At 64.8% G+C, this 55761-nt stretch carries 53 protein-coding genes (2 of these 53 only partly in view); 29 read left to right on the forward strand and 24 right to left on the reverse strand.

Translation table 11 applies throughout. From position 1 onward, the window contains the following. Both IVB40_RS02385 and IVB40_RS02390 read right to left on the reverse strand, forming a co-directional pair. On the reverse strand, positions 1-3212 hold the 5' portion of the coding sequence (locus tag IVB40_RS02385; RefSeq protein WP_247818000.1) for a tetratricopeptide repeat protein. It extends 253 nt beyond the left edge of the window; the window shows 3212 of its 3465 coding nt (coding positions 1-3212); its start codon is at positions 3210-3212; its stop codon lies beyond the left edge, outside the window. A 227-nt stretch (positions 3213-3439) separates the two neighbouring features. Continuing rightward, a complete protein-coding gene (locus IVB40_RS02390; protein ID WP_027570021.1) occupies positions 3440-4030 on the reverse strand; it encodes a PadR family transcriptional regulator in 591 nt (196 codons plus the stop codon). 213 nt (positions 4031-4243) lie between these two features. Between IVB40_RS02390 and IVB40_RS02395 the strand changes: the two genes are divergently transcribed. Genes IVB40_RS02395 through IVB40_RS02410 form a run of 4 tightly spaced genes read left to right on the forward strand, consistent with a single transcriptional unit; the run spans position 4244 to position 9958 of the window. After that, positions 4244-4630, forward strand: a complete 387-nt coding sequence (locus IVB40_RS02395) for a nuclear transport factor 2 family protein (protein ID WP_247818001.1) — start codon at positions 4244-4246, stop codon at positions 4628-4630. 39 nt (positions 4631-4669) lie between these two features. Continuing rightward, positions 4670-6460: an acyl-CoA dehydrogenase C-terminal domain-containing protein gene (locus IVB40_RS02400; protein WP_247818002.1), complete on the forward strand. Its 1791-nt coding sequence runs from the start codon at positions 4670-4672 to the stop codon at positions 6458-6460. Between the two features lie 57 nt (positions 6461-6517). Further along, a complete protein-coding gene (locus IVB40_RS02405; protein WP_027570024.1) occupies positions 6518-7726 on the forward strand; it encodes an acetyl-CoA C-acetyltransferase in 1209 nt (402 codons plus the stop codon). An 18-nt stretch (positions 7727-7744) separates the two neighbouring features. Continuing rightward, positions 7745-9958, forward strand: coding sequence for an FAD-dependent oxidoreductase (locus tag IVB40_RS02410; RefSeq protein WP_247818003.1), 2214 nt, complete (start codon positions 7745-7747; stop codon positions 9956-9958). 70 nt (positions 9959-10028) lie between these two features. Here IVB40_RS02410 and gstA read toward each other — a convergent pair whose 3' ends face one another. Then, positions 10029-10643, reverse strand: a complete 615-nt coding sequence (gstA, locus tag IVB40_RS02415; protein ID WP_247818004.1) for a glutathione transferase GstA — start codon at positions 10641-10643, stop codon at positions 10029-10031. 126 nt (positions 10644-10769) lie between these two features. On the opposite strand from gstA, the gene IVB40_RS02420 reads away from it, so the two are divergent. The 3 genes from IVB40_RS02420 (at position 10770) to IVB40_RS02430 (ending at position 13431) form a co-directional block, all read left to right on the forward strand. Beyond that, positions 10770-11264, forward strand: a complete 495-nt coding sequence (locus tag IVB40_RS02420; RefSeq protein ID WP_027570026.1) for a MarR family winged helix-turn-helix transcriptional regulator — start codon at positions 10770-10772, stop codon at positions 11262-11264. Positions 11265-11363: 99 nt separating this feature from the next. Then, a complete protein-coding gene (locus IVB40_RS02425; protein WP_247818005.1) occupies positions 11364-12734 on the forward strand; it encodes a glutamate--cysteine ligase in 1371 nt (456 codons plus the stop codon). Between the two features lie 112 nt (positions 12735-12846). Further along, positions 12847-13431 (forward strand): PAN domain-containing protein, encoded by a 585-nt coding sequence (locus IVB40_RS02430; protein WP_247818006.1) that lies wholly within the window; start codon positions 12847-12849, stop codon positions 13429-13431. A 123-nt stretch (positions 13432-13554) separates the two neighbouring features. On the opposite strand, the gene IVB40_RS02435 is transcribed toward IVB40_RS02430, so the two are convergent. From IVB40_RS02435 to IVB40_RS02450, 4 genes are all read right to left on the reverse strand, one after another. Further along, positions 13555-14121, reverse strand: a complete 567-nt coding sequence (locus IVB40_RS02435; RefSeq protein ID WP_247818007.1) for a nucleotidyltransferase family protein — start codon at positions 14119-14121, stop codon at positions 13555-13557. Positions 14122-14175: 54 nt separating this feature from the next. Further along, complete coding sequence (gene lepB / locus IVB40_RS02440) at positions 14176-14952, reverse strand: signal peptidase I (RefSeq protein ID WP_027515268.1); 777 nt, start codon at positions 14950-14952, stop codon at positions 14176-14178. Then, complete coding sequence (tldD, locus tag IVB40_RS02445) at positions 14949-16376, reverse strand: metalloprotease TldD (RefSeq protein WP_247818008.1); 1428 nt, start codon at positions 16374-16376, stop codon at positions 14949-14951. Before tldD ends, lepB begins: the two co-directional genes overlap by 4 nt. 118 nt (positions 16377-16494) lie before the next feature. Next, the gene (locus IVB40_RS02450; RefSeq protein ID WP_027570032.1) at positions 16495-17040 is read right to left on the reverse strand and encodes an invasion associated locus B family protein; all 546 of its coding nucleotides are present in this window, start codon (positions 17038-17040) and stop codon (positions 16495-16497) included. A 448-nt stretch (positions 17041-17488) separates the two neighbouring features. Between IVB40_RS02450 and coxB the strand changes: the two genes are divergently transcribed. From coxB to IVB40_RS02495, 9 genes are all read left to right on the forward strand, one after another. Continuing rightward, a complete protein-coding gene (gene coxB / locus IVB40_RS02455) occupies positions 17489-18328 on the forward strand; it encodes a cytochrome c oxidase subunit II (RefSeq protein WP_247362964.1) in 840 nt (279 codons plus the stop codon). A gap of 87 nt (positions 18329-18415) precedes the next feature. Next, entirely contained in the window at positions 18416-20041 is a 1626-nt protein-coding gene (gene ctaD, locus IVB40_RS02460; RefSeq protein ID WP_007605061.1) for a cytochrome c oxidase subunit I, read from the forward strand. A gap of 60 nt (positions 20042-20101) precedes the next feature. Further along, on the forward strand, positions 20102-21046 hold the full coding sequence (locus IVB40_RS02465) for a heme o synthase (protein ID WP_027570034.1): 945 nt from the start codon (positions 20102-20104) through the stop codon (positions 21044-21046). Beyond that, positions 21043-21219 (forward strand): hypothetical protein, encoded by a 177-nt coding sequence (locus IVB40_RS02470; RefSeq protein WP_007599435.1) that lies wholly within the window; start codon positions 21043-21045, stop codon positions 21217-21219. The genes IVB40_RS02465 and IVB40_RS02470 overlap by 4 nt, the downstream gene beginning before the upstream one ends. A 5-nt stretch (positions 21220-21224) precedes the next feature. Then, entirely contained in the window at positions 21225-21875 is a 651-nt protein-coding gene (locus tag IVB40_RS02475; RefSeq protein ID WP_247432314.1) for a cytochrome c oxidase assembly protein, read from the forward strand. A 77-nt stretch (positions 21876-21952) separates the two neighbouring features. Continuing rightward, a complete protein-coding gene (locus IVB40_RS02480) occupies positions 21953-22849 on the forward strand; it encodes a cytochrome c oxidase subunit 3 (RefSeq protein ID WP_007599437.1) in 897 nt (298 codons plus the stop codon). A gap of 100 nt (positions 22850-22949) precedes the next feature. Continuing rightward, a complete protein-coding gene (locus IVB40_RS02485; RefSeq protein ID WP_027570036.1) occupies positions 22950-23351 on the forward strand; it encodes a DUF983 domain-containing protein in 402 nt (133 codons plus the stop codon). Then, positions 23348-24100, forward strand: a complete 753-nt coding sequence (locus IVB40_RS02490) for an SURF1 family protein (RefSeq protein WP_247405974.1) — start codon at positions 23348-23350, stop codon at positions 24098-24100. Before IVB40_RS02485 ends, IVB40_RS02490 begins: the two co-directional genes overlap by 4 nt. A gap of 114 nt (positions 24101-24214) precedes the next feature. After that, positions 24215-24580, forward strand: a complete 366-nt coding sequence (locus IVB40_RS02495) for a nuclear transport factor 2 family protein (protein WP_247818009.1) — start codon at positions 24215-24217, stop codon at positions 24578-24580. A gap of 64 nt (positions 24581-24644) precedes the next feature. On the opposite strand, the gene IVB40_RS02500 is transcribed toward IVB40_RS02495, so the two are convergent. After that, positions 24645-25985 carry a histidine kinase gene (locus tag IVB40_RS02500; RefSeq protein WP_247818010.1) on the reverse strand — a complete coding sequence of 447 codons (1341 nt, stop codon included), beginning with the start codon at positions 25983-25985 and terminating at the stop codon, positions 24645-24647. Between the two features lie 85 nt (positions 25986-26070). Here IVB40_RS02500 and IVB40_RS02505 point away from each other — a divergent pair, with 85 nt between their 5' ends. Then, positions 26071-26715: a response regulator transcription factor gene (locus IVB40_RS02505; RefSeq protein WP_008541266.1), complete on the forward strand. Its 645-nt coding sequence runs from the start codon at positions 26071-26073 to the stop codon at positions 26713-26715. Between the two features lie 66 nt (positions 26716-26781). Here IVB40_RS02505 and IVB40_RS02510 read toward each other — a convergent pair whose 3' ends face one another. Then, on the reverse strand, positions 26782-26961 hold the full coding sequence (locus IVB40_RS02510) for a hypothetical protein (RefSeq protein ID WP_247818011.1): 180 nt from the start codon (positions 26959-26961) through the stop codon (positions 26782-26784). Between the two features lie 310 nt (positions 26962-27271). Here IVB40_RS02510 and thrC point away from each other — a divergent pair, with 310 nt between their 5' ends. From thrC to IVB40_RS02530, 4 genes are all read left to right on the forward strand, one after another. Next, positions 27272-28690, forward strand: coding sequence for a threonine synthase (gene thrC / locus IVB40_RS02515; protein ID WP_247818012.1), 1419 nt, complete (start codon positions 27272-27274; stop codon positions 28688-28690). Further along, complete coding sequence (locus IVB40_RS02520; protein WP_247283171.1) at positions 28687-29976, forward strand: pitrilysin family protein; 1290 nt, start codon at positions 28687-28689, stop codon at positions 29974-29976. Before thrC ends, IVB40_RS02520 begins: the two co-directional genes overlap by 4 nt. A 40-nt stretch (positions 29977-30016) precedes the next feature. After that, complete coding sequence (locus IVB40_RS02525) at positions 30017-30604, forward strand: GNAT family protein (RefSeq protein ID WP_247818013.1); 588 nt, start codon at positions 30017-30019, stop codon at positions 30602-30604. Positions 30605-30726: 122 nt separating this feature from the next. Next, positions 30727-31383: a hypothetical protein gene (locus IVB40_RS02530; protein WP_027570042.1), complete on the forward strand. Its 657-nt coding sequence runs from the start codon at positions 30727-30729 to the stop codon at positions 31381-31383. Positions 31384-31511: 128 nt separating this feature from the next. Here the strand turns inward: IVB40_RS02530 and IVB40_RS02535 are convergent, their stop codons facing one another. The 5 genes from IVB40_RS02535 to IVB40_RS02555 form a co-directional block, all read right to left on the reverse strand. Then, positions 31512-31997, reverse strand: a complete 486-nt coding sequence (locus IVB40_RS02535) for an ATP F0F1 synthase subunit B (RefSeq protein WP_247405985.1) — start codon at positions 31995-31997, stop codon at positions 31512-31514. Between the two features lie 5 nt (positions 31998-32002). Beyond that, complete coding sequence (locus IVB40_RS02540) at positions 32003-32566, reverse strand: ATP synthase subunit B (protein WP_027570044.1); 564 nt, start codon at positions 32564-32566, stop codon at positions 32003-32005. A 59-nt stretch (positions 32567-32625) separates the two neighbouring features. Continuing rightward, positions 32626-32856, reverse strand: a complete 231-nt coding sequence (locus IVB40_RS02545; RefSeq protein ID WP_007599451.1) for a F0F1 ATP synthase subunit C — start codon at positions 32854-32856, stop codon at positions 32626-32628. Between the two features lie 53 nt (positions 32857-32909). Continuing rightward, the gene (locus IVB40_RS02550) at positions 32910-33659 is read right to left on the reverse strand and encodes a F0F1 ATP synthase subunit A (protein WP_018459993.1); all 750 of its coding nucleotides are present in this window, start codon (positions 33657-33659) and stop codon (positions 32910-32912) included. A gap of 114 nt (positions 33660-33773) precedes the next feature. Then, positions 33774-34148, reverse strand: a complete 375-nt coding sequence (locus IVB40_RS02555) for an AtpZ/AtpI family protein (protein WP_007599457.1) — start codon at positions 34146-34148, stop codon at positions 33774-33776. Between the two features lie 406 nt (positions 34149-34554). Between IVB40_RS02555 and IVB40_RS02560 the strand changes: the two genes are divergently transcribed. Together IVB40_RS02560 and IVB40_RS02565 are read left to right on the forward strand one after the other, a co-directional pair. Continuing rightward, the gene (locus tag IVB40_RS02560; RefSeq protein ID WP_247405987.1) at positions 34555-35091 is read left to right on the forward strand and encodes a hypothetical protein; all 537 of its coding nucleotides are present in this window, start codon (positions 34555-34557) and stop codon (positions 35089-35091) included. 122 nt (positions 35092-35213) lie between these two features. Beyond that, positions 35214-35684: a secondary thiamine-phosphate synthase enzyme YjbQ gene (locus IVB40_RS02565; RefSeq protein WP_247405990.1), complete on the forward strand. Its 471-nt coding sequence runs from the start codon at positions 35214-35216 to the stop codon at positions 35682-35684. Positions 35685-35812: 128 nt separating this feature from the next. On the opposite strand, the gene IVB40_RS02570 is transcribed toward IVB40_RS02565, so the two are convergent. Continuing rightward, positions 35813-37438: an MFS transporter gene (locus IVB40_RS02570; protein WP_197031213.1), complete on the reverse strand. Its 1626-nt coding sequence runs from the start codon at positions 37436-37438 to the stop codon at positions 35813-35815. 343 nt (positions 37439-37781) lie between these two features. On the opposite strand from IVB40_RS02570, the gene IVB40_RS02575 reads away from it, so the two are divergent. Then, positions 37782-38453 (forward strand): response regulator transcription factor, encoded by a 672-nt coding sequence (locus IVB40_RS02575; protein WP_247283180.1) that lies wholly within the window; start codon positions 37782-37784, stop codon positions 38451-38453. Between the two features lie 400 nt (positions 38454-38853). On the opposite strand, the gene IVB40_RS02580 is transcribed toward IVB40_RS02575, so the two are convergent. Beyond that, positions 38854-41694 (reverse strand): winged helix-turn-helix domain-containing protein, encoded by a 2841-nt coding sequence (locus tag IVB40_RS02580; protein ID WP_247818014.1) that lies wholly within the window; start codon positions 41692-41694, stop codon positions 38854-38856. A gap of 200 nt (positions 41695-41894) precedes the next feature. Here IVB40_RS02580 and IVB40_RS02585 point away from each other — a divergent pair, with 200 nt between their 5' ends. The 3 genes from IVB40_RS02585 to IVB40_RS02595 all read left to right on the forward strand — a co-directional run bounded on the left by IVB40_RS02585 (position 41895) and on the right by IVB40_RS02595 (position 44008). Continuing rightward, on the forward strand, positions 41895-42314 hold the full coding sequence (locus tag IVB40_RS02585) for an organic hydroperoxide resistance protein (RefSeq protein ID WP_247818015.1): 420 nt from the start codon (positions 41895-41897) through the stop codon (positions 42312-42314). 37 nt (positions 42315-42351) lie between these two features. Then, the gene (locus IVB40_RS02590; protein ID WP_247818016.1) at positions 42352-43383 is read left to right on the forward strand and encodes an alpha/beta hydrolase; all 1032 of its coding nucleotides are present in this window, start codon (positions 42352-42354) and stop codon (positions 43381-43383) included. A 73-nt stretch (positions 43384-43456) separates the two neighbouring features. After that, the gene (locus IVB40_RS02595) at positions 43457-44008 is read left to right on the forward strand and encodes a cytochrome P460 family protein (protein ID WP_247818017.1); all 552 of its coding nucleotides are present in this window, start codon (positions 43457-43459) and stop codon (positions 44006-44008) included. Positions 44009-44018: 10 nt separating this feature from the next. Here the strand turns inward: IVB40_RS02595 and IVB40_RS02600 are convergent, their stop codons facing one another. The 7 genes from IVB40_RS02600 to IVB40_RS02630 all read right to left on the reverse strand — a co-directional run bounded on the left by IVB40_RS02600 (position 44019) and on the right by IVB40_RS02630 (position 54338). Beyond that, the gene (locus IVB40_RS02600; RefSeq protein WP_027570053.1) at positions 44019-47528 is read right to left on the reverse strand and encodes a PAS domain-containing hybrid sensor histidine kinase/response regulator; all 3510 of its coding nucleotides are present in this window, start codon (positions 47526-47528) and stop codon (positions 44019-44021) included. A 143-nt stretch (positions 47529-47671) separates the two neighbouring features. Next, on the reverse strand, positions 47672-48901 hold the full coding sequence (gene hemA, locus IVB40_RS02605) for a 5-aminolevulinate synthase (protein WP_247818018.1): 1230 nt from the start codon (positions 48899-48901) through the stop codon (positions 47672-47674). A gap of 201 nt (positions 48902-49102) precedes the next feature. Further along, positions 49103-50167 (reverse strand): MBL fold metallo-hydrolase, encoded by a 1065-nt coding sequence (locus tag IVB40_RS02610; protein ID WP_247818019.1) that lies wholly within the window; start codon positions 50165-50167, stop codon positions 49103-49105. Between the two features lie 94 nt (positions 50168-50261). Then, a complete protein-coding gene (locus tag IVB40_RS02615) occupies positions 50262-52415 on the reverse strand; it encodes a methyl-accepting chemotaxis protein (protein ID WP_247818020.1) in 2154 nt (717 codons plus the stop codon). Positions 52416-52579: 164 nt separating this feature from the next. Next, on the reverse strand, positions 52580-53305 hold the full coding sequence (locus tag IVB40_RS02620; protein ID WP_027570056.1) for an outer membrane beta-barrel protein: 726 nt from the start codon (positions 53303-53305) through the stop codon (positions 52580-52582). A gap of 223 nt (positions 53306-53528) precedes the next feature. Next, a complete protein-coding gene (locus IVB40_RS02625; protein WP_247283193.1) occupies positions 53529-53849 on the reverse strand; it encodes a hypothetical protein in 321 nt (106 codons plus the stop codon). Between the two features lie 84 nt (positions 53850-53933). After that, on the reverse strand, positions 53934-54338 hold the full coding sequence (locus IVB40_RS02630; protein ID WP_247283195.1) for a Rid family hydrolase: 405 nt from the start codon (positions 54336-54338) through the stop codon (positions 53934-53936). A gap of 115 nt (positions 54339-54453) precedes the next feature. Between IVB40_RS02630 and IVB40_RS02635 the strand changes: the two genes are divergently transcribed. Beyond that, a complete protein-coding gene (locus tag IVB40_RS02635) occupies positions 54454-55221 on the forward strand; it encodes a helix-turn-helix transcriptional regulator (protein WP_247283197.1) in 768 nt (255 codons plus the stop codon). Between the two features lie 42 nt (positions 55222-55263). Next, positions 55264-55554, forward strand: coding sequence for a hypothetical protein (locus IVB40_RS02640; RefSeq protein WP_247283199.1), 291 nt, complete (start codon positions 55264-55266; stop codon positions 55552-55554). A gap of 133 nt (positions 55555-55687) precedes the next feature. Here the strand turns inward: IVB40_RS02640 and IVB40_RS02645 are convergent, their stop codons facing one another. Further along, positions 55688-55761, reverse strand: partial view of a hypothetical protein gene (locus tag IVB40_RS02645; protein WP_027570060.1) — the 3' end only. 136 nt of this gene lie beyond the right edge of the window; the window shows 74 of its 210 coding nt (coding positions 137-210); its start codon lies off the right edge, out of view — the gene reads right to left on this strand; it ends in the stop codon at positions 55688-55690.

Here is a 55761-nt window from a genome sequence, read left to right on the forward strand (position 1 = left end):
TTGTAGGACTCGGCGAGGTTCTGCTCCACCCCGATGCCGCGGGCATAGAGGATGCCGAGGTTGAACTGGCTGTCGGCGACGCCGCGGTCGGCGGCCTTGCGGAACCACAGTGCCGCGCTCTTGTAGTTGGCGCCGCGTCCGCCGCCATCGGCGTCGAGCACCGCGAGATTGTGCATCGCCTTGGCGTTGCCGCGCTCGGCCGCCTGCGTGTAGTAGCGGCGGGCGATGTCGGCGTCCTTCTTCACGCCGAGACCCTTTTCGTAGAGTGTCCCGAGGCGGAAGGTCGCGGGTACGACGCCGGCCTGCGCCGCGCGGTCGTACCATTTGGCGGCTTCTTCATAGTTTGCAGCCACGCCCTTGCCCTCGGCAAAGCGCACGCCGATCTCGTAGGCCGCGGTCGCATCGCCCTTCATCGCGGCGGTACGCAAGCCGGGGCCACCGATGCCGTCAGGCAGCTTTTCGGTCGGCGGCACCTGGATCATCGCGAGTTTCGCGCGGCTCGTGCCCGACAGCGCGCCGGTGACGTCGCTGGAGGCCGGCTGCGGCGCTGCGGCAGGCACCGGCGGAATTTCGACCGAGGCCGAGTTGCCAGAATTGGCGGCAGCAGGCGCGGCATTGTTCTGGGATTGCCGGCCGATCGGGGTCGGCGAGGTCATTGACGGCGTGACCTGCTCGGGCGTGGCGGGCTTGTTCTCGACCGGCGGCGGTGCCTGCGGCGCGGGTGCGGGCGACGAATTCTCCATCGCCTGCGGCGACGGTGACGAGCTGCTGCCATCGAGCAGGTTCATCGCCATCTTGAAGGTGCCGAGCACGATCACGACCACGCTCGCGCCGACCAGCAGCGAGCGGATCTTCGAGGTGATGGTCGAACCGCCATCCTTATCGCTGGCCTTACCCTTGTCCTTTGCGCCGCCGGCAGATGCCTTGGCGGCCCGGCCTGTTTTCTCGGGTGGCTGCGCGGCGGCGGCTTGCGCTGCGCGGCGCGCGGCCGCGATGAAGCTCGACGACGACACCGGCTCCTTGGGCGCGGCCGGGATTTCGCTGATCGCGCTTTCGGACGCAGCAATGCGCTCCGACGGCGTGGCGATGCGTGCACCCGGCCTTGTGCCCGGCTCGAGCGGATGATCCGGCGGCAGTTCGGGCGCAAGCGCGGCGCGCGTGGGCGCCGTATGCGGCTCCAGGATTTCGCTGATCGCGCGTGGTGGAAGCGGCGACGCCATCGGCATCGGCGGCGGCGCTGCCGGCGCGGCGGCATGGAATTCGCGCGGCGCGGCGGCGAAGGCGGCGTGCGCCGCCTGCGCGGCGGCCGGATTGGGCAACTCGGGCTTCGGATCGTATTTCGGGTGCTGCTGTGGCTGCGGCCGTGGCTCGCGCGCCATCGGCGCAGGCTCCATGGGAGCGGCCATCGGCATCGGCATCGGCTGCGGCGCAGGGGCGGGCGGCGCGGTGTGCACATTGCGAAGATCGCCCTCGATCATCGAGAGACGATCGACGACGTGGCCAAGGGCGTTGTGGACGGCCTCCAGCGAATCCTGGGTGGTCCGGTTGGTCTCGGCCTGGCTGAAGCGGATGTCGGAGAGCTCGCGCTTGACGAGATCGACCATGCCGGAATCGGCGGTCGGCGTGGAGTTGCGGCTCTCGGCGAGCGCTGAATAGGTCGCCTGCTGCCGCTCCAGGTGGCGCAGGATGTCGTGCAGCCCGTCCTCGACGCGGCTGAAATTGCCGTTGCGCGGATCGGCGGCGGCCTCGAGCCGCTCCAGCAGATACGAGACCCGCTGTTCAAGATGAGCAAAGGTCGAAGCCGAGTCGTTGCCGACCTGCATGCGGTCGAAACGGTCGGACAGGGCGCGGATCGCGCTTTCGAGCTGCTCGCTGCTCTCGGATGGCTGAGGGCGCTCGCGCGTTTCCAGAGCGGCGGTGAGCGCCGCGATGCGCTGCTCCAGCACCGCAAAACTGTCGCCCTGGCCGGACGCACGGGTGACCTGGTCGACCTTGGACGACAGCAGCTGCACGTCGTCCGAGAGCCGTGCCAGCGCTTCGTTGGAGGCGACGTTGGAGACGATGCCGCGCAGCGCCGAGATCGCGCCTTCGAGCTGGCGGACCGTCGAGGGATCGTCATTGGCGCGCAGGATCAGATCGAGCTTGGCGCCGAGATTGCGGATCGCCTCGTCATAGCCGGTGAGCTGCTCGGCCGGGGTCAGCGTGCGGAGCACCTGCTTGATCTCGGACAGCGCGTGCTCGATGCCAGACAGGACCTGACCGTCGGTGCCGTTGGAGCGGGTCTCGTCGATGCGCCGATGCAGCGAGCGGATCTCGTTCTCGATCGATTCGATCGCGCGGCGCGGCATTGCCTCGGTGATGGCGTTGCGGATCTCCGCAAGCTCGCTGCGGAAGGTGTTGATCGCCTGTTCGGTATTGTCAGGGCGCTGCAGCGACTCGATCTGGCTCGTGATCTTGAGCAGATGGCGCTCGAGCGCAGAGAAATCCGGCCCCGGCTGCGGTGGCGGCGGAGCGTAGGCAGGCGGCGCGGGCGGTGCGTAAGGAGCTGCCGCAGGCGCGATCGAGGGTGCTGCGCGCGGCGGCATCTGCCTGGGCGTAAAGCCGTCGAGCTCGCTCTGTCGCGCCGTGATCTCGGCGACCGCGACGTCGAACGAAGCGGGGCTCAGGGGCGGTGAGCTGCGATAGACCTGCGCTGCCGCGCGCTCGACCGCATCGGCCTGGCGCTGGCGCGTTTCAACGGGGGCCTGTCGAGGTGCCGGAGCCTGCTGCGGCTTCGAAATTTGCGAAAGCCTTGCATCGAGTCGAGAGATCGCGTCGTTGAGCTGGCGCGCAACGCCCTGCTCGCGCGAAACGTCTGGTCGCGGAGTGTCTTGCCGCGAAGGATCTTGGCGCGAAGGATCTTGCCGCGGCGCCGGCTTCGAAATCCGTTCGATCTGCTGGGTGATGGCGTCGAGCCGCTGGTGGATGTCGGCGACTTCGCGGCTTTCCTGGCTCGGGACGTGACTCGGGACTTGGCTCGGCAGTTGACTCGGAACGTGCTGGGCTTGTGGACGCTGGTCGTAAAGTCCGCGGAAGTTCGGCGGGGCGGTCTCGCCGAGCGTGGAGTTCAGCCAATCGTTGAGTGACATACCGGCGCGACGCGCAGCAGCTTCGGCCCGCTCCCGGACGGATGGATCGATGCCGTCAACACTCCACGATACGCGCGAATTCATGACTCTGTCCGGTTCCGACTCCGGCGCCCCACCCGGCGCCTCCAGTCTTCCCTCGCGTGCCGGTTGCAAAGACAATCGGATTTGGCGCGGGTCGTCTGCCTCGAAAACCGACTTTTGTCTGTTACGGTAAATAACGGGTTAAGGAACCCGTTGACGCTGTCTTAAAGTTGGGCGGCGGAGTGCGGGTGGCTTGCACACAAGCCCGGCCATGACGAAGCAGAGACACCTCAGCCCTTGCCCTCGCGCTTGCCGTCCTCCAGCGCCACCACGGTGCCGCTTGCGCTCATCGCCGACAGGGCCTCGAGCGCCTCTTCGCAGAAATCGGCGACCATCTGCTCGTGCCGGGCGCCGAGCTGAAGCAGCAGCAGGTTACCGAGGTCGAGCACGCCGGAGGCCGCCCCTTCCGGAAAGCGCTTCTTCAGGATGCGCTCGTAGTTCTCGTGGCGATCGCGGTGGTGCTCGAGCCGGGCCATCAGGTCGGTGCGCATGGGCTCGAGGCCGATACTGTCCAGCGCATGCAGCCGCACCAGGAGGTCGTCCTTGATGGAGGGGGGCGTGCTTGGCCGCGCGGCCCAGTGCCGCAGCGCTGTTCGGCCCTCCGGAGTCAGCGTATAGATCAGCTTGTTGGGCTTGCCGGTCTGCACGACCTCGCGGCCCTGGATGTAGCCGCGGTCGCGCAGCTTGGAGAGCTCGCGGTAGATTTGCTGGTGGTCGGCCTTCCAGAAGAAGCCGATCGAGGAATCGAATGTCTTGGCGAGCTCGTAGCCCGTCATCGGACGTTCCGTCAGGCATGCGAGGATTGCGTCGCCTAAAGCCATGACCCGGTCCTCCTGTTCTCGACCTTAACCAATTGGCTTGACTTTATGCGCATCGGCGCATATGCGTCAATGTGCATATGAGGCAACCCAAGAACGAGGGCAAACACCGCCCCGAAAACCTCAATGGAATCAACCTTCGCGCTACTGTGCATGGGGTTGTTTTCGCGTTTTTTGCCGAAGCCTTAGTTGCTTTGCCTTTAGGGAGGCACCTGAATGACCGGCCTCGAGTCCTGGTACGGCTACATGAAGTCGCATGACCGGGCAGCGCTCTGGGATCTGCTCCATCCCGACGCCGTCTTCGAAAGCCCCGTCGTGCACGCGCCGCAGCGCGGCCGCGACATCACCTTCAAATATCTGGCCAGCGCCGAGAACGTGCTTGGCGGTCCCGGCTTCACTTATGTCGGCGAATGGAAGAGTGAGAGCGGCGCCGTGCTCGAATTCAAGACCATGATCGACGGCATCGAGATCAATGGCGTCGACATCATCCGTTTCGACGGCGAGGGCCGCATCACGCATTTCAAGGTGATGGTGCGGCCGCTCAAGGCGATCAACATGCTGCATCGCCTGATGGCGGAGCAGTTGGCCGCCGCTCAATCATAAGCCAACACCGATCACTTCAAGGCCTGCCGGGAGACCACCATGCCGATCTACAAAGCCCCCGTCGAAGACGTGAACTTCCTGCTCAACGACGTCTTCCAGATCGACCGCTACGACAATCTGGCCGGCTTCTCCGATGCGTCGAGCGACGTGCGCGAAGCCATTCTCGGCGAAGCTGCCAAGCTCGCCGAAGAGGTGCTGCAGCCGCTCAACCGCGTGGGCGATCTCGAGGGCTGCAAGCGCGCCGATGACGGCAGCGTCACCACGCCCAAGGGATTCAAGGAGGCGTTCAAGCAGGTCGCCGAGGGCGGCTGGCTCAGCCTGTCGGCACCGACCGAGTTCGGCGGCCAAGGCCTGCCGGTGACGCTCTCCCAGGCCGTCAACGAATTCCAGATATCCGCCAACATGGCGTTCTCGATGTATGGCGGCCTCACCATGGGCGCGACCGCAGCGCTGATCGTCCACGGTACGCCGGAGCAGAAGCAGACCTACGTGCCGAAGATGGTGGCGGGCGAGTGGACCGGCACCATGAACCTGACCGAGCCGCATTGCGGCACCGACCTCGGCATGCTCCGCACCAAGGCCGTGCGGCAGGCCGACGGCAGCTTCAAGATCACGGGCACCAAGATCTTCATTTCGGCCGGCGAACATGACCTCGCCCCCAATATCATCCACCTCGTGCTCGCCCGCGTCGAGGGCGCGCCCGCTGGCATCAAGGGCGTGTCGCTGTTCGTGGTGCCGAAATTCCTCGTCAATGCCGATCGGTCGGTCGGCGCACGCAATGGCGTGGTCTGCGGCTCGATCGAGCACAAGATGGGCATCCACGGCAATTCCACCTGCGTGATGAACTACGACAACGCCGTGGGCTGGCTGATCGGTGAAGAGAACAAGGGCATGCAAGGCATGTTCGTGATGATGAACGAGGCCCGCCTCGGCGTCGCCGTGCAGGGTCTCGCGCAGTCGGAAGTGGCCTATCAGAACGCGGTTGCCTATGCCCGGGATCGCATCCAGGGCCGTTCGCTCACGGGTGCCAAGGCGCCGGACAAGCCGGCCGATCCGATCATCGTCCATCCCGACGTGCGTCGCACGCTGCTGTCGATCCGCTCCTTCAACGAGGCCGCGCGCGCCTTCGTGATGTGGACCGCGCTGAAGAGCGACGTCGCCCATCGCTCCGAGGATCCCAAGGACCGCCAGGCCGCCGACGATCACATGGGCCTGATGACGCCCGTACTGAAAGGCTTTCTCACCGACTACGGCTTCGCCAACGCGGTGCAGGCGCAGCAGATCTATGGCGGCCACGGCTACATCGCCGAGCAGGGCATGGAACAGTTCGTGCGCGATGCCCGCATCGCCATGATCTACGAAGGCGCCAACGGCATCCAGGCGCTCGACCTCGTCGGCCGCAAGCTGCCGCGCGACGGCGGCCGCGCCATCATGGCGTTCTTCGGCGAGGTCATGGCCTTCGCCAAGGAGAACGGCGGCGACGAGGCGATGAAGCCCTACGTTACCCCGCTCTCGGCTTCGCTCGGCCATCTCCAGCAGGCCACGACGTGGCTGATGCAGAACGCGATGGCCAAGCCCGACAATGCCGGTGCCGCCGCGACCGATTACCTGAATCTCTTCGGCTTCGTCGCGCTCGGCTACATGTGGGCGAAGATGGCGAAGGTGACGCAAGCCAAGATTGCCGAGAGCGGGGCGACTCCCTATCTCTCGACCAAGCTCGTCACCGGCCGCTTCTTCATGGAGCGGATGCTGCCGGAGACCGCCGCCAATCTCGCGCGCATCCAGGCCGGCTGCGCGACCATCATGGAACTGCCGGCGGAAGCGTTCTGAAGCCGCTTTCGCTGCGACCCGATCAAGACCAGAAGATCATCACATCAGGAGGGCGTCATGCCTGAGGCATTCATTTACGACCACGTCCGCACCCCGCGCGGCCGCGGCAAGGCGGACGGTGCGCTGCACGAAGTCACCGCGCTCGCGCTCGCGACCGTGCCGCTCAAGGCGCTCAAGGACCGCAACAACCTGCCGGAAGATTCCGTCGATGACGTCATTCTCGGCGTGGTCGATCCGGTCGGCGAAGCCGGCTCCGACATTGCGCGCTTCGCCGCGCTGAAGGCGGGCCTCGGCGAAGCGGTACCGGGCGTGCAGATCAGCCGCTTCTGCGCCTCCGGCCTCGACGCCGTGAATTTTGCCGCAGCCCAGGTGATGAGCGGCCAGCACGAGCTCGTGATCGGCGGCGGCGCCGAATCGATGAGCCGCGTCGGCATCGGTGCTTCCGGCGGCGCCTGGCCGATGGACCCGTCGATGGCAGTGCCGGCCTATTTCATGCCGCAGGGTGTCTCGGCCGATCTGATCGCGACCAAATACGGCTTCTCGCGTGACGACGTCGACGCCTATGCGGTGCAGAGCCAGCAGCGTGCGGCGAAGTCCTGGGATGAAGGCCGCTTCGACAAGTCGGTCGTCCCGGTGAAGGACATCAACGGCCTCACCATCCTCGCCAAGGACGAGCATATGCGTCCTTCGACGACGATGCAGTCGCTGGCGCAGCTGCAGCCGGCGTTCACGATGATGGCACAGATGGGCGGCTTCGACGGCGTCGCGGTGCAGTCGCATCCGGAAATCGAGCGCGTCAATTACGTGCACCACGCCGGCAATTCGTCGGGCATCGTCGATGGTGCCGGCGCGGTTCTGCTCGGCAGCAAGGAAGCCGGCGGCAAGTACGGCCTGAAGCCGCGTGCGAGAATCCGCGCGTTCGCCAATATCGGGTCCGAGCCGGCGATGATGCTGACCGGTCCGGTCGACGTCACCGAAAAGCTGTTCGCGCGCTCCGGCATGAAGAAGTCGGACATCGACCTGTTCGAGCTCAACGAGGCCTTCGCCTCCGTCGTGCTGCGCTACATCCAGGCCTTCGACATCGACAACGCCAAGATCAACGTCAATGGCGGCGCGATCGCGCTCGGCCATCCGCTCGGCGCGACCGGTGCCATGATCCTCGGGACCGTGCTCGACGAGCTCGAGCGCACCAACAAGGCGACCGCACTGGTGACGCTGTGCATCGGCGGCGGCATGGGCACCGCGACCATCATCGAACGCGTCTAAGGGTAGGGAGCAACCAGCATGGCTTACAAGAATTTCAAGGTTGAGACCGATTCCGACGGCATCGCACTGGTCACCTGGGATATCCCGGGCCGTTCGATGAACGTGCTCGACGAGACCTCGACCAACGAGCTCGACGCGATCGTCAAGGCGACCACGGCCGACGCCGCGGTGAAGGGTGTCGTCATCACCTCCGCCAAGGAAGCGTTCTGCGCGGGTGCCGATCTTTCGATGCTCGAGGGCATGAACCAGGCCTACGCAAAGGTCTTGAAGGAGCAGGGCGAGACGGCGGCAAACCAGATGCTGTTCGAGCAGAGCCGGCGCTTCTCGCAGGTGTTGCGCTCGATCGAGACCTCCGGCAAGCCGTGGGCAGCGGCGATCAACGGCCTCGCGCTCGGCGGCGGTTTCGAGATCACGCTGTGCTGCCACTATCGCGTGGCGGCGGAGAATCCCAAGACCCGCCTCGGCCTGCCCGAGGTCAAGGTCGGACTGTTCCCGGGCGCCGGCGGCACGCAGCGCGTGCCGCGCCTGGTGCCGCCGCAGGACGCGATGACGATTCTGCTCAAGGGCGATCCGGTCACGATCGAGAAAGCCAAGGCACTGAATCTGATCCACGCCATCGTTCCCGCCGCCGATCTCATCAAGGCGGCAAAGGACTGGATCAAGGGCGGCGGCAAGGCCGTTGCGCCCTGGGACGAGAAGGGCTTCAAGCTGCCGGCCGGCCCGGTGTTCTCCAAGGCAGGCATGATGATGTTCCCCGCCGGCAACGCGATCTATCGCCGCGAGACCTACGACAATTATCCGGCCGCACGCGCGATCATGAGCTGCGTCTATGAGGGCCTGCAGCTGCCGATCGACGCCGCATTGCGCGTGGAATCGCGCTACTTCACCTCGGTGCTGCGCTCGAAGGAAGCGGCGGCGATGATCCGCAGCCTGTTCCTGTCGATGCAGGAATTGAACAAGGGCGCGCGCCGTCCGAAGGATGTGCCGCCGACCAAGGTGAAGAAGATCGCCGTGATCGGCGCCGGCTTCATGGGTGCGAGCGTCGGCTATGTCTCGGCCCGTGCCGGCCTCGACGTCGTCCTGATCGATCGCGACCAGGAGAGCGCCGACAAGGGCAAGGCGCATGCGCAAAAGGTGATCGAGGAGCAGATCAAGAAGGGCCGCGCCAAGCCCGGTGACGCAGAAGCGCTGCTCGCCCGCATCACGCCGACCGCGGACTATTCCGCGCTGAAGGACGTCGATCTCGTCATCGAGGCCGTGTTCGAGGACCGCAAGGTCAAGGCTGATACCTTTGCCAAGGCGCAGGAGCATATGAAGCCGGACGTGATCTTCGCGTCCAACACCTCGACGCTTCCGATCACCTCGCTGGCGGAATCCTTCAAGGACCAGGGCAGGTTTGTCGGCATCCACTTCTTCTCGCCCGTCGAGAAGATGATGTTGGTCGAGATCATCCAGGGCAAGAACACCGGCGATCTCGCGATCGCGACCGCGCTGGACTACGTCCGGCAGATCGGCAAGACGCCGATCGTCGTCAACGACAGCCGCGGCTTCTTCGCCAATCGCTGCGTCGGCCGCTACGTCGCCGAAGGCAACGAGATGTTCCTCGAAGGCGTGCCGCCGGCGATGATCGAGAACTGCGCCAAGATGGCCGGCATGCCGGTCGGCCCGCTCTCGCTGTCGGACGAGGTCGCGCTCGACCTCGGGCTCAAGATCATGAAGGCGACGGAAGCCGACCTCGGCCCCAACGCCATCAATCCCGATCAGAAGAAGCTGATGGTCGAGCTGGTCGAGAAGCAGGGCCGTCTGGGCCGCAAGAACAGCAAGGGGTTTTACGACTACCCCGAGAAGGGCAAGGGTCAGAAGAGCCTGTGGCCCGGCTTGTCCGCGCTGCAGCCCAAGCAGCTCGACCCAGATACCCTCGACGTCGAGGAGCTGAAGCAGCGCTTCCTGGTGGTGCAGGCGGTGGAAGCCGCGCGCACGGTGGAGGACCACGTCATCACCGATCCGCGCGAGGCGGATGTCGGCTCGATCCTCGGCTTCGGCTTCGCGCCGTTCACCGGTGGCACGCTGTCCTACATCGACTTCATGGGTCCCAAGAAGTTCGTCGAGCTTTGCCACAAGCTGGAAGCGAAATACGGCTCGCGCTTCACCCCGCCGAAGCTCCTCGAGGAGATGGCTGCGAAGGGAGAAACCTTCTACGGCCGCTTCGCGCCGAAGAAGGCGGCCGCGTGATTCTCTGAACCCCTAGCCGGGATGAAAAATACGAAAGGCCGGATCTCCATCCGGCCTTTCGCATGTGCGCTCAGGCAGCCTGAATCAGCCCTTCCTTCTTCATCGCTTCCTGCACCTGCGGCCGCGCCGCGACGCGGGTCTTGTACGCGGCAAGGTTCGGCATCGCCGAGAGGTCGAACTTCATCCGGTCGCCCCAGGTCAGCATCGTGAAGAGATAGCCGTCGGCCACCGTGAACTGCTTGCCCATGAGGTAGTCGAGGCCGGCGAGCTGGCTATCGATGTATTTCAGCTTGCCCATGACGCGGTCCTTGAAGAAGGCCTTGGCCTCGTCGTTCAGCGCCGGCGCGAACATCGGGCCGAAGCTCTTGTGGACCTCCGAGGTGAGGAAGTTCAGCCATTCGAGCAGCTTGTAGCGCTCGGCGCTGCCGTGGGCCGGCGCCAGCGCCTTGGCAGAGGCCTGATCGGCGATCATCTGGACAATCACCGGGCCTTCGGTCACGATCTCTCCGCTATCGAGGCCCAGCGCAGGGACCTGGCCCTTGGGGTTCAGCTTCAGATAATCCTCACCGTTTTCGAGCTTCTTGGCCCGGATATCGACCTTGACCAGTTCATAGGGCAGGCCGGCCTCCAGGAGCGCGATATGGGGAGACAGCGAGCAGGCACCGGGCGAATAGTACAATTTCATGGAATTTCCTCCTCTTGTTGCTTGGTTCAGGCGAAAGAACGACTACATGCATCTGCTTGAAATAGTCAAGATTGATGCAGGTGCATCGAATAGGGTAAGAGACGGGCGACTAGCTTGAGCGGGACCATGAAACGCAAACCATCGACCGAGGCGACTTCCGCCTGGATCCGCTTGATGCGGGTGCAGAGCCGCGTGCTCAATTGCGTCGAGCAGGACCTGAAGAAGGCCGGCTTCCCGCCGTTGGCATGGTATGACGCGCTGCTCGAACTGTCACGGGCGCCCTCGGGCGAGCTCCGGCCGGTCGAACTCGAACGGCAGATGCTGATCCCGCAATATTCGACATCGCGGCTGATCGACCGTCTGGTCGACGAAGGCCTCGCCTCGCGGCGTGAATGCAAGATCGACAAGCGCGGCCAATTCGTGGAGATCACGGAAGCCGGCCGCGAATTGCAGAAGCGGATGTGGGGCGCCTATTCGGCCGCGATCGAGAAATATGTCGGTTCGAAACTGTCCGATGCGGATGCCGTGAAGCTCAGCGGTCTGCTCGACCGTCTCGGCTGCTCGTGCGGCGAGATGAAACTGCCGCCTGCCCACGTCAACGAAACCACGCCGTCGCGATGAGCGCGCGGCACACCAGCTCGTCCGTGCAGCCGGTGGCTGCGCGGACCATCCCTGTCACCCACGCGCGTTCGATCGAAGCGCTTTTGATTAGAGTCTGATATGGCGCGAGACCAGATCGATATGACGCCGTTGCAATCGCGTGACGAGCTCGTCAAGTGGTTCGAGGAAGGCTGCAAGGACCCGTCAGAATTCCGCATGGGCACCGAGCATGAGAAGACGCCGTTCACGCTCGAAGGCCACCGCCCGGTGCCCTACGAAGGCCCGCGCGGTATCGGCGCGCTGCTCGAAGGCATGAAGCTCCTGCTCGGCTGGGAGCCGATCATGGAGAAGGGTAACATCATCGGCCTCTACGACGTCACCGGCGGCGGCGCGATTTCGCTGGAGCCCGGCGGGCAGTTCGAGCTTTCGGGCGCCCCGGTCGAGAACGTGCACCAGACCCAGAGTGAGCTGATGGCGCATCTGGCGCAGGTGCGCGAGATCGCGACGCCGCTCGGCATCGGCTTTCTCGGGCTCGGCATGACGCCGTCCTGGTCGCGCGCCGACATCCCGGTGATGCCCAAGGGCCGCTACAAGATCATGACCAATTACATGCCGAAGGTCGGCCAGTACGGCCTCGACATGATGTACCGGACCTGCACGGTCCAGACCAATCTCGACTTCTCCTCCGAAGCCGACATGGTCAAGAAGCTGCGTGTTTCGCTCGCGCTCCAGCCGGCCGCAACCGCCTTGTTCGCCAACTCGCCGTTTACCGAGGGCAAGCCGAATGGCTTCCTCTCCTTCCGGTCCGAGATCTGGCGCGACACCGACAACGCGCGTGCCGGCATGATGCCTTGGGCATTCGAGGATGGCATGGGCTTCGAGCGCTATGTCGACTACGCGCTCGACGTGCCCATGTATTTCGTCAAACGCGACGAGGACTACATCGACGTCTCGGGCTCCTCGTTCCGCGCCTTCTTCGATGGCCGCAACAACAATTTGCCCGGGGAACGTCCGACGTTGTCGGACTGGGCCAACCATCTTTCGACAATTTTCCCGGAGGTGCGGCTCAAGCGCTATCTCGAGATGCGCGGCTCCGATGGTGGCCCGTGGGGCCGACTGCCGGCGCTATCGGCGTTCTGGGCCGGGCTGCTCTACGACGATGTGTCGCTGGATGCCGCCTGGGACCTTGTGAAGCACTGGAACGCGCATGAGCGTCAGGCCCTGCGCGACGACGTGCCGCGCTTCGGCTTCAAGGCGCGGATCAAGGACCGCTATCTGTTCGAGATCGCCAAGGAGTGCCTCGCTTTGGCACATGCCGGCTTGCGCCGGCGCGGCCGGATCGACCAGCTCGGCCGCGACGAGACCAGGCATCTGGAGCCGCTTGACCGCATCATCGATTCCGGCCGCACGCCAGCTGAGGAGATGCTCGACAAGTTCAAGGGCCCATGGAACGGCTCGGTGGAACCGGCGTACGCGGAATACGCGTTCTAGACCAAGGTCCCAACGGTCGGGACTCGAGCCGTTCATCGCCCGTACAGGTTTGCGGCGATCAAATGGCCGGCTGAAAAACCCGAGCGTCGTCAATAACTCGAAAGCTGTTCCGATGGGGAAGGGCCGCCTGGCCGTCATGGCAAGGGTCCTGGCAAGGGTCCTGGCAAGCGTCCTGGCCTGCGCCGCGCTGCTTTCGCTCGCGTTTGCGAGCTGGCCTGCGCGCGCCCAGACGGCGTTCGATCGGCCAGGCGGAGACTATTTCAGCACCCCCGTCACGTCGGGCGATCCCGAGGATTGCGCACTGCTGTGCGAGCGCGACCGCCGTTGCCGCTCGTGGAGCTTCAGCTATCCTGACGTCGAAGGCGGCTCGGCGGTGTGCTGGCTGAAGAACACGGTGCCTGCGCGCGTGCCGGGAAGCTGCTGCATCTCCGGTGTGCGCGGTGCCGGCGTGATCGAGCCGCGTGTCGAAGGCGTGGAGACCTCGATCGACCGCCCCGGCGGCGATTTGCGCAATTTCGAGATGAAGGACGGCGAAGGCGAAGAAGCCTGCAAGGCCGCCTGCACCGCCGACAACAAATGCCGCGCCTTCACCTATGCCCGCCCCGGCTACACCGGACGCGAAGCGCGCTGCTTCCTGAAAAAGGAAATCAAGCCGCCGCGGCGGAAGGCAGGGTTCACGTCGGGCGTGGTGCGGTAGCATGCAGCTCTCACCGCCGTCATTGCGAGCGTAGCGAAGCAATCCAAAATTGCTTCCGCGGCGGCAGTCTGGGTTGCTTCGTCGCTTCGCTCCTCGCAATGACGAGGAGGGTAAAGCGACACCTCACTCGGCCGCGATCACCGTGATCTCGGGCCACAGCGTCTTCCAGCGTGCCGCCTTCGCCGCGTAATTGGCGGCGGAAAAATTCGGCGCCCGATTGGGTCGCACGATCAGCTTCGCGACGTCGTCGAACCCGTGCGGCGCGTAGACGTCGAAATCCCCGCCGGCAGGGCGGATGCCCACCTGCGTATTCTCCGTGAGGAAGCGGTCGATACCGTCGGTCGCGCGCATCAAGCGCGGATAGGGCAGACCGTGCTTGCCGGGATACCAAACGTGCACGCGCGCCTGGTTGCGGATTTCGACCTTGGCGCCGAGATGCGCGAGCGGCGCGTGCAGCTTGCGGATCACCGCGTCTTCCGCCTCCCATGCGGTGTCGGAATCGAAATAGAACACGTCATAATCGACGATGCCGTGATCGATCGGGCGGCCCGTGAGCACGTTCCACACCGTCTGCACCAGGCAGCCCGCGACGAGCCACGCATCCGGCACTGCGAGACGATGGATTTCATTGAGGATCGCTGCGTTGAACGGATTTCGCAGGGCGAGAGCCAGAAATTCGTCGCGGATCATTACTGTTGCGCTCCCTCTCCCGCGTGCGGGAGAGGAGTGAAGACATTCCGGCCTTCAATGCACGGCGGTGAAAAACCGTGCCATGCGAAATCCGGACAGCCAGGTCCACACCGGCTGGCCCCGGATGCCGAGATCCCAGGATCCGAGCACGGCATCCGCGCGGCCGACCAGATTGTCGATCGGCAGCATGCCGACGCCGCCGGAGCGCAAGGGCACGCGGCTGTCGGCGGAGTTGTCGCGGTTGTCGCCGAGCACGAAGAGATGGCCAGCCGGCACCGTCACTTCCTGCGTATTGTCGAGCGGACCGTTGTCGCGCATCTTGAAGATCAAATGCGAGACGCCGTTCGGCAGTGTCTCGACATAGCGATAGGCGGGTTCGCTGCCGCCATTGTCATCCTCGGCGGCGCCAACGCCGTCCGGCTTCAGCTCGGCGGGGCGGTCGTTGACGAAGAGCTGGCCCTGGCGCAGCTGGATGCGGTCGCCGGGCAGACCCACGACGCGCTTGACCCAGGCCTGCGAGCGGTCGCCGGGCCAGCGGAAGACCACGACGTCGCCCTGCTTCGGTGTCTCCGCGAACACGCGGCCGCTCTCGGGCAGGTTGATCTGGATCGGCAGCGACGAGGTGCCGTAGCCGTAGGGGAATTTCGAGGCGATCAAGGCGTCGCCGATCAACAGCGTCGGCTCCATCGAGCCCGACGGCACGTAGAACGGCTCGGCCAGCGCGCCCTTGGCGATGAACACCGCGGCGACGATGCCGGCGAGCTGCACGAGCTGGCCTGCCCAGCCGCTGCTCTTCCGCTTGGTGGTGACAGTTATCTTCTCGACACTCATCCGCCTGTTCCACCCACCGTAATGCGTTCCATCAACAGCGACGGCTGGCCGACGCCGACCGGCACGCCCTGACCGTTCTTGCCGCAGGTGCCGATGCCGGTATCGAGCGCGAGGTCGTTGCCGATCATGCGAATGCGATGCAGGTCGGTCGGCCCGTTGCCGATCAGCATGGCGCCCTTCAAGGGCGCACCGATCTTGCCGTTCTCGATCTTGTAGGCCTCGGTGCACTGAAACACGTATTTGCCCGAGGTGATGTCGACCTGGCCGCCGCCGAAATTCGCGGCGAAGACGCCGTTCTTCACCGAAGCGAGGATCTCGGCCGGATCGCGGTCGCCCGCGAGCATGTAGGTGTTGGTCATGCGCGGCATCGGCACATGGGCATAGCCCTGGCGGCGGCCGTTGCCGGTCGGCTTCATGTTCATCAGCCGCGCGTTCTGGCGGTCCTGCATGTAGCCGACCAGGACGCCGTCCTCGATCAGCACGGTGCGGTTGGTCGGCGTGCCCTCGTCGTCGATCGACAGCGAGCCGCGGCGCGAGGCAATGGTGCCGTCGTCGACCACGGTGACGCCCTTGGCCGCGACCTGCTGGCCCATCAGGCCGGCAAACGCAGACGTCTTCCTGCGGTTGAAGTCGCCTTCGAGGCCATGGCCGACCGCCTCATGCAGCATTACGCCGGGCCAGCCGGCCCCGAGCACGACGTCCATCTCGCCGGCGGGGGCGGGAACCGATTCCAGATTGACCAGGGCCTCGCGCAGCGCGCCATCGGCGGCGTCGCGCCAATTCTTGCTTTCGATGAATTCGGCGTAGCCGGCGCGGCCGCCATAGCCCTTGCTGCCGCTCTCCTGGCGGTCGCCCTGACCGGCGACGACGGAGACGTTGACGCGCACGAGCGGGCGGATGTCGCGATAGCTCTCGCCGTCGGGCCGCAGGATCTCGACCACCTGCCAGGTCGCGCCCAGGCTGACGCTGACCTGCCGCACCCGCGGATCCTTGTCGCGCAGATAGGCGTCGATCTCGGCGAGCAGCTTGACCTTGGTTTCGAAGCCGGGGGCATCGAGCGGATTGTCGTCACTATAAAGCCGCACGTTGGTATGCGCTGGAGGCGCGGCGAAGCTGCCCGAATAACCACCGCGCACCGCCGCGACCGCGTCCGCAGCGCGAATCAGCGCCGGCAGCGACACGTCGGAGGAATGCGCATAGCCGACGGCGTCGTCCTTGACGGCGCGCAGGCCAAAACCCTGCGAGGTGTCGTAGGTCGCCTGCTTCAGCCGTCCATTGTCGAACATCAGCGCTTCGGTCTGGCTGTATTCCAGGAACAATTCGCCGTCGTCGGCACCGGCAAGCCCGCGCGCGAGCTCGTTGCGAACCTGGTCGCGGTCGAGATTGGCGCGGTCGAGCAGGGAGGTTGTGGCAGGGTTGGTCATGCGTCCGTCCATTATCGGGGGATGTGAGGCAAGATAATGGTTTCCCGGCAGTTCCGCGAGGGCGCCAAGTCTCACATTACGGAAACAATAGGATTCGCGGGTCTAACCGCCCTTCACCCTACGGCAGCTTGTCGTATCCCTCGCCGAGCCCGTTCAGGCTGAGCGGGAAGCCGATGCCTTCTTCCGGGGTCTCGAAGATGATGAAGGTCGCGGTCTTGGCGGTGCGGAGCTGGCCGAGCAGCTTGTCGTCCATGACGACCTCGGCGACGCAGCCATTGGGCAGGCAGCGGACAAAGCCGGCACGGCCGACGTCCTGGTTGTCGAGCTTGAGGCCGAGGCCGGAGGGCAGGAGAACGCCGAGAGGGGCGACAACCCGCATCAGGCGGCTCTTCTGGTCGGCGGTCTTGAGAACGATCACGGTCAGGCCGGCGTTGGAGCGGTCTTCGGCCACCACACTCTGGATCAGGGCGCATTGCTCGGACTGGGCGCCCGGGGGGGTGTCGCAGCGGATCTGCCAGTCGCCATGGACGGAGCGCACCGCGCCCTGCGCATGGGCGAGGCCCGGAAGCGCCAGGACGATGGCCGCCGCCAGCAGGGCAATCAGCATCGTGAGGCTGCCAGCCTGGCTTTTAGCTCGCCTTGCCATGGATCTCGAAAACCCCATCGGGTCGGTCCCTCTGCTCGCTTGGGTCGCTCGCGCCGGGCGGACTGATACGGGAATGACGGCGTCTTGAAGGCGATTCGCAAGCAAATTCCACGCCGCCACGGCCGCCGTCGCCCGCACGAATCAGGTTCCTGTGCGGCTGTCTGCCAGTGCCTACCGCGGGCAATTCCGCTGTCAAGCCGCAGCATCCCGGGAAATGGTAATTTTGTCTGATGTTACTAGGAAATATCTTGCGGGTGATGGCTGACAGACGAGGCTCAAGACTGCATTGCGATAGATCAAGAATTATGGTTTGAGAGGCTTGATTTCGGCGTTCTAGCGATCTGGCCCCAATTCCTCTTAGAGGTATTCTTGCGCGGCGGTTTGTCAGACGGGGGGATCGAATAAAGCGTTTCCCGAAAATAGGGGAATGCACTTGGGGTGATTTCGTTAGGGGAGCGCGAACGGCATGAAGATGTCGATGGGCCCGGTGGGCCGGCACTTGCTGGGATTGGCCGTGGCGGGTCTGACGCTGGCGACGGGCGGCGCGGCATTTGCCGAGCTCGGGCAACCGGCTGCGTGGGAGTGGACGCTTCAGCAGTCCGCGTCCCCGGTGATGGACAACATCGTCTGGTTCCACAATTTCCTGTTCGTGCTGATCACGCTGATCACGCTGTTCGTTCTGGCGCTGCTCGTGATCGTGGTCGTGAAGTTCAACGCGAGAGCCAATCCGGTGCCGTCGCGGACCACGCACAACACGCTGATCGAGGTGGCGTGGACGCTCGTTCCGGTGCTGATTCTGGTCGGTATCTCGGTGCCGTCGTTCCGCCTCCTGTTCCTCGAGCTCGACGTGCCGAAAGCGGATCTGACCATCAAGGCGACCGGCAAGCAGTGGTACTGGTCCTACGCCTATCCGGATAACGGCAAGTTCGAGTTCGACTCGCTGATGGCCCAGGACAAGCAGCCCCGTCTGCTCGGCGTCGACAACGAGATGGTGGTGCCCGTCAACAAGGTGGTCCGGGTTCAGGTGACCGGCGCCGACGTGATTCATGCCTTTGCTCTGCCGGCCTTCGGCGTCAAGATCGACGCCATTCCGGGTCGGCTCAACGAGACCTGGTTCAAGGCCACCAAGACCGGCATGTTCTACGGCCAGTGCTCGGAATTGTGCGGCAAGGACCACGCCTTCATGCCGATCGCCATCCGCGTGGTGAGCGACCAGGAGTTCGCCTCCTGGGTCGAGACCGCGAAGAAGAAATACGCGAGCGGCGGCACCAGCACCTACGCCTCCACGGCCGGCCCGACGCAGTAAGCGCCGGGCGAAGGGTTCGAGGAAACTGAAAGCGACATAAGGCGGGACCTCCAGAGGTCCGATCGGGACGCAAGGCAGGATTAGAAAATGGCAACGAGCGCAGCGGCACACGGCGATCACGCGCAAGACCACGGACATGACGAGCACGCCCATCCGACCGGATGGCGGCGCTACGTCTATTCGACCAACCACAAGGACATCGGCACGATGTACCTGATCTTCGCGGTCATCGCCGGCGTCATCGGCGCCGCGATGTCGATCGCGATCCGTGCCGAGCTGATGTATCCGGGCGTGCAGATCTTCCACGAGACGCACACCTACAATGTGTTCGTGACCTCCCATGGTCTGATCATGATCTTCTTCATGGTCATGCCTGCGATGATCGGCGGCTTTGGCAACTGGTTCGTGCCGCTGATGATCGGCGCGCCCGACATGGCGTTCCCGCGCATGAACAACATCTCGTTCTGGCTGCTGCCGGCGTCGTTCGCGCTCCTGCTGATGTCGACCTTCGTCGAGGGCGAGCCGGGCGCCAACGGCGTCGGCGCCGGCTGGACCATGTACGCGCCGCTGTCGAGCTCGGGCCATCCGGGCCCGGCCGTCGACTTCGCGATCCTGTCGCTGCATCTGGCGGGCGCCTCGTCGATCCTCGGCGCCATCAACTTCATCACCACCATCTTCAACATGCGCGCGCCGGGCATGACCCTGCACAAGATGCCGCTGTTCGTGTGGTCGATCCTGGTGACGGTGTTCCTGCTGCTGTTGTCGCTGCCGGTGCTCGCCGGTGCGATCACGATGCTGCTCACCGACCGCAATTTCGGCACGACGTTCTTCAATCCCGAAGGCGGCGGCGATCCCGTGCTGTTCCAGCATCTGTTCTGGTTCTTCGGTCACCCCGAAGTGTACATCCTGATCCTGCCCGCCTTCGGCATGGTCAGTCAGATCGTCTCGACCTTCTCGCGCAAGCCCGTGTTCGGCTATCTCGGCATGGCCTACGCCATGGTCGCGATCGGCGGCATCGGCTTCGTGGTGTGGGCGCACCACATGTACACGGTCGGCATGTCCTCGGCGACGCAGGCCTATTTCGTCGCCGCCACGATGGTCATCGCGGTCCCGACCGGCGTGAAGATCTTCTCGTGGATCGCCACGATGTGGGGCGGCTCGATCGAGTTCCGCGCGCCGATGATCTGGGCGGTGGGGTTCATCTTCCTGTTCACCGTCGGCGGCGTCACCGGCGTGGTGCTGGCGAATGCCGGCGTCGACCGCGTGCTGCAGGAGACCTACTACGTCGTCGCGCACTTCCACTACGTGCTCTCACTCGGCGCGGTGTTCGGAATCTTCGCCGGCTGGTACTACTGGTTCCCGAAGATGTCGGGCTATATGTACAATGAAGGGCTCGCCAAGGCGCACTTCTGGGTCACCTTCATCGGCGTGAACCTGGTGTTCTTCCCGCAGCACTTCCTCGGTCTGTCGGGCATGCCGCGGCGCTATGTCGATTATCCCGACGCGTTCGCTGGCTGGAACCTGGTCTCGTCGGTCGGTTCCTACATCTCCGGCTTCGGCGTGCTGATCTTCCTCTATTGCGTGATCGACGCCTTCGCGAAGAAGGTGCCGGCTGGCGACAATCCGTGGGGTGCAGGTGCGACCACCCTGGAGTGGACGCTGCCCTCGCCGCCGCCCTTCCACCAGTTCGAAGTGCTGCCCCGCGTGCAGTAAGCCAACGCTCGCGGCGCCCGTGACGGGCGCTGCGGCTCGACAAAGAAGCGAGTCAATCTAGTGTCCGTCCTCGACCACAATGCCGTCGACATCAATCCCCGCATCTCCGAAGCGGAGGTTGGCGATTACATCGCGCTACTGAAGCCGCGGGTGATGTCGCTGGTGATCTTCACCGCGCTGGTCGGAATGGCGATGGCACCCGGGCATTTCCACCCGGTGCTGGCCTTCACCTCGCTGCTCTGCATCGCCGTCGGCGCCGGCGCGTCCGGGGCGCTCAACATGGCGCTCGAAGGCGACATCGACGCCAAGATGTCGCGCACGGCGAACCGGCCGATTCCGCGCGGCCGCATCACCCGTCCCGAGGCGATGACCTTCGGCATGACGCTCGCCTTCTTCTCGGTGATGACGCTCGGCATCCTCGTCAACTGGATCGCGGGCGCGCTGCTCGCCTTCACCATCTTCTTCTACGTCGTGATCTACACGATCGGCCTGAAGCGCTGGACCGCACAGAACATCGTGATCGGCGGTGCCGCCGGCGCGCTGCCGCCGGTGGTGGCCTGGGCCGCGGTCACAGGCACGGTCGACGTCGAGCCGCTGCTGCTGTTCGCCATCATCTTCTTCTGGACCCCGCCGCACTTCTGGGCGCTGGCGCTGTTCCGCTCCGACGACTACGCGCGCGCCGGCATTCCGATGCTGCCCAACGTCGCCGGTCCCGACGCGACGCGGCTTCAGATCCTGCTCTATACCATCGTGCTGATCGCAGTCGCGGCTGCGCCCTGGGCGCTCGGCTATTTCGACGCCATCTACGGCATCGTCTCGCTGATCCTCGGCGCCGGCATGCTGGCGTTCGCCATCAATGTCTATGTCCGTCGCGAGCGCAGCCAATCGCTGCGGGCGACCCGCAAGCTGTTCGCGTTCTCCATCCTTTATCTGTTTGCGCTGTTTGCGACCTTGCTGGCCGAGGTCGTGTTCCGGGCGCTTGCGCCGATGGTAGGGGGCGCATGATCGCAGGAATGGCCGACAAACCCGAGATAGATGGAATCGTCCTCACCGAGGCGCAGAAGAAGAGCCGTCGTCAGCGCTCGATCGCGATCGCGCTCGCGCTCGGCGTGCTCGTGGTGCTGTTCTTCGCCGTGACCATGGTCAAGGGGCCGGCCGTGCTCGTCCGGCCGATGTAGGAAACATGGATCAGAAGCCGATCATATCGCGGGATCAGAGCCGGACGGCCACCAAAGGCCGCAGGCCTGCCAAGGGGCTTGGCCGCGACGTGGTGGTCGCCTCGATCTGCGGCGGCGTGGTCGCGCTGATGGTCGGCGCCTCCTACGCGGCGGTGCCGTTCTACAACTGGTTCTGTCGCGCCACCGGCTTCAACGGCACGACCCAGGTCGCGACCTCGGCGCCGGCCAGCGGCCCGATCGCACGGAAGATCGCGGTGCGTTTCGATTCCAACGTTGCGCCCGGCCTGCCCTGGAAGTTCGAACCGGAGCAGAGCGAGATCGAGGTCAATATCGGCCAGGTCGTGACCGTCTTCTACACGGTGACCAACCAGGCCGCGCGGACCACCGCAGGCCAGGCCGCCTACAATGTCGCGCCGCTGACGGTCGGATCCTATTTCCAGAAGATCAACTGCTTCTGCTTCACCGAGCAGACCATGGCGCCCGGCGAGAAGCGCGAGATGCCGGTCGTGTTCTACGTCGATCCGTCGATTGCCGACGACCACGAGAACGACGGTCTCAACACGATCACGCTGTCCTACACGTTCTATCCGGTGAAAGATCCGGTGGTGAAGCCGCTCGCGGCCAGCGAAGACGACAAACGCAAGGGAAATCTCTGATCTCCGGGCTCACGCGCCGGGGTTGGAATAAGGGGATAAGTGCCTGACAGGCACGGGATTGAGGAGCGAGACCGCAAATGGCAACGGCGCACACCAAGCATCACGACTACCATCTGGTCGATCCCTCGCCATGGCCCGTCGTCGGCTCCATCTCCGCCTTCATCATGGCGGTCGGCGCGATCACCTGGATGCACCACATGTTCTCGGCTGCGCCGATCATCTTCGGTGTCGGCACCGTCGGTGTGCTCTACACCATGGCGAGCTGGTGGGGCGATGTGATCAGGGAAGCCCAGTACAAGGGCGATCACACCCGCGTGGTGCAGCTGCATCACCGCTACGGCATGATCCTGTTCATCGCCTCGGAGGTGATGTTCTTCGTCGCCTGGTTCTGGGCCTATTTCAACGCGGCGCTCTTCCCGGCCGACGCCGTCCACGCCACCCGCGATGCGGTGTTCGGCTGTGGTCTCGGGACGGCAGCCGGCGCCTGCGCCGTGCCGGGCACCTGGCCGCCGCACGGCATCGAGACCTTCGATCCCTGGCATCTTCCGCTCCTGAACACGCTGATCCTGCTCACCTCCGGCACTACGGTGACCTGGGCCCACCATGCGCTGCTCGAGAACGATCGCCAGGGCCTGAAATATGGCCTGATCCTCACTGTCGTGCTCGGCGCGCTCTTCACCTGCGTGCAGGCCTATGAGTACAGCCACGCGGCCTTCTCCTTCGGCGGCAACGTCTACGGCGCGACCTTCTTCATGGCGACCGGCTTCCACGGTTTCCATGTGCTGGTCGGCACTATCTTCCTGCTGGTGTGCCTGTTCCGCGCCTATGCCGGCCACTTCACGCCGACCCAGCATCTCGGCTTCGAGTTCGCCGCCTGGTACTGGCACTTCGTCGACGTGGTCTGGCTGTTCCTGTTCCTCTGCATCTATGTCTGGGGACACGGCGCCGAGACCATGGCCCACGGCGCGCACTAAGCGGGCTGACTTCGGATCGAGAAAGGGCGGCCTCCGGGGCCGCCCTTTTGCTTTTTTGCGCGCAGGGGTTTCGACAGAAACTGTGATAGACCCTGTCATCATGAACGAAGCCGCCGATACGTCCGAGCCGCAAGCCACCGTCCTGCAGAGCGCGCTGCGCGGGCTTGCCTGCAAATGCCCGCGCTGCGGCCAGGGCAAGCTCTATGCGGGCTTCCTGACGCTAGCGCCGTCCTGCGAGCGTTGCGGCCTCGACTATGCCTTCATCGATTCCGGTGACGGTCCGGCGATCTTCATCATCATGCTGGCCGGCGCGATCGTGGTCGGCTGCGCGCTCGTGGTCGAAGTCAAGTACCAGCCGCCGTACTGGCTGCACGCGGTGTTGTGGCTGCCGCTGATCCTCGCGACGACCCTGCTGCCGTTGCGCGCGATGAAGTCGCTGCTGATCGCGCTGCAATTCCACCATAAGGCGGCGCCGGGCCGGCTGGTCGACCGCGCGAAATGAACGAGACCGCGCGCAAGCCCCGCGTGGCCGGCTTCGCGCTGTTCACGCTATTCCTGACCGCGGTCTGTATCGTGCTCGGTGTCTGGCAATTGCAGCGCCGCATCGCCAAGCACGAGCTGATCGCCGCACTCACCGAGCGCCTCGCGGAGGCACCGGTCGCTCTGCCGCCGCCGGCACGATGGGCCGCGCTAAGTCCCGCGCGCGATGAATTCCGCCGTGTCAGCTTTACCGCGATCTATGCGCCCTTGCCCGACGCGATGGTCTATTCCCCCGGCTCCGCCGTGCGCAAGGACGCGTCGGGCCCCGGCACCTGGGCGTTCCTGCCGGCGCGGCTGCCGAGCGGCGAGACGGTTGTGATCGATGCGGGCTTCGTCGAAAACACCATGCAGGATCGCAGCGTCGAGGATCGCGCGGTCAAGAAGCTCGTCACGGGGCAGGAGGTCTCGTTCACCGGTTATCTGCGCTTCCCCGAGGCGCCCGGCTGGCTGACTCCGGCGGAGAACCGCGACAAGCGGCTGTGGTTCGTGCGCGATCACGTGGCGATCGCGAGCGCGCTGGGCTGGGGCGCGGTTGCGCCGTTCTATGTCGACCTCGAGCAGCCGGCGCCCGAGAACGGCATTCCGCGGCCGGGACCGCTCGACGTGCATCTCAAGGACGATCACCTGCAATACGCCATCACCTGGTTCACGCTTGCAGGCGCCGTGCTCATCGCCTTCGCCGTGTGGGCAAGAGGGCGGCGGCGGGGCTGAGCTCCGTAGATCCACCTAGGGAACCCGGTATCGCCCGGGGTTTACCATTCAGCGCACATTCACGAGTGTGGTCCTAAGCCGCCATCGTTTTTTCGCGGCAGACAGGATTGCAGCGTGAGCGATTTCGACCAGATGGGAATTGTCGTCGACTGGGTGGATGCCTGCAGGAAGGGCGACCTCGCGACGCTTCTCGACCTCTATGCGGACGATGCCCAGGTCGAATGCACGTGCAACGGCATGCAGCACTATCGCGGCCGGAGCGAGCTCGAAGCCTATTGGCAGCCGCGGCTCAGCGCTTTCTCGTCGGCCGGTTTCGGGCTGGAGGAAATCCATCCTGCGCCCCACGGCATCGATCTCGAATATTCCGTCGCCGGCGCGCTGCGCATCCGCGCCTCGTTTTGCTTCAGCCCGGACGGCAAGATCCGCGCCACGCTGTGCGAACCGGCGCGACAGAACGCGCAGCTTGGCTGTGCTTGCTAGAGACCCCAGATTCTTGTTTTGACGCGTTTTCTTCACGCGAACCGGTATCCGCCTCGCGAAAACGCTAGCCGGTGACCGGCGCCTCGCGCGCCGGTCCGGCGGGAAGGCGGCAGCGCACATAGGTCCGGTCGTCCACGCGTAGCAGTGACAGCGATCCGCTGAGTGCGCGCACGCGCTCATGCATGCCGGTCAGGCCGCGACCGAACACATTGCCTTCGGGGAAGCCGCCACCGTCGTCGGAAATCTCGATGACGACCGCCTCGCCGGCGAAGGTCGCCTGCACATGGGCATTGCTGGCGCCGGCATGACGCAACACGTTGGTCAGCGCCTCCTGAATCACGCGATAGACGGTTTGAGCCAGCGGCCCGTCGATCGCGTTGAGATCCGGATCAATCGTGTCCGTCAGGTCGAGTGACGGCGCCTGCTTGCGGAAATTCCGGAGCAGCGTCTGCACGGTGGTCTCCAGACCCAATTCCTCGATGTAGAGCGGTCGCAACCGGTCGAGGATGCGGCGGTTGGTCTGCTGAAGCGCCTCGACCGATTGCAACACATCCTGCGCCGAACTGCCGGGATTTCCCGCCGGGGGCGAGGCATCAACCAATGCGATCGTGCCGGCGCGGATGCTGAACAACAGCGGACCGAGTTCGTCGTGCAGTTCGCGCGCAAGATCGCGCCGCTCGTCGTCCTGGAGCGACACCAGGCGGTGCAGCAGGTCGCGATTGTCCTGGCTCAATTGCGCCAGCGTTTCGGCCAGCGCATTGGCCTCCTCGCAGCTTTGCCGGATTTCCGGCGGTCCTCCGACCGGGATCAGCGTTGCGTAGTCGCCGCGCCGTAGCCGCGTGAGGCCTGCGCCGAGATCTTGCAGCGGGCGCAGGGCCGATCCCGCGAAAACATAGGCAATGGTGCCGGTGAGCACCATCAGCACGGCAACGAGGCTGGTCAGCGCGAGAAAGCCGATCCATTTCTCGAACAGGTCGGCCGACAGGTCTGGCCGGAAGACGAGATCGCCGACACGCTTTTCGCCGATCGTCACCGGAGCTGCCGCCTCCATGTCCGGAATGGTGAGCAGGTCGACAAACCATTGCGGGACGCCATGCGGCTTGCGCGGGCCGTCCCTCGCTGAGGACGCGGGACCCATCTCCGCGGCACGGAATTGGATATCAGAGGAGTTGTCCAGAGAATGGACAAAGGCGTCGAGCGTCTGCCGCGGATTGTTCGAGGTGCGCAGGGCGTTGTTGAGCGCGGCGGCAACGGTCTGGATCGAACGCCGCCCCGGCTCGTTCTCGTCCGCCAATTGGTCGGTCGCGAAGATCTGGAGCAGCACGCCGCTCATGATCAGCGCGGCGAGGAAGCTCAGGCCGAGCGGCAGAAACAGTTGGGTTCGGAACGAGAGGCGTTGCCACATTAGGTCAATTCTAACGCGCATCGGTCGGATTTGCTCTTTCCATTTGTTCCCGTCGGTTTATGAGTCGAAAAACTAGAGAGTTACAATGCAAGATACTGCCAAGCCGGCGACCCGCGTCCTGATTGTCGACGACCATCCCGTGGTACTGTCCGGTTGCCGCACCCTGTTCGCCTCCGACCATTCGATCCGGATCGACGAGGCGACCGACGCCAAATCCGGGCATCGGGCCTATGTCAGCAAGCGGCCCGACGTCACTGTGATCGACATCAGCCTGCCCGACGTCTCCGGCTTTGAACTGATGCGGCGCATTCGCAAGGACGATCCCGACGCCAAGATCATCATGTTCAGCATGAACGACGATCCGGCCTTCGTGGTGCGGGCGGTCGAGCTGGGCGCGCAGGGCTACGTCTCCAAGGGCGACGATCCCCGGATACTGCTCAAGGCGGTGCGCAAGGTCGTTGCAGGCGACAATTTCATCTCACCGCAGCTCGCGGAAGCCGTGACGTTTTCCGGCGCGGCGATCAAGGCCAATCCCGCCTCGCAGATGACGCCGCGGGAGCTCGAGATTCTCCGCCTGCTGGGGCGAGGCGACAAGATCGTCGAGGTCGCCGAGGCGCTCGGTATCTCTTACAAGACCGTCGCCAACACCACCTCCCTGCTCAAGCAGAAGCTCGGTGCCAAGAACCATTCCGACCTGATCCGGATCGCGGTGGAAATCGGGATGAACTGACGCCCGGGGCGCCGAACCGGCTGCTCCAGGATGCTGCCGGTTCGGCGGGCGGACCGGTCTCGGCGCTCAGCCGGGCAATGCATGGATAGCGCCGATACCCTCCGCCGACACAATGAGCGCAGCCGTCGTTCGTTCCCGAACGGTCTGTCGCTCGGGATATAATGGCAATGTGCGATGCGTTGCCGCTGGCGAATGCTTGTCCGAGCCGAAACCTGTCGGGAAAAACAGGAACATTTTCTCACGCATCCCGTTTTGTCCCTTGACGATGTCGTGACAGCCGACGAAAGCTTGCGCGAACAGTTTTTGCGGGTCCGTGACCCCAAGAGGCCAAACCGGTCTGCACACAACGACAGACCTTCCAAGAGAGGGCTGCGGCATTGCTGCAGCCCTTTTTTGTTGGCAGCCTTTTTCCTTGGATGGCCCCAGCCGCGAAGCGGTTTCCTGATGCCGCAAAACACTTTATGGTGGCTCAAAGCCTCTGGCTGTTGACAAGTAATTTCGTAAAATCAAAGGCTTGCGGATCGAGCCCAGGCTCGGCCGGCCTTTGGAGGGCAGTTTGACTCGTTATATCTCGACCCGGGGCGAGGCCCCCGAACTCGGCTTCTGCGATGTGATGCTGACCGGGCTCGCCCGCGACGGTGGCCTGTATGTGCCGGCCACCTGGCCGCAACTCTCGACTGACGCCATCGCCGGCTTCTTCGGTCGTCCCTATTGGGAGGTCGCGGTCGAGGTGATCCGCCCCTTCGTCGCCGGCGAGATCTCGGACGCCGAACTCGGCCGCATGGCGAACGAGGCCTACGCCACTTTCCGCCATCCGGCGGTGGTGCCGCTGCGCCAGATGGCGCCGCACCAGTTCGTGCTGGAGCTGTTCCACGGTCCGACGCTCGCTTTCAAGGACGTGGCGATGCAGCTGATCTCGCGGCTGATGGACCACGTGCTCGCCAAGCGCGGCCAGCGCACCACCATCGTGGTCGCGACCTCGGGCGACACCGGCGGTGCTGCAGTCGACGCGTTCGCAGGGCTCGAGAATGTCGACCTCATCGTGCTGTTCCCGCATGGCCGCATATCCGAGGTGCAGCGGCGGATGATGACGACGACGGGCGCGGCCAACGTCCATGCGCTCGCCGTCGAGGGCAATTTCGACGATTGCCAGGCCCTCGTGAAGGCAATGTTCAACAACCATCGCTTCCGCGATGCGACGTCGCTGTCCGGCGTCAATTCCATCAATTGGGCGCGGATCGTCGCCCAAGTGGTCTACTATTTCACCTCCGCCGTTGCCGCCGGTGCACCCGCGCGCGCGGTGGACTTCGTCGTGCCGACCGGCAATTTTGGCGACATCTTCGCCGGCTATGTCGCCAAGCGCATGGGTCTTCCGGTGCGGACCCTGGGCATCGCCGCCAACGTCAACGACATCCTGGCGCGCACGCTGAAGACCGGGATCTACGAGGTGCGGGAGGTCCACGCGACGGCGTCGCCGTCGATGGACATCCAGATCTCCTCGAATTTCGAGCGGCTGCTGTTCGAGGCTGGCGGCCGCGATGCCGCCGGCGTGCGCCGTCTGATGGATTCGCTGAAGCAGTCCGGCCGCTTCGTGCTGCCCGATGCGACGCTGGCCGCGATCCGCGAGGGATTCGACGCGGGCCGGGCCGACGAGACCGAGACCGCGGCCGCGATCCGCGCCGCCTGGCGCGAGGCGGGCGAGCTGGTCGATCCCCATACCGCGGTCGCGCTTGCGGTCGCCGACCGCGACACCACGGACAGGACGGTTCCCAGCATCGTGCTGTCCACCGCCCATCCGGCCAAATTCCCCGACGCGGTCGAAGCGGCCTGCGGCCAGCGGCCGCAACTGCCGGCCTGGTTCGATGGCCTGATGACCAAATCCGAACACATGAAGGTGATGAAGAACGACCAGGCCGAGGTCGAGCGGTTCGTGCTGTCGGTCAGCCGCGCCGCGAAACAGGGAGTTGCCGGATGAGCGTCGAGATTTCCAAGCTTGCGTCCGGCCTGACTGTCGTCACCGACAAGATGCCCCATCTCGAGACTGCGGCGCTCGGCGTCTGGGCCGGCGTCGGCGGGCGCGACGAGAAGCCCAACGAGCACGGCATCTCGCATCTCCTGGAACATATGGCGTTCAAGGGCACGACGAAGCGCTCCTCGCGCGAGATCGTCGAGGAGATCGAGGCAGTCGGCGGCGACCTCAACGCGGGCACCTCGACCGAGACCACGTCCTATTATGCGCGGGTGCTGAAGGCCGACGTGCCGCTTGCGCTCGACGTGCTCGCCGACATCCTGGCCAACCCGGCCTTCGAGCCCGACGAGCTTGAGCGCGAGAAGAACGTTATCGTGCAGGAGATCGGCGCGGCGCAAGACACGCCTGACGACGTCGTGTTCGAGCACCTCAACGAGCTCTGCTATCCCGACCAGCCGATGGGCCGCTCGCTGCTCGGCACTGCCAAGACCTTGCGTGCCTTCAGCCGTGACTCGCTGCGCGACTATTTGTCGACGCATTACCGCGGCCCCGACATGGTGGTGGCGGCAGCCGGTGCGGTCGATCACAAGCAGGTGGTCGCCGAGGTCGAGCAGCGCTTTGCCAGTTTTGAGGGGACGGCGGGTCCCAAGCCGCAAGCCGCGCAGTTCGGCAAGGGCGGTACCAAGGTGGTGCATCGCGAACTCGAGCAGGCGCATCTGACGCTGGCGCTGGAGGGCGTGCCGCAGACCGATCTGTCGCTGTTCTCGCTCCAGGTCTTCACCAACATCCTCGGCGGCGGGATGTCGTCGCGGCTGTTCCAGGAGGTGCGTGAGAAGCGCGGCCTCTGTTACTCGATCTACTCTTTCCACGCGCCCTATACCGACACAGGCTTCTTCGGCCTCTACACCGGCACCGATCCGGCCGATGCGCCCGAGATGATGGAGGTCGTGGTCGACATCATGAATGATTCGGTCGAGACCCTGACCGAGGTCGAGATTGCGCGGGCCAAGGCGCAGATGAAGGCGGGGCTGCTGATGGCGCTGGAGAGCTGCTCCTCTCGTGCCGAGCAGCTCGCCCGGCATGTGCTGGCCTATGGCCGGCCCCAGACCGCCGAGGAGCTGGTGGCCCGGATCGACGCCGTCAGCGTCGAATCGACCCGTGATGCGGCGCGTGCACTGCTTTCGCGCAGCCGCCCTGCGGTTGTCGCATTGGGCAGTGGCAGGGGTCTGGACACGGCGGTGTCTTTTGCGGAAGGATTGACCCGGGCACGCGCCAAGGCGCGGCTGCATTAGGAGCCGCGCACGGGTTGATCCGCCCCCGGGAAGCATCACCATGGCCCTCTTTCGCCTGCCATCCAGTGGACCCGCCGCTCTCGCGCCGCGCGGCAACGGCCTGTTGCTACGCGCGCCGCTGATGTCGGACTTCCTGCAATGGGCCCATCTGCGCGAGTCCAGCCGCGATTACCTGACGCCCTGGGAGCCGATCTGGCCGTCGGACGATCTCACCCGCTCCGGCTTCCGCCGTCGCCTGCGCCGCTATTCCGAGGACATCGCCGCAGACCGGTCCTATCCCTTTCTGATCTTCCGGGAGCTCGACGGCGCCATGGTCGGCGGCATCACGCTCGCCAATGTTCGCCGCGGCATCGTCCAGGCCGGCACCATCGGCTATTGGGTTGGGAAGCCCCACGCCCAACGCGGCTACATGACGGCCGCGCTGCGGGTGCTGCTGCCGACGCTGTTCGGCGAGCTCAATCTGCACCGGGTCGAGGCCGCCTGCATCCCGACCAATGCGCCGTCGATCCGGGTGCTGGAGAAGTGCGGTTTCTCCCGCGAGGGGCTGGCGCGCCGCTATCTCTGCATCAACGGGATCTGGCAGGACCATTTGCTGTTCGGCCTGCTGCACGAGGATTTCCGCGGCTGAGCCCGCTTATCCATGTGACCAAAGTCTGCTTGTTTGCTGCCTTGGGTTCGCCGGTTTTGACGATATAACGGCGCAGCCCGGCCGGTGATCGGCCGTGATGTCGTCATGGAGTTTGGGTGTTGATGGTGCAGGAGCTTCGGTCACCGCGGAATGCGTTGCGGCGGGGGGCAGCGGTCGCGCTGGTGTTGTCAGTTGCGCTCGTCTCCGTCTCGCCAGTCGCGGCGCAGTCGCTGACCGATCGATTCAAGGGCCTGTTCGGCGGCAAGTCGGACGAGCCGGCCCAACCCAAGCCGGCGCCTGCACCGGGACAGCCGGCGGCTGATGATGATCTTGATTGCCCGCAGGTCACGGTGCGTGCCGGAGCCTCCACCTACGCGGTCGGTGCCACCGGCAAGCCGGCCGTTGGCAACGAGATCCGCTTCCAGGCCACCATCACCAAGATGGCCCGCGAATGCACCCGCAATGGCGGCGATATCACGGCCCGGATCGGCATCCAGGGCCGCGTCATTGCCGGTCCCGCCGGCGCGCCTGCGAGCGTCGAGGTGCCGCTGCGCGTCGCCGTGGTGCATGGCGGCATCGGCGAGAAGGTGATCGCTTCCAAGGCCTACCGGACCACGGTCGGAATGTCGGAAGGCGGCAGCGTCCCCTTCACCTTCGTGGCCGAGGATCTGGTCTATCCGATGCCTTCGGCCAAGGACGCCGATAGCTACATCTTCTATGTCGGCTTCGATCCGCAGGCGCTGTCACCCGAGCCGAAGGCGCGGGCGAAGAAGAAGTAGCGAATGATTTTGCAAGTGACCGTCATGGCCGGGACAAGCCCGGCCATGACGTCGAGAAAGCAAACTATCAAACAAAAAAGCCGGCGCTCATCGCGCCGGCTTTTTTTGATGAGTGAAGGCGAAGCCCCTCAGTTCAGCTTCTGCCTGACTTCGGTAATGCCCTTGGCGAGCAGATCGTCGGCGACCTGGCCCCTGACCGACTGCGACAGGATCGTGGAGGCGGCCTGGACGGCCGCTTCCGCGGCTGCGGCGCGAACATCGGCCACCGCCTGAGCCTCGGCGAGCGCGATCTTGCCCTCCGCGGTCTTGGTGCGGCGAGCGACGAAATCTTCCACCTTGGCCTTGGCCTCGATTGCGATGCGCTCGGCTTCGCTCTTCGCGTTCGCGATGATGTCGGCGGCTTCGCGTTCGGCCGAGGCGGTGCGCGCCTTGTAGTCGGCGAGCACCTTGGTGGCTTCCTGCTTGAGGCGCGTCGCGTCGTCGAGCTCGGCCTTGATGCGATCGGCGCGATGGTCGAGCGCAGTCATGGCCTTCTTGAAGACCCCGAGATAGCCGAACACGACCATCAGGATCACGAAGGCGATGGCGACCCAAGTTTCAGGATCGAAGAACATATCGATTAACCCTTCAAGGACGCATCAACGGCGGCATTGACCAATGCCGCGTCCGGAACCACGCCGGTGAGCTGCTGCACGATGGTGCCTGCCGCATCGGCCGCGATGCCGCGGACGTTGCTCATGGCGGTCGCACGGGTCGAGGCGATGGTCTTCTCCGCCTCGGCGAGCTTGGCCGCCAGTTGCTCTTCCAGCGCCTTGCGCTCGGCGTCCGCCTGCGCATTCGCCTTGTCGCGGGATTCGTTGCCGATGGCCTGCGCGCGCGAGCGTGCCGAAGCAAGCTCGCTTTCATAGGCCTTCAGCGCCGCTTCGGACTGGTCCTTCAGCTTCTGCGCTTCGGCGAGGTCGCCCTCGATCTTGTTCTGACGCGCCTCGATCGCACCGCCGACGCGCGGCAGAGCGAGCTTGGACACGATCACGTAAAGCGCGACGAAGAAGATCGCGAGCGACACCAGCTGCGAAGCATAGGTGCCGCTCTCGAACGGCGGAAAGCCGCCACCGTGACCGCCTTCGGACCCGGTGTGAGCGCCCGCCGCCGGACCTTTTGCGCCGCCATGACTCTCAGCCATGGAGTACTCCTGTTGCTGTCATGCGCGTCGCTCCGGTCGAAGCGGCGCGAAAATCGTCCTCAGAGCGGAACGAACAGCAGCAGCAGCGCGATCAGCAGCGAGAAAATGCCGAGCGCTTCGGTCACGGCGAAGCCGAAGATCAGATTGCCGAACTGGCCCTGAGCGGCCGAGGGGTTGCGAACTGCTGCGGCGAGGTAGTTGCCGAAGATCACGCCGACGCCGACGCCCGCGCCGCCCATGCCGATGCATGCGATGCCCGCGCCGATAAGTTTTGCTGCTGCCGGATCCATTTTAGACTCCTTGGAAGAAAGATTGGGTTTTGGGTGGAAATTCCCCGGACCGCTCAGTGTCCCGGATGAATAGCGTCGTTGAGGTAGATGCAGGTCAGGATCGCAAACACATAGGCTTGCAGGAACGCGACCAGAATTTCGAGAGCGTACAGCGCGACCGTGAGCGCCAGCGGCAGCACGCCGCCGACCCAGCCAAGGGCGCCGAGCGAGAAGCCGAGCATGGCGACGAAGCCCGCGAACACCTTCAGCGCGATGTGGCCGGCCAGCATGTTGGCGAACAGACGGACGCTGTGGGAGACCGGCCGCAGGAAGAACGACAGGATCTCGATGAACATCACCAAGGGCAGGATGTAGCCGGGGACGCCGTGGGGCACGAAGATCGAGAAGAATTTCAGGCCGTTCTTGGCAATGCCGTAGATCAGGACCGTGAAGAAGACCAGCAGCGCCAGAGCGGCGGTGACGATCAGATGGCTCGAGATCGTGAAGGTGTAGGGGATGATGCCGACCAGGTTCGAAACGCAGATGAACATGAACAGCGAGAAGATCAGCGGAAAGAACTTCATGCCTTCCGCGCCGGCCGTCGAGCGGATGGTCGAGGCCACGAACTCGTAGGAGATTTCGGCGACCGACTGCAGGCGCCCGGGAACCAGCTGCGTGCCGCTGGCGAGCATCAGGATCGAGATGATCGCGACCGCCACCAGCATGTAGAGCGACGAATTGGTGAAGGCGATCGTGTGGTTGCCGATATGGCCCAGGGTGAAGAGAGGCTCGATGTTGAACTGGTGGATCGGATCGATTTTCATCAGCGCGGCATCTCTTGGTCTGCCGGGCGATGCCGGCGGGTCTCGGTCTGCCGGTCGGGCCCGGCCCGTACCGGCACGAGCCGGCACGATCATTCCTCTCCTGGTGTGGATCGCTTAAGAACCACCGCGCCTGTTTTGACCCGCGCCTGCCGTTCTCACCACATTCACCACGCCGGCGACGAAGCCCAGCAGCAGGAACACGATAAATCCGAAAGGCGACGTCGACAGCAAGCGGTCGAACCCCCAGCCAATCCCCGCTCCGACAACGACCCCGGCGACCAACTCGGAGGATAACCGGAAACCAAGCGCCATCGCCGAGGCTCTGGCCGCTCTGTCCTCACCGTCACCTGCGGGTTGCTCGGTCTTGACGTGGCGGCCGCGAAATTCGGACAACCGCTGATCAAGATTTCCGAGCCGATCGGAAAGCGCAGCTTCCTCGGGCGATCTATCGCGATCTCCATTCTCGCCGTGTCCCGTGCCCTGTGTCATGCAACGAAGACCCGAAACGCCGCGGCTGAATGGAAATTACGCCCGCCACCCTCAAAAGCCGCGCGGACCATACTGATGGCCCATAATCAAGTCAAGCCAAGTCACGATTGTGTCCATTCCAGTTATGTGACTGATCTATTTGACAATATTGGCGCAAGCGGCAGCGCTGCACACAGCGTGACGCCGCACCGCAGCAGGTCTCCGCTTGATCGGCGGACGCAGTCGCCATTTCGCGCGGCTGCCGGGATCAAAGGGGGCGCCGTGATCGTTCATGTCAGAGGCGCGTTTTGAGCGGCGGATCGCCTCGCCGGGGTGTAGAATTTGCAAGAAGTGCCACCCTTATGATTGCCACCTTTATGAGCGCCATCTTTGGACGTGCTACCGGCCCGTCGTGGCGGAGAACGCGATGAGACCAGCGAATTCATCCACAGCATCATGGCTTGCGGCGGCGGCGTTCGCGGCGGTGATGGCGGTCAGCGCCGGCGGCCTCGCCGCGCAATCCGCGCCCGACGGCGAAAGCGGCCGCTACAGCATGACCCCCATCCCCGAGGGCGTGCTGCGGCTCGACAGCCGCACCGGCACGGTGTCGACCTGCACACGCAGCGGCGCCGGCTGGGCCTGCTACGCGGTGCCCGATGAACGTACCGCGCTCGACGCCGAGATCGGCAGGCTCCAGGCCGAAGTCGAGACGCTGAAGGGACGGCTCGCGGCGGGTCCGACCGTCTCGGGCAAGATCGACGAGGCGCTGCCGAAGACCGATCCGCTCAAGAAGGCGGAGCCGCAAGCACGAGAACCAAAGGCCGCCGAGGGCGAGCGCAGGATCGAGATCCCGCTGCCGAGCGACCAGGACGTCGATCGCGTGATGTCGTTCCTGGAAAGGGCCTGGCGCCGGCTGATCGACATGGCCAATCGCGTGCAGAAGGACGTGTCGGGGAAGATTTAGCGCGCGGCGAGATGCCGTAGGGTAGGCAAAGGCGCGACGCGCCGTGCCCACCATCTATCCGACTATGCAGGGTGGGCACGCTTTGCTCACCCTACGGCAGCTTTCGATCAGGCGAGACTTTCATGACATCAGCCAAATCCATCACGCGCTCGGCGCCATCGTCGGTGCAGGCCACCACCCTCACATCGTCGCTGTTGACCGTGCGGACGCCGGGCCGCGGCTTCACCGACCTCACGGGCGAAGCTGCGAAGTTCGTTGCCGAGGCAGGCGCGCGAGATGGCGCGTTGACGCTGTTCGTCCGTCACACCTCGGCATCGCTGACGATCCAGGAGAACGCCGACCCTTCCGTGCTCGTGGATCTCACCACGGCATTGTCCCGGCTCGCGCCGGAGAACGCCGGCTGGACGCATGATGCCGAGGGACCGGACGACATGCCGGCGCACGTCAAGACAATGCTGACCCAGACTTCGCTTCATGTGCCGGTCCTGAGCGGCAAGCTCGCGCTCGGCACCTGGCAGGCGATCTACCTGATCGAGCACCGCAAGCGCCCGCACCGACGCGAAATCGTGCTGCAATTCATCGGCAATCCGTAGAGCGTTTTCGAGCGAAGTGGATACCGGTTCGCGTCAAGAAAACGCGTCAAAACAAAGAATTTGGAGATCAAAACAAAACCGGCCGCGGAGACCGCGGCCGGTTGGTGGTTGATCTGGATCTGCGTCGATCAGGTCGACTTGATATCGACGTCCTTGGTCTCCGGCAGGAAGAACAAGCCGATCACGACGGTAATCGACGCGAAGATGACCGGATACCAGAGGCCCGCATAGATATCGCCCGTCGAGGCCACGATGGCGAAGGCGGTCGCCGGCAGCAGGCCGCCGAACCAGCCGTTACCGATGTGGTAGGGCAGCGACATCGAGGTGTAGCGGATGCGGGTCGGGAACAGTTCGACCAGCATCGCGGCGATCGGGCCGTACACCATGGTGACGAAGAGCACCAGGACGAACAGCAGTCCGACGACCGCGGCCACCTGCGGACGGAAGATGTCGAACGGATGCGCCATCTTCACGATGCTCGCATCGCCGGGCTTCGGATAGCCGGCTCCCTGCACGGCGGCGAGGACTGCCGGGTTGCCGTCCTTGGCGTTGGCGTAGGCAACTTCCTTGCCGTTGACCATCACCTTCACGCCGGAGCCTGCCGCACCCGGCGTGGTCGAGTACTTGACCGACGACTGCGACAGATAGGCACGTGCGGTGTCGCAAGGCGAGGTGAAGACGCGGGTGCCGACCGGGTTGAACAAGTCGCCGCAACCTGCGGGATCCGCCACCACGTCGACCTTGACCGTCTCGATCGCTTTTTCCAGCGCCGGGTTGGCGTTGGTGGTGATCATCTTGAAGATCGGGAAGAAGGTCAGCGCCGCGATCAGACAGCCGCCGAGGATGATCGGCTTGCGGCCGATCCTGTCGGAGAGCATGCCGAACACGATGAAGAAGCCGGTGCCGAGCAGGAGCGACCAGGCGATCAGCAGGTTGGCAGTGTAGCCGTCGACCTTGAGGATCGATTGCAGGAAGAACAGCGCGTAGAACTGGCCGGTGTACCAGACCACGCCCTGGCCCATCACGCCGCCAAGCAGCGCCAGCAGCACGAGCTTGCCGTTCTGCCAGTTGCCGAAGGCTTCCGTCAGCGGGGCCTTCGAGCTCTTCCCCTCGTCCTTCATCTTCTGGAAGATCGGGGATTCGTTGAGGCGAAGCCGGATCCAGACCGAAACGCCGAGCAGCAGCACCGAGACCAGGAACGGAATGCGCCAGCCCCATGCCGCGAACTCGGGTTCGCCGAGCGCGGAGCGCGTGAACAGGATCACCAGCAGCGACAGGAACAGGCCGAGCGTCGCCGTGGTCTGGATGAAGGAGGTATAGTAGCCGCGCTTGCCGTTCGGAGCATGCTCTGCGACGTAGGTGGCCGCACCGCCATACTCGCCGCCGAGCGCCAGGCCCTGGGCGAGACGCAGCGCGATCAGGATGATCGGGGCCGCGATGCCGATGGTCGCCGCGTTGGGCAGCAGGCCGACGATGAAGGTCGACAGACCCATGATCAGGATGGTGACGAGGAAGGTGTATTTGCGGCCGACGATGTCGCCGACACGGCCGAACACGATCGCGCCGAACGGGCGCACCAGGAAGCCCGCCGCGAAGGCCAGCAGCGCGAAGATGTCGCGGGTTGCCGGCGGATAGGCCGAGAAGAACTGCGCGCCGATGATGCCGGCCAGCGAACCGTAGAGATAGAAATCGTACCACTCGAAGACGGTACCGAGCGAGGAGGCGAGAATGACGAACCGTTCGTCCTTCGTCATCCCTCCCGCGCCTGCTTGAGACACAGCCATTGTCGACATATTGAGTCGCTCCCCGAAAAATCGCTTCCTCGCGTCCTGGATGTCCGGTCATGCCGGATCAACCCAAGCCTTGTCCCCAAGGTAACATTGGCGTGAAACCCGCCCCAATACGACTTTCGGCCTTTCGCACTGACGCGCACCTGACGTCGCGGGCGTTCCATTCGGCAACATAGTGCCGGCATGTGGATTAACCCCGTTGCCGCAAAGGGATAATGTCCACTTGCATGCCACGGCTGGTCGGGAAACAATTGACCGAGGCCCCGCGCCGGCCTACTGGCCCGGTGCGATTGCCAGCAAGAGAACGATGAACGCTCCCTCGACCCATCTCGTCATTGCCGATGACCATCCATTGTTCCGCGCCGCGCTGCGGCAGGCGGTGGCGGGCGTCCTGAGCTCGGCCAAGATCGACGAGGCTGGATCGTTCGAGGATTTGACCAAGCTTTTGGAACAGACCTCCGACGTCGACCTGATCCTGCTCGACCTCTCAATGCCCGGGATCTCCGGCTTTTCAGGCCTGATCTATCTGCGCGCGCAATATCCGGCGATCCCGGTGGTGATCGTCTCCGCTTCCGACGACAGCGCCACGATCCGCCGCTCGCTCGATTTCGGCGCCTCCGGTTTCATTCCGAAGCGATTTGGCGTCGAGACCTTGCGCGACGCCATCCTCAAGGTGATGGAGGGCGACGTCTGGGTTCCGGCAGACACCGATCTGTCGGCCGTCGCCGATCCCGACATGACGCGCCTGCGCGACCGGCTGGTGACGCTGACGCCGCAGCAGGTCCGGGTCCTGATGATGCTGTCGGAGGGGTTGCTCAACAAGCAGATCGCCTATGAGCTCGGCGTCTCCGAGGCCACCATCAAGGCGCATGTCTCGGCCATCCTGCAAAAGCTCGGCGTCGAAAGCCGGACCCAAGCCGTGATCGCCGCCGCGAAGATCGCCGGCGGCCAATGGAAGCAGGGCACCCAGACGGGGTGAGCATGGAGCGAGCGTCCCGTAGTCCGGATGCGCTCGCTGTGTCGCCCTCCTTTCAATCTCACCGCGCAAAAATATTCCACTTTACCAAAATTCGGTTTTGGCGCATGTGTCGCCCATCCCGGCTCATCCTTGAGGGGCGATCTTGTGGTCGTCACGTTCGCGAGCCGGGCTTGCGGTGGACGCGGCAGCGTTCGGGTACGAGAGGCCAAGGGCAGGGCGGATTGCTCTCCGTGAGCCCAAAACTTCGTGCCGACGAGCGGCGCTGCTAGGCTTCGACGGTGCGCTGCAGAGCCGGGGCCCATGTCGCTGCATTGTACCGTGTCGCTCGTGGATCCCGGCTCTGCGCAGCAGCGCAAGAGCGTTGCGGTGCGCCCGGGACACGAGCGGCACCGAGTCCGCGTCATAATGTTTGCAACAACTTGTCGGCGGCCCGGATATCCGCTGTCTCCGAGCCCGCGGCGAAGCCTTCATACGCCAATTGAAGCCACCGCCTCGCTTCCTCGCGCCGGCCGCGTTCGGCAAGGAGACCGGCGAGATCGATCGCGGCCCGCAGCTCCCAGGCTTTGGCGCCTTTGCGACGACTCAATTCCAGTGATTGGACGAAGTGGGCTTCTGCCTGATCAGCGTCGGGCTTGGGCCTCGCCAAGAGAACCCTTCCCTTTATGCGCAGCAGCTCGGGCATGTACAGATGATCGCCGCTTTGCTCGACGACGCGGATCGCATCGTCGATCAGGCACGCACTCCGCTCGATCTGCCCAAGCGCCATCAAGCCCTGAACAAGCGCGATGTTGAACGTCGTGGTGAGCAGCTCGTAGCCGGCATCGTGGAGCTCACGCAGACACGTCCCGATCGTCTCGACGCCTTCGGCGGCATGGCCGCGCCGGATCGCCAGTTCGCCTTTGACGCCGCGGCCGACCGCAAGATAGGGGCCCATGGAGCGCGATTCGGCATGGGCGATGAAGCGGTCGATGTTCTCTTCCGCGGCATCGAGGTCTCCGCTCCAGAGATCGATCGAGACCGCCCAGATCAACGCAATGCAGAGCGTGATCGGATGGTCCATCTGCGCGGCCTCGACGACCGTCTGTCGGGCCAGTTGCAGCGCATCCGCGGGGCGGCCCTGCAACCAGAACTCGCGCGCGAGCGAGATGCCGGCCCGGTTGCGGTGATCGAAGCCATAGACGGTGCTGATCCGTTCCGTGCCCGGCCCATGCCAGGCGGCCTCCAGCATCGTCAGCGCGTCGCGATGCTCGCCGGCAAGATGCAAGGAGACACCGAGGAGCGAATGGGCGAGGGCGAAGGAGGCGGCCCCGCCGAGTGTCCCGGCGACCGTAAGGCTTTGCTGCGCATAGCCGAGCGCGGCGTCGAACTGTCCCATGCGCTCGTGGAAGATATGCATGCGCCCGAGCAGCTGGAGCTGGTTCGGCGCGTCGCCGCGCGCCTCGGCGATCGCAAGGCTCCGGCTCAACGCGGCACGCGCCGCTTCGCTGCCGCCGCGCGTGAACATCAAGGTCAGTCCGAGAGCGGCCTGGATGTGCATTTCCTTGGCGCCGCCGCGCGAGGAGGGATCGATCGCAAGCAGCGCCCGTTCAGACCAGCGCCGGCACTCGACCAGCAACGACATCGCGAGAAAAATTGGTGCTGCAGCTGCGGCCAGTGCAATGCCGATGCTGGCATCGCCGTCCGTGCCAAAACACCAGTCCAGCGCCGCGCGCACGTTGTGAAGCGCGGAGAAGTGGATCGCGCGCTCGTCGGCGCTCGGCACCGTGGCCCACGTCGTGCCGGCCTGCTCCAGCCATTGCCGGTAATAGGTCGCGTGCCGGGCGGCGAGCGCCGCGTCATCAGGCTCGATCTCGAGCAGATAGGCGCGCGTCGTGTCGAGCAGACGGTAACGCATCATGGCGCCGATCGGCCGCGCCGCGACCATCGACTTGGCCACCAGGCCGTCGATGGCGTCGAACAGGCGGGAGCGGTCGACACGTTCGTCCGGCACGATCTCGAGTGCGGCGTCGATGGTGAAGTGACCGGCGAAAACCGCGAGCCTGCGTAGCACGAGGCGTTCGATGTCGGACAAGAGCCCGTAGCTCCATGCCAGCGTCGCCTGCAACGTCTTTTGTCGCGGCGGCGCCGTGCGCTGGCCCTGCCAGAGCAGATTGAGGCGCTCGTCGAGCAGTGCTGCGGTCTGCTCCAGGCCGTAGGCTTCGACGCGGCCGGCGGCGAGTTCGATCGCCAGCGCCATGCCGTCGAGCTTGCGGCAGATCCCGGCGACGATCGCGGCATTGGCATCGTCGAGCGCGATCTGCGCGCCGCCGGCCGTGGCACGTTCGAGGAAGAGTTGAAGCGCGGGATAAGTCTGCGCAGCGGCCGCCGTCAGCCCGGGATTGTCGGGCGGAACGGCGAGCGGCGCCAAGCGATAGACCTGCTCACCCTCGACCCGCAGGGCTTCGCGGCTCGTCGCCAGGATATGGACATGCGGTGCGGCGTGGAAGATGTCGATGGCCAGCGGCGCCGCCGTGGCGATGACGTGTTCGCAATTGTCGAGGATCAGCAGCATCCGCTTGTCCCTGAGATGCGCGAGCAGCGCAGGCAGGGGATCCTCGGTTTGCGCCGGCAAGCCCAGCATCAGCAGGATCGAGGTGATCACGAGATCGGGATCGCTCAGCGCGGCAAGATCGACGAAATGTGCGGCGTCGGAAAATGTCGCGAGCAGATCGTGAGCAATCGCAACCGCAACGGCGGTCTTGCCGACACCGCCCGGGCCGGTGATCGTGACGAAGCGGGAGCCGACGAGCCTGTCGGAGACGGCGGCGACCGCATCGTCGCGCCCGACCATCCGTTGCAGCCGGTTCGGCAGTTTGACGGGCGGCAATTCCGTTCGCGCGGCGGTGCGCCGCTCTGCCGGGATATTCACCTGCGAGATTGGCGCCACGAAGCAATAGCCGCGGCCGGAGAGTGTGGTGATGTAGCGGGCACCGTCCTTGCCGTCGCCAAGGGCCTTACGAAGCGCCGCGACGTGAAAGCGGAGATTGGCGTCCTCGACCGTCATGCCGGGCCACACCAGCGCCATCAGATCATACTTGCTGACGACCTGGTTCGGCCGCGACATCAGTGCGAGCAGCGTGTCGAAGGCCTTTGCGCCGAGCGGCAGCGCGACGCCATCGCGGGTCACGAGTCTTTCATTTGGCATCACGGTGAATGGCCCAAACGAGAGGGTTCCCGTTGCGGTGTCGGCCGGCTCGGTCATGGCGAAATCCTGATCCTTTCGAACGGACCGGATAGCCAGATGACCGCAATCCGGCAAGACCGTTCCCCGCGTCGCGATCAGACTGCGGTTGCAGGCCTCTGTGAGGCGCGCGAGCGGAGACCTCACAACTTCTCACAAGTCCCAACGGGTGTGTCGCGGCAGCCGCTGCTAGTCACTTGTGCGACGGCAAGGAGACCTTCATGACCCAGGCGACAAAGTTGCTTTACACGGCCCGGACCCACACCAGCGGCGGGCGACAGGACGGGATATCTCGCAGTTCCGACGGCCGCCTGGATGTCAAGCTGTCGCCGCCGGGCGGCACCGGCATCGGTACCAATCCCGAGCAATTGTTCGCGGCCGGCTGGTCGGCCTGCTTCGAGGGCGCGATGGAGATCGCGGCCCGCAAGCGGAAGATCGAGCTCCCCAGGAAATGCGCGATAGATGCGGAGATCGACCTGGTGCTCGACGAGGGCGCCTATTCCCTCAGGGCACGCCTCGATGTCAGCCTGCCCGGCCTCGATCGCGAGATCGCGCGCGGGATCGTCGATGAGGCGCATCAGACCTGTCCCTATTCCAAGGCCGTCCGCGGCAACATCGACGTCACGGTCGCGCTGATCTGACGGCACCACCTCCAACCATCAACAAGGTAGCACCATCATGAAACAGATCATCGATCAGCACCGCCGCCAGTTTTTCGGCATCGCAGCGGGAACTGTCGCCGCCGGCCTCGGCGTGATCGGCCTCGCCCGCGCCGAATCGGAAGCGCCGCGCTCGGCCGCGACGAATGCGCCGTTCGGCGCGATCAAGCAGATCGATGCCGGCGTCCTCAACGTCGGCTACGCAGAGGTCGGTCCTGCGAACGGCCCCGTCGCGATCCTGCTGCACGGCTGGCCCTACGACATTCACGCCTTCGTCGACGTCGCGCCGATCCTGGCGAAGGCCGGTTATCGCGTCATCATTCCCTATCTCCGTGGTTACGGCTCGACCCACTTCCTCTCCGCCGAAACGCCGCGCAACGCCGAACCTGCAGCAATGGCCGTCGACATCATCGCACTGATGGACAAGCTCGACATCAAGAAGGCGGTTGTCGCCGGCTTCGACTGGGGCGCGCGTACCGCCGACATCATCGCCGCGCTGTGGCCGGATCGCTGTCGTGCGCTGGTGTCGGTCAGCGGCTATCTGATCTCCAGCCAGGCCGCAGGCAACGCGCCGCTGCCGCCGTCGGCCGAGCTGCAATGGTGGTACCAGTTTTATTTCGCGACCGAGCGCGGCCGCGCCGGATACGAGAAGTACACGCATGATTTCGCAAAACTGATCTGGAAGCTGGCTTCGCCGCAGTGGAAGTTCGACGACGCCACTTTCGATCGCAGCGCGGCGGCGCTGGACAACAAGGATCATGTCGCGATCACGATCCACAATTACCGCTGGCGGCTCGGGCTCGCCCAGGGTGAAGCGAAATACGAGGAGCTCGAAAAGAAGCTCGCCGCAGCTCCCGTCATCGGCGTCCCGGCGATCACGATGGAAGGCGACGCCAACGGCGCGCCGCATCCCGATCCAAGCGCCTATGCCAAGAAATTCTCGGGCCGGTACGACTATCGCCTGATCACCGGCGGCATCGGCCACAATCTGCCGCAGGAAGCACCGGAAGCCTTTGCCAAGGCCGTGATCGAGGCCGACGGCGGTGCCTGAGAATTTTGGCAGCACCTCGGTCCGGCAAGGCCGGGCCCAGGCCTGATATGCGATCGCAGCTCAGTGAGGCGTCATGACGACAATGAAATCTGAAAAGTCAAAATTTCCATCGTCTACGACGATGATCGTGCTGGCCGTGCTCCTCCTCGTCGTTGTCCTGACCTGCGTGCCATATCTGGTCACGATCGCTTTCGCGCAGGGCGAGGCCGATGCCTCGCCGATCTTCGGCGTCACTGTCCCGGAAGGCTACAAGCAGTGGGAGCTGATCGCGCCGGCCGAAGAGGCGGCTCCCCTGGACGAGCTGCGTGCCGTCGTCGGCAACAGCGCCGCGATCGATGCCTATCAAGGCGGCAAGCTTCCGTTCCCGGACGGGACAATTCTGGTCAAACGCGCCTGGAAGCGGAAGCAATCCCCCGAATTTGCGTCCGCGACGATTCCCGGTGAGGCCACCACCGTCCAGGTGATGGTCAAGGATTCCAGAAAATATGCCTCGACCGGCGGCTGGGGATTTGGTCGCTTCGTCAACGGCAAGCCGGTCGACGAGGCACAGCATCGCACCTGCTTCGCCTGCCACGAAGCTCGTGTGAAGAGTCGCGATTACGTGTTTACGAGGCTTGCGCCCTGAGAGCGGAGGCTCACTCCGCCGCCACCATCTGCTGCGTGCGCCACTGGCCGAGCAGGGCGCGGAGCGAGGCCGGCTTGACCGGCTTGTTGAGCACCGCGACCTTTTCGTCGCGGGCCGCCATTTGCACGGCGGGGCTGCGGTCGGCGGTGATGAGGATCGCGGGGATGCCGTCACCGAAGCGGCGGCGGATGTCGCGGATCGCGGCGATGCCGTTGCCGCGGTCGAGGTGATAATCGACCAGCAGCCCGGTCACGCGGCGGCCGGCGGTTTCGATCGCGGCGATCGCGCCCTCGGGATCGGCGACCGCAATCACTTCGGCGTCCCACGCCTTCAGCAGCGTGCGCATGCCGTCGAGGATCGCGGCGTCGTTCTCGATGCAGACGATCAGGGTCCCCGAGATCGAGGTGCGTGCGAGCGGCGTTGCGCTGGTCACGGCCGCGGTGTGGGTGATCGCCTTCGCCGTCGGCACCGTCACGGAAAACACCGAGCCGCCGCCGACATTGGAATCGATGGCGATGTCGTGCTTGAGCACGCGCGCCAACCGCTCGACGATCGACAGGCCAAGGCCGAGGCCGCGGGCGATCCGCGCGCCCTGCTCGAGACGGTGGAATTCCTTGAAGATCTCGCTGCGCTTGACCGTCGGAATGCCGACGCCGGTGTCGTAGACGCAGATCTTGAGCGAGGCGCCATGGCGGCGGCAGCCGACCAGGACGCGCCCGCGCGGGGTATATTTGATCGCGTTGGAGATCAGGTTCTGGAGCAGCCGTCGCAGCAGGAGACGATCCGACTCGACGGGCAGCGAGCACGGCACGAAGACGAGCGCCAGATTCTTGGCGCGTGCGATCGGAGCGAACTCGATCTCCAGCGAGCGCATCAGATCGGCCATCTTGAAGCTCGAGATCGAGGTCGTCATCGCGCCGGCGTCGAGCCGGGAGATGTCGAGCAGCGCGCCGAGGATCTCCTCGATCGCCTGGAGCGATTCGTCGATGTTCTCGACCAGCCGCGTCTCCTCGCCGCTGTGCTGACGCTCGACCAGGCTCGTGACATAGAGCCGCGCCGCGTTCAGCGGCTGGAGAATGTCGTGACTGGCGGCGGCGAGAAAGCGCGTCTTGGAGATGCTGGCGTCTTCGGCCGCGCTTTTGGCCAGCGCCAGCTCGGAATTCAGCCGGGTCAGTTCCTCGGTGCGGTCGCGCACCCGCTTTTCCAGCGTCGCATTGGCGCGCTCCAGCGCTTCGGCCGCCTCGAACGTCGGCGTGACGTCGGTGAAGGTGATCACGAAGCCGCCGCCCGGCATGCGGTTGGTCAAGATCTCGATCACCATGTGGCGGTCGGGCAGGCGCTCGAGATAAGGCTCGCCGTCGGTGGTGTAGGCCGCCAGCCGGCGCTCCAGCATGGCCTCGCGCTCGATCGGATCGGCCGGCTCGCTCACGCCCATAAATTCCAGGATTTCGCGCAACGGCGTGCCGAACTGGATGAAATGCGGGGGAACGTTGAGGAGATCGCCGAACTGCCGGTTGGAGCAGATCAGTTGCAGATCGGCATCGAATACCGCGATGCCCTGGCGCACATGGTTGAGCGCGGTCTGGAGGATCTCGCGGTTGAAATGCAGCGCCGCATGGGAATCGTCGAGCAGTTTTAGCGCAGCCTTGGCGGAGACCGTCCGCTTGCGCAGCAGCAGCGACATCACGAGACGCGAGGAGGCCGCCCCGATCGAGGAGGCGATCAGGTGCTCGGCGTGCTGCAGCAGCTCGAAATCGGCGGGCGCCCCGGATTCCAGCCGCACATTGCGCCGCGCGGAGAATGCCTCGAAGGAATGCCGCGCCCGGTCAGGCCCGAGATATTGCGCCACCGTGGTCTGGATGTCCTGCACCGTGACGGTGGTGCGCCAGCGCCGGAAGCCCGGGGAGATCGGCGCGAGCGTGTTGGGGACGAACAGATCGGCTTGCACCAGCTCGATCGAAGACGGCCGGCGCGCCAGCGACAACAGCACATAGGTGAGGATGTTGAGCGACAGCGACCAGACCACGCCGTGCATCAGCGGCGGCAAATCGGCGCCGAACAGCGCCTGCGGCCGCAGCGCCTCGATCCCGAACGGGCCGTGCTGGAGCAGCAGGATGCCCGCCGTCGAGGTATCCATGAAGCTCGGGATGAACAGCGTGTAGAGCCACACCGCGAAGCCGACCAGCATGCCGCCGATCGCGCCGCGCGCGGTCGCGCGCCGCCACAGCAATCCGCCGAAGAAGCTTGGTGCAAGCTGGGCGATGGCGGCAAAAGACAGGAGCCCGATCGCCGCGAGCTGGGTGTTGCCGAGCGCGCGGTAGTAGAAATAGGCCATCACCATGATGGCGAAGATCGCGAGCCGGCGCGAGCGCAGCAGGAAGTCGCTGAAATCGGCGCCGCCGGTGCGCCCCTCGGGCCGTCGTTGCAGCACCAGGGGCACCACGAGATCGTTCGAGACCATGATGGAGAGCGCGACGCATTCGACGATCACCATCGCGGTCGCCGCCGACAGCCCGCCGACGAAGACGGCGACGCTGAGCAGATCCGCGCCGCCCTCCATCGGCAGCGCCAGCACGTACATGTCAGGATCGGCGGCGCCGAACGGGAAGCTGACGAGGCCGGCGAACGCGATCGGGATCACGAACAGATTGATGGCGACGAGATAGAGCGGAAACAGCCAGCGCGCGCGTCCGACCTCGGCGTCCGAGGAATTCTCCACCACGCTGACGTGGAACTGGCGCGGCAGCAGCATGATCGCGCACAGCGACAGCAGCGTCATGGTCAGGAAGTTGCCGATCGACGGCGAATAGTTGATGACGCGCACCGCCTCCGGCGTCTTCATCGCGCGCTCGATCAGTTCGTGCGGCGAGAACATCCAGAACGTGACGAAGATGCCCGCGGCGAGGAAGGCGACCAGCTTGATGATGGATTCGGTCGCGACCGCGAGCATCAGGCCGTGCTGGTGCTCGGTGGCGTCCGTCTGCCGCGTGCCGAACAGCACTGCGAAGGCCGCCATCGCCAGCGTCACCATCAGCGCCACGTCGCCGACGATCGGGATGTGGGAGAAGGCCTGGTCTTCGCTCAGGATGGTTTCGAGCGAGGAGGCGACCGCCTTGAGCTGGAGCGCGATGTAGGGCACCGAGCCGATGATGGCGATCAGCGCGACGGTTGCCGCCACCGCCTGGCTCTTGCCGTAGCGCGCACCGATGAAGTCGGCGATAGAGGTGATGTTGTGGGCCTTCGCGAGCTGGATCACGCGGCGGAGGACGCCGGCCCCTAACCCGATCATCAGGATCGGGCCGACATAGATCGCGAGGAAGTCGGTGGAGGTGCGGGTGGCGAAGCCGACCGAGCCGAAGAAGGTCCAGGAGGTGCAGTAGATCGCCAGCGACAGCGGATAGATCAGCCCCGAGGCGCGGCCGCGCCCGGCCGGCGAGCGGCGGTCGCCATGGCTCGCCACCAGGAACAGAAAGCCGATATAGCCGAAGGCGGCGGCGATCACGCCCCAATCGTGCAGCATGGCGAGCGTGCTTCTCTCTGGGCGCGCTGGCCGCGCCCGATCTCATTTTCCCTGTAATCTAGCGCGTTGGACGGCCGTAGGCGACAGCGAAATGCCGTGCGGGTGCGGGAACTGGGGTTGTCGTTAAGCAGGACGACCCGGAGCTACTCCGCCGCAAGCGACTTCGCGCGAAGCGGCAGACCCAGGCGATCCCACACCTGCAGCAGGGCTTCGGCGAGCTGATCGATCAGGCCGTCATCGTGATAGGGCGAGGGCGTGATGCGCAGGCGTTCGGAGCCCTTGGCGACCGTCGGATAGTTGATCGGCTGGATGTAGATGCCGTGCTGCTCGAGCAGGAGGTCGGAGGCCTGCTTGCACTTCTCGGCATCGCCGATGAACAGCGGGACGATGTGGGTGTCGCTCGACATCACCGGCAAGCCGGCGGCGTTGAGGATCGCCTTGACCCGGGCGGCGCGATCCTGGTGACGCTCGCGCTCCCAGCTTGACGTCTTCAGATGCTTGATCGCGGCGGTCGCGGCCGAGCAGATCGCCGGCGGCAGCGCGGTGGTGAAGATGAAGCCCGGCGCATAGGAGCGCACCGCGTCGATGATCTGACCGTTGGCGGCGATGTAGCCGCCGAGGCAGCCGAACGCCTTGGCGAGCGTGCCCTCGAGAATGTCGATGCGATGCATCACGCCGTCGCGCTCGGCGATGCCGCCGCCGCGCGGGCCGTACATGCCGACGGCATGGACCTCGTCGACATAGGTCATTGCGCCGTACTTCTCGGCGAGGTCGCAAATCCTGGCGAGCGGGGCGATGTCGCCGTCCATCGAGTAAAGGCTCTCGCAGGCGATCAGCTTGGGCCGGCTCGGGCCCGCAGCCTGCAACAGCGCTTCGAGATCGGCGAGGTCGTTGTGGCGGAACACGACCCGCTCGCAGCCGGACTGGCGGATGCCCTCGATCATCGAATTGTGGTTGAGCTCGTCCGACAGGATCAGGCAGTTCGGGATCAGCTTCGCGATGGTCGCGATGCCGGTCTGGTTCGAGACGTAGCCGGACGTGAAGAGCAGCGAGGCTTCCTTGCCGTGGAGATCGGCGAGCTCGGCCTCGAGCTGCACCAGCGGATGATGCGTGCCGGCGATGTTGCGGGTGCCGCCGGCGCCGGTGCCGACGCGGGTCGCGGTCTCGACCATTGCGCCCACCACCTTCGGGTGCTGGCCCATGCCGAGATAATCGTTGGAGCACCAGATCACGACGTCGCGCTTGCCCTTCGGCGAGTGCCAGAGCGCATGCGGGAACCGGCCGGCAATGCGCTCGAGATCGGCGAACACGCGGTAGCGCCGCTCGGTGTGGAGACGATCAAGGGCGGAATTGAAGAACTGGGCGTAATCCATCGTCAAACCTGCAGCGGAACCGACCAAAGACCCGCATATCCTTAGAGCTTTTCCAGCTCCAATGTCTATGCGCTATCCCACATTTGGACCTGCGGGGCATTTGGGCAAAATGCCCTATCGTGCGATTTGAAACTTGATCCGGATCAAGTTCGCGCGAGATGCAATGTTGCTCTGCACCATCCGGTGAATTGAGCGCAGCCTTCAGGTCGTCGTCCTGAACTGCAACACGCCGTCTTTCATCTCCGCCGTCAGCCGGCCTTCCACGATCATGTAGTTGACGTGGGCGACCAGTTCGCCGGCGGCGAAGCCCATCTGGTGTTCGTCCAGCACGTGCTTGTTAAACACCACGGGCACCAGGGCGCGCGAGGTCTGCGGCACCTCGCGGCAGGCTTCCGCGATCAGGCGGCAGCGCTCCTCGTGGTGATCGGCGAGCTGCTTGATGCGGGTCTTCAGGCCGTAGAACGGCACGCCGTGGCCGGGCAGCACCAGCACGTCATAGGGGAGAGTCGTCGTAAGGCTGGCGAGCGAGGCCAGATATTCGCCCAGTGAGTTCTGATCGGGTTCGACCGCCCACACGCTGACGTTCGGCGAGATCTTGCTCAGCACCTGGTCGGCCGAGAGGAACAGCTTGTCGTCGGCGCAATACAGCATCACCTGGTCGAGCGCGTGACCGCCGCCGGTGATCACCTTGAAGCGGCGCGTGCCGATCACGACGTCCTCGCCATGCGAGATGCGGCGGTAGGACGGGGGCAGCACCGAGACGCGCTTGAGGTAGTCCTGGCCGCGGCCGAGCAGTTTTTCGGTGAGCGACTCGTCCATGCCGTGGCGGCGGAAGAACAGCCGCTGCGCTTCCTGCCGCTCCTCGGTGCCGCGGTTCTGGTGATAGACCGATTGCAGATATTCGACCTGCGACATCACCAGCGGGCAGTTGAACCGCTCGACGATCCACCCGGCCAGACCGACATGATCGGGATGGGAATGGGTCACGATCAGGCGCGTGATGTTGACGCCCCTCAGCGGCCCGTCGAACAGCTTCGTCCAGGCTTCGATCGTCTCCTCATTGCCGAAGCCGGCATCGATCATGGCATAGCCGTCACCGTCGGCGAGCAGGTAGATGTTCACATGGTTGAGCCGGAACGGCAGCTTCAGCCGCGCCCACAACACACCGGGCTTCACCTCGACGACCTGTTCGGGGCCGGGATGCTGTTCCCAGGGATAGCGCAGGGCGTCGGCGGAGGACTGCACGGTGTCGGTCTTTGCGTTCATGCTACCGACTTAAACCCGCCGCCCCCGCCGCGCCAGCCGAAAAAGGACGCTGGCCGGGTCCGCATAGCGGTCATTCCGGGTTACGGAACGGCGCCTACGCCGCCCGCATGTTGTTGAGGAACGCGTCGATCTCTCCGCGCAGCATGTCGGCCTCGCGGCGGAGCGAGTCGGAGGCGCCGAGCACTTCGTTCGCCGCTGCGCCGGCTTCCGCCGAAGCCGTGGAGACGCCGACGATGTTGCTGGAAACCTCGCTGGTGCCGCCAGCGGCATGCTGGATGTTGCGGGCGATCTCGCGGGTCGCCGCGCCCTGTTCCTCGACCGCGGCGGCGATCGTCGTGGTGACGTCGTTGATCTCGCCGATGATCCGGCCGATGCCCTGGATGGCGCCGACGGCCGAAGTCGTCACTGACTGCATGCTGGCGATCTGGCTGCGGATCTCCTCCGTCGCCTTGGCAGTCTGGCTCGCGAGGCTCTTCACCTCGGAGGCGACCACCGCGAAGCCACGACCGGCTTCGCCCGCGCGCGCCGCCTCGATGGTGGCGTTGAGCGCCAGCAGATTGGTCTGCGAGGCAATGGTCTGGATCAGGTCGACCACCACGCTGATGCGGCTCGCGCTGTCGGCGAGGCTCTGCACCGTGGCATCGGTCGCGCCGGCTTCGTCGACCGCCTTCCTGGCGATCGCGGCCGAGGTCACGACCTGCTTGCTGATCTCCTCGATCGAGGACGAGAGCTGCTCGGTGCCTGATGATACGGTCTGCACGTTGACCGAGGTCTCTTCGGCTGCGGAGGCAACCGCGTTCACCAGCGCATTGGACTGGTCTGCCGTGTTCGACATGCTCTGCGCGGTCGATTGCATCGAATTGGCTGACTGCGCGAGATTGTCGAGTGCGGTGCGGACCGCGCCCTCGAATTCTGCAATCTTCGCTTCCATCTGCGCCGCACGCTCGGCCTTGGCGACGCGATCCCTGTCTTGCTCGCTCGCAAGCGCGCGAGCTTCGATCATGCTGTCGCGGAACACCGTCAGCGTTTCCTTCATCGCGCCGATCTCGTCGTTCTGCCGGGAGCGGACGATCTCGGTGTCGAGGTCGCCGGCCGAGAGCAACTGCATGGCGCGTTGAAGCTCGCGAATGCGGCGCAGGATGTTGCGGCCGACATAGAGCCAGACGAACAGCGCCGAGCCGACCAGCGTCAGAGCGCCGAGTGCCAGCATCGCGGTGGTCGCGAGCGAGATCTCATGCCGCGCTTGGAAGGTCGACGCGTTGGTCTCCTTCTGCACGCCCTCGACGAGCTGCTGCACGCTGATGCCGAGGCCGACATTGAGCTTGCGGGTCTCGTCCAGGATGGTCTGGCCGTAGTCGATCGCGTCGAGCTCTTTCTGGCGGATCTTGAACACGCCGGACTTGCCTTCGCCGAAGGCGAACAGCTTTTGCACGGTGTCGCGCACCGCCTGCATCGAGGCCATGTTCGGCAGGTCCTCGAGGTTCGACTTGACGCGGTCGCGCGTCGCCTTGAACTCCTTCTCGATCGCCTCCAGGGTATCGCTGTTGTTGGCCGACAGCGCCGCCATCATGTCGGCAGCCATCAGATTGCCGTTGGCGGAGATGGTCGCGACCTGGGAGACGGTGCGGGCGGCTTCGGTGGCATCGTCGGCGGAAACTTCCGCCGCGCCGAGGATCGCGTTCAAGCGCGTTTGCGCATCCAGCATGGCAGGACCGGCCGCACCGACGAAGGTGAGCTGCGCCTTGCGGAGCGCTTCATATTGCTTGTCGTGCAGTGCGCCGGTATCCAGCCGTTCGCGCGCGGCCGACACCAGGCTCTGGGTCGCCTCGTCGATGCTCTTGGCGGTGTCGCGCAACGCGGTTGCGATCTGCTTGTCGGCGCCGAGCTCGATGATCTCGCCGAGCTTGGCCATGGCGAGCTGCTGGATCTCCTGCACCTTCTTGGTGCGTTCGTTCAGCGCCTCGTCGGACGGCGACGCCAGGAGGCCCGGCCCCTGTGCCGCAAGCGTTGCGCTTTGCGATGCGAGTTGAAGGCTGGCGGAAAGGCGCGGGATGTCGCGGCCGCTCAGGTCCATCATGGTGCTGCCGAGATGGTTGAAGACGAAGCCGGCGCCGGCTGCAATCACGAGGCCCATGCCCGCGATCACCGCGAAGGCCGTGAACAGGCTGCCGCGCACGCCCCACGTCGGCATTTTGAAACGAGGCCGGATACGACCAAGCAAGCGGCCAAGGCCCAGACGGATCGCCATCGAAATTCCCCCACGCGTGATCTTTATGTTTTCGCCGCGGAGTATCCTCGGGCCAGGTTAAAAAATCGCAAGTTGCTCAATCGGTTGCCTACGTTCCGCACAGCGAAAAAAGAAGGGCCGGCAATGATGCCGGCCCTTCATCATGATAAGATCTTGGTAACCGTTCAGTAGCGCGCGACCGCCGAGTTGGCCCAGTTGAAGCGGTAGTTGACGCCCGCCTTGATGGTGTGGTCGTCGGTGGTGAAGTTGCCGGTGCCCGCCAGCGGACCACCGGTGAAGTGCGCGTCGCCGAAATTGTAGTACTGGTACTCGGCCTTGGCCGACCAGTTCGGCGCGAACATGTATTCGAGGCCGGCGCCGACGGTGTAGCCGTTGCGGTGATCGCCCGTGATGACGAAGGCCGCCGGCACGCCGCCGACGGTCACCTTCTCGTTGTTGTCCGAATAAGCGTAGCCGCCCTTCACATAGAGCAGGCCCGGACCCCAAGTGTAGCCGACGCGGCCGGTGATCGAGCCGAGACCGCGCTGGTCGTTGGTGTAGGCGACGCCGCCCGGGAACACCGCGCCGACGCTGCCGGAGAGCCAGGAATACTGGCCTTCGACGCCGACAACGAAGTTCGGGTTGAACTGCCAGTCCGCGCCGGCCTGCAGACCGCCGAGGAAACGGCCGTTGCCGTTGTTGCCGGTGGAGAGGCCGCTGAAATTGTTGTCGCTGGAGAACGCGCCGCCGACATGGCCGCCGATGTAGAAGCCGGTCCAGTTGTAGATCGGCGCGGCATAGGCGGGCGCGGGCGCCTTATAGTAATTGCGGTTACCGAGATCGGCACCGACCGCCGGCGCGGCAGCGCCCACCACGAGCAGCGCAACGGTCGCAAACAGAATCTTCTTCATCGTCCAAACTCCAACACTCAGGTCCGCGGCAGGCGCGCTTTCCGCGCCGTCGTTGGTTCTGCAGATAGCTCGCTTTTGACGAAAATGCTGTCACATCCGTGGCACAGCGGCAGCCAACCTAACTTATTGGGCTGTAAATGATTTTCGTGCTTAATGGCGGCTTAAGAAGTGGTGAAGGAAGGCTTAACTCGGCGCTATCAGGGTAACTTGCGCGCGCATCTCGTTAACCAAGGCGGCGCCGCGCCTCATCGCGCATCTGTTCGCGGAATGCAGCGCGCTTTGCGGGCCGGTCTTCCTCGCGCACGTCATGACGATCGAACACGTCGAACTTCTCCAGGATCGGATAGCGCTCGCTCGCCATCGCGAGCACGCGCAGCACCTTGGTCGCCGACGGTGTCGGGCCGCTCACCTCCCAGCGCCGGATGGTGTCGGCGCCGCCCTTCTCCGGCAATCCGCAAAGCCGGGCCATGTCGGCCGCGGTGAGCTTGCGCTCGAGGACCTCCGAGAGATCGTGGCGGAGTTGCTTTAGTTCGGGACCGGTCATGTCGCCTCAATACGCGAAGTCGATGAGGTGAATGCACTAGCGCTGATTCGGGTCCATCCGAAGGCGGGCAATCCGCGCCTGACCTCATCCATGTTGCCTCGCCAGCGCGACGCAATCGACCTCGATGTCAAATGGCCCAGGCCAAGATGGAACGTGCAGGAAGATGCGCGCCGGTGAACAGTCCTGGAAGTAACGGGCATAGACCTCGTTGAACGTGGCGAAATGCGCGGGATCGGGCGTACAATAGACATTGCACTTGATCACCTCCGCCAGCGACGACCCCGCCGCTTCCAGGCAGCATTTCATCTGGTCGAGCACGATCTCGGCCTGCCGCTCGAACGGTAGTGTTCTGACCTCGCCCGTTTCGGGATCGAATGGCGGCAGGCCGGATAGATAGACGAAGCCTTCGACGACGACGACCGGATAGATCGGGCCTCTGCGGCGGCGCTCCAGATAGGTCGATATCGGCTCCACGCGGATGCGTTTCATGCTGGGCCTCCGGATTGTGTCGGAGCCACGGTAGAGCGCGCTCGGCGTCCAATGGTTCGGCCGCGGCCAAACCATCACCGTTGTCGTGCCGGGACGGTCGCGATACGCTTTCTCCATGGTCGCAGCGGCAAACATGGTCGAGGTGGCGGCACTGGTCGGCGATACCGCGCGGGCCACGATGCTGGCGGCGCTGATGGGCGGGCAGGCCCTGACCGCGAGCGAACTGGCGGCGCGCGCGCGAATATCGAGGTCGACGGCAAGCGGACATCTCGGCAAGCTGGTCGGGGCGCGGCTGCTCATCGTGACGCAGAAACGTCGCAACCGCTATTACCGCATCGCGTCTCCTTTGGTGGCCAGGATGCTGGAGAGCATCAAGGCCGTCGCCGCCATCGAGGTTCCGCCGCGTCATCAGTCACGCTCGATCGCCGACGATCAACTTCGCTTTGCGCGCACCTGCTACGACCATCTGGCCGGCTATCTCGGCGTCGCCATCGCCGACGCCCTCGTCGCCAAAGCGCACGTCGTGCTCACCGATGACGGCGGAGAGGTAACGGCCTCCGGAACGCATTTCCTCTCCGCGTTCGGCGCGGTGCTGGAGCCGAAATCCGGAAGCAGGCGAATCTTCTGCCGCCCATGCCTGGACTGGAGCGAGCGTCGCTTTCACGTCGCCGGTCACGTCGGCGCAGAGATTCAACGTTGCTGCCTGGAGCGCGGCTGGCTGAGACGGGACCGCGACACGCGGATCGTGCACGTCACGCCAGCCGGACAAATCGGCTTGCGCAAGACATTCGGCATCCATCTGAGCGGTAACGGCAACCGGTCCGCGGCATCTTCGCCCGCGCACGAAGTTATGAATGGGGTGCCCATGGAAATTCGCCGCTGAATGAACAAATGCCAAGGGGGCGGCAGAATGAAGTGATCAGCCATGACAAGCATCAAACCCGCCATCGCCGCCCTCGTCACCATCGGGCTGCTTGCCGCGCCGTTCGCGGCTGAAGCCAAAAAGCACCGGTCAATCCGATCTTACAGCACCGGCGTGGTGGCTCCGAATTATGGGAGCGCCGGATCGTTGGCAGCACAGCCCAGAGCCTACGGGTCGAGCGGACAGTCGGTCGGGACGGTCACGGCGCCATCGATCGGTACCTATAATTGGCCGTCCGTCGGCGTGACCAACGCAGTCCCGACCTGGAACAACACCAACCCGCCCATCCGATAGGCGCGCCTGTCCGGCGAGCCAATGCCGGTCACCCTGCGCCGTTCGCAAGGCCAGAGAAGATCAAGCGCGACCAGCAATGTTCATGGCGGTGGACCAGGCATTTCGGATCGTTCAGGGACAGCGCAGCCCGATCCTAAATTCCCCGACCGACCTGTTGGCCGATCACGCAGCGCCATCCGGCGAGGCGCTCGGCTGGATGCTGGTTCA

The organism is Bradyrhizobium sp. 40 (genome assembly GCF_023100925.1).
Lineage (GTDB): Bacteria > Pseudomonadota > Alphaproteobacteria > Rhizobiales > Xanthobacteraceae > Bradyrhizobium.

What these genes read in the sequence shown, in the direction of transcription:
- IVB40_RS02390 (WP_027570021.1), bottom strand. Translation starts at nt 4,030, where the DNA reads ATGGCTTTAGGCGACGCAATCCTCGCATGCCTGACGGAACGTCCGATG.
- IVB40_RS02395 (WP_247818001.1), top strand. Translation starts at nt 4,244, where the DNA reads ATGACCGGCCTCGAGTCCTGGTACGGCTACATGAAGTCGCATGACCGG.
- IVB40_RS02400 (WP_247818002.1), top strand. Translation starts at nt 4,670, where the DNA reads ATGCCGATCTACAAAGCCCCCGTCGAAGACGTGAACTTCCTGCTCAAC.
- IVB40_RS02405 (WP_027570024.1), top strand. Translation starts at nt 6,518, where the DNA reads ATGCCTGAGGCATTCATTTACGACCACGTCCGCACCCCGCGCGGCCGC.
- IVB40_RS02410 (WP_247818003.1), top strand. Translation starts at nt 7,745, where the DNA reads ATGGCTTACAAGAATTTCAAGGTTGAGACCGATTCCGACGGCATCGCA.
- gstA (WP_247818004.1), bottom strand. Translation starts at nt 10,643, where the DNA reads ATGAAATTGTACTATTCGCCCGGTGCCTGCTCGCTGTCTCCCCATATC.
- IVB40_RS02420 (WP_027570026.1), top strand. Translation starts at nt 10,770, where the DNA reads ATGAAACGCAAACCATCGACCGAGGCGACTTCCGCCTGGATCCGCTTG.
- IVB40_RS02425 (WP_247818005.1), top strand. Translation starts at nt 11,364, where the DNA reads ATGGCGCGAGACCAGATCGATATGACGCCGTTGCAATCGCGTGACGAG.
- IVB40_RS02430 (WP_247818006.1), top strand. Translation starts at nt 12,847, where the DNA reads ATGGGGAAGGGCCGCCTGGCCGTCATGGCAAGGGTCCTGGCAAGGGTC.
- IVB40_RS02435 (WP_247818007.1), bottom strand. Translation starts at nt 14,121, where the DNA reads ATGATCCGCGACGAATTTCTGGCTCTCGCCCTGCGAAATCCGTTCAAC.
- lepB (WP_027515268.1), bottom strand. Translation starts at nt 14,952, where the DNA reads ATGAGTGTCGAGAAGATAACTGTCACCACCAAGCGGAAGAGCAGCGGC.
- tldD (WP_247818008.1), bottom strand. Translation starts at nt 16,376, where the DNA reads ATGACCAACCCTGCCACAACCTCCCTGCTCGACCGCGCCAATCTCGAC.
- IVB40_RS02450 (WP_027570032.1), bottom strand. Translation starts at nt 17,040, where the DNA reads ATGGGGTTTTCGAGATCCATGGCAAGGCGAGCTAAAAGCCAGGCTGGC.
- coxB (WP_247362964.1), top strand. Translation starts at nt 17,489, where the DNA reads ATGAAGATGTCGATGGGCCCGGTGGGCCGGCACTTGCTGGGATTGGCC.
- ctaD (WP_007605061.1), top strand. Translation starts at nt 18,416, where the DNA reads ATGGCAACGAGCGCAGCGGCACACGGCGATCACGCGCAAGACCACGGA.
- IVB40_RS02470 (WP_007599435.1), top strand. Translation starts at nt 21,043, where the DNA reads ATGATCGCAGGAATGGCCGACAAACCCGAGATAGATGGAATCGTCCTC.
- IVB40_RS02475 (WP_247432314.1), top strand. Translation starts at nt 21,225, where the DNA reads ATGGATCAGAAGCCGATCATATCGCGGGATCAGAGCCGGACGGCCACC.
- IVB40_RS02480 (WP_007599437.1), top strand. Translation starts at nt 21,953, where the DNA reads ATGGCAACGGCGCACACCAAGCATCACGACTACCATCTGGTCGATCCC.
- IVB40_RS02485 (WP_027570036.1), top strand. Translation starts at nt 22,950, where the DNA reads ATGAACGAAGCCGCCGATACGTCCGAGCCGCAAGCCACCGTCCTGCAG.
- IVB40_RS02490 (WP_247405974.1), top strand. Translation starts at nt 23,348, where the DNA reads ATGAACGAGACCGCGCGCAAGCCCCGCGTGGCCGGCTTCGCGCTGTTC.
- IVB40_RS02500 (WP_247818010.1), bottom strand. Translation starts at nt 25,985, where the DNA reads ATGTGGCAACGCCTCTCGTTCCGAACCCAACTGTTTCTGCCGCTCGGC.
- IVB40_RS02505 (WP_008541266.1), top strand. Translation starts at nt 26,071, where the DNA reads ATGCAAGATACTGCCAAGCCGGCGACCCGCGTCCTGATTGTCGACGAC.
- IVB40_RS02510 (WP_247818011.1), bottom strand. Translation starts at nt 26,961, where the DNA reads ATGCGTGAGAAAATGTTCCTGTTTTTCCCGACAGGTTTCGGCTCGGAC.
- IVB40_RS02520 (WP_247283171.1), top strand. Translation starts at nt 28,687, where the DNA reads ATGAGCGTCGAGATTTCCAAGCTTGCGTCCGGCCTGACTGTCGTCACC.
- IVB40_RS02525 (WP_247818013.1), top strand. Translation starts at nt 30,017, where the DNA reads ATGGCCCTCTTTCGCCTGCCATCCAGTGGACCCGCCGCTCTCGCGCCG.
- IVB40_RS02530 (WP_027570042.1), top strand. Translation starts at nt 30,727, where the DNA reads ATGGTGCAGGAGCTTCGGTCACCGCGGAATGCGTTGCGGCGGGGGGCA.
- IVB40_RS02535 (WP_247405985.1), bottom strand. Translation starts at nt 31,997, where the DNA reads ATGTTCTTCGATCCTGAAACTTGGGTCGCCATCGCCTTCGTGATCCTG.
- IVB40_RS02540 (WP_027570044.1), bottom strand. Translation starts at nt 32,566, where the DNA reads ATGGCTGAGAGTCATGGCGGCGCAAAAGGTCCGGCGGCGGGCGCTCAC.
- IVB40_RS02545 (WP_007599451.1), bottom strand. Translation starts at nt 32,856, where the DNA reads ATGGATCCGGCAGCAGCAAAACTTATCGGCGCGGGCATCGCATGCATC.
- IVB40_RS02550 (WP_018459993.1), bottom strand. Translation starts at nt 33,659, where the DNA reads ATGAAAATCGATCCGATCCACCAGTTCAACATCGAGCCTCTCTTCACC.
- IVB40_RS02555 (WP_007599457.1), bottom strand. Translation starts at nt 34,148, where the DNA reads ATGACACAGGGCACGGGACACGGCGAGAATGGAGATCGCGATAGATCG.
- IVB40_RS02560 (WP_247405987.1), top strand. Translation starts at nt 34,555, where the DNA reads ATGAGACCAGCGAATTCATCCACAGCATCATGGCTTGCGGCGGCGGCG.
- IVB40_RS02565 (WP_247405990.1), top strand. Translation starts at nt 35,214, where the DNA reads ATGACATCAGCCAAATCCATCACGCGCTCGGCGCCATCGTCGGTGCAG.
- IVB40_RS02570 (WP_197031213.1), bottom strand. Translation starts at nt 37,438, where the DNA reads ATGACGAAGGACGAACGGTTCGTCATTCTCGCCTCCTCGCTCGGTACC.
- IVB40_RS02575 (WP_247283180.1), top strand. Translation starts at nt 37,782, where the DNA reads ATGAACGCTCCCTCGACCCATCTCGTCATTGCCGATGACCATCCATTG.
- IVB40_RS02580 (WP_247818014.1), bottom strand. Translation starts at nt 41,694, where the DNA reads ATGACCGAGCCGGCCGACACCGCAACGGGAACCCTCTCGTTTGGGCCA.
- IVB40_RS02585 (WP_247818015.1), top strand. Translation starts at nt 41,895, where the DNA reads ATGACCCAGGCGACAAAGTTGCTTTACACGGCCCGGACCCACACCAGC.
- IVB40_RS02590 (WP_247818016.1), top strand. Translation starts at nt 42,352, where the DNA reads ATGAAACAGATCATCGATCAGCACCGCCGCCAGTTTTTCGGCATCGCA.
- IVB40_RS02595 (WP_247818017.1), top strand. Translation starts at nt 43,457, where the DNA reads ATGACGACAATGAAATCTGAAAAGTCAAAATTTCCATCGTCTACGACG.
- IVB40_RS02600 (WP_027570053.1), bottom strand. Translation starts at nt 47,528, where the DNA reads ATGCTGCACGATTGGGGCGTGATCGCCGCCGCCTTCGGCTATATCGGC.
- hemA (WP_247818018.1), bottom strand. Translation starts at nt 48,901, where the DNA reads ATGGATTACGCCCAGTTCTTCAATTCCGCCCTTGATCGTCTCCACACC.
- IVB40_RS02610 (WP_247818019.1), bottom strand. Translation starts at nt 50,167, where the DNA reads ATGAACGCAAAGACCGACACCGTGCAGTCCTCCGCCGACGCCCTGCGC.
- IVB40_RS02615 (WP_247818020.1), bottom strand. Translation starts at nt 52,415, where the DNA reads ATGGCGATCCGTCTGGGCCTTGGCCGCTTGCTTGGTCGTATCCGGCCT.
- IVB40_RS02620 (WP_027570056.1), bottom strand. Translation starts at nt 53,305, where the DNA reads ATGAAGAAGATTCTGTTTGCGACCGTTGCGCTGCTCGTGGTGGGCGCT.
- IVB40_RS02625 (WP_247283193.1), bottom strand. Translation starts at nt 53,849, where the DNA reads ATGACCGGTCCCGAACTAAAGCAACTCCGCCACGATCTCTCGGAGGTC.
- IVB40_RS02630 (WP_247283195.1), bottom strand. Translation starts at nt 54,338, where the DNA reads ATGAAACGCATCCGCGTGGAGCCGATATCGACCTATCTGGAGCGCCGC.
- IVB40_RS02635 (WP_247283197.1), top strand. Translation starts at nt 54,454, where the DNA reads ATGGTCGCAGCGGCAAACATGGTCGAGGTGGCGGCACTGGTCGGCGAT.
- IVB40_RS02640 (WP_247283199.1), top strand. Translation starts at nt 55,264, where the DNA reads ATGACAAGCATCAAACCCGCCATCGCCGCCCTCGTCACCATCGGGCTG.